48 protein-coding genes, 2 tRNA genes and 1 riboswitch (1 of these 51 running past the window's edge) are annotated in these 57,671 nt (G+C 59.9%); of the genes, 31 read left to right on the top strand and 19 right to left on the bottom strand.

The window, feature by feature from the left end; all coding sequences use genetic code 11:
- Both xdhC and HK28_RS04115 read left to right on the top strand, forming a co-directional pair.
- Positions 1 to 343: the 3' portion of a xanthine dehydrogenase accessory protein XdhC gene (gene xdhC, locus HK28_RS04120; protein WP_086643347.1), read on the top strand. The gene continues 485 nt to the left of window position 1, outside the view; only the last 343 of its 828 coding nucleotides appear in the window; its start codon lies off the left edge, out of view; the stop codon is at positions 341 to 343.
- Positions 343 to 1,272, top strand: coding sequence for a LysR family transcriptional regulator (locus HK28_RS04115; protein ID WP_086643346.1), 930 nt, complete (start codon positions 343 to 345; stop codon positions 1,270 to 1,272). Before xdhC ends, HK28_RS04115 begins: the two co-directional genes overlap by 1 nt.
- Positions 1,273 to 1,449: 177 nt before the next feature.
- Here HK28_RS04115 and HK28_RS04110 read toward each other — a convergent pair whose 3' ends face one another.
- From HK28_RS04110 to HK28_RS04095, 4 genes are all read right to left on the bottom strand, one after another.
- Positions 1,450 to 2,322: a glycosyltransferase family 2 protein gene (locus HK28_RS04110; protein WP_086643345.1), complete on the bottom strand. Its 873-nt coding sequence runs from the start codon at positions 2,320 to 2,322 to the stop codon at positions 1,450 to 1,452.
- A gap of 167 nt (positions 2,323 to 2,489) precedes the next feature.
- Positions 2,490 to 2,564: transfer RNA gene (locus HK28_RS04105), tRNA-Met, on the bottom strand.
- Positions 2,565 to 2,623: 59 nt separating this feature from the next.
- Positions 2,624 to 4,198 (bottom strand): amino acid permease, encoded by a 1,575-nt coding sequence (locus tag HK28_RS04100; RefSeq protein ID WP_086643344.1) that lies wholly within the window; start codon positions 4,196 to 4,198, stop codon positions 2,624 to 2,626.
- A gap of 225 nt (positions 4,199 to 4,423) precedes the next feature.
- Entirely contained in the window at positions 4,424 to 5,275 is an 852-nt protein-coding gene (locus HK28_RS04095) for an undecaprenyl-diphosphate phosphatase (RefSeq protein ID WP_086643343.1), read from the bottom strand.
- A 221-nt stretch (positions 5,276 to 5,496) separates the two neighbouring features.
- Between HK28_RS04095 and HK28_RS04090 the strand changes: the two genes are divergently transcribed.
- Complete coding sequence (locus tag HK28_RS04090) at positions 5,497 to 5,955, top strand: MlaD family protein (protein WP_086643342.1); 459 nt, start codon at positions 5,497 to 5,499, stop codon at positions 5,953 to 5,955.
- 361 nt (positions 5,956 to 6,316) lie between these two features.
- Here HK28_RS04090 and HK28_RS04085 read toward each other — a convergent pair whose 3' ends face one another.
- Together HK28_RS04085 and HK28_RS04080 are read right to left on the bottom strand one after the other, a co-directional pair.
- On the bottom strand, positions 6,317 to 7,498 hold the full coding sequence (locus HK28_RS04085; protein WP_233140341.1) for an ATP-grasp domain-containing protein: 1,182 nt from the start codon (positions 7,496 to 7,498) through the stop codon (positions 6,317 to 6,319).
- A 43-nt stretch (positions 7,499 to 7,541) separates the two neighbouring features.
- Positions 7,542 to 8,198 carry a DedA family protein gene (locus HK28_RS04080; protein ID WP_086643379.1) on the bottom strand — a complete coding sequence of 219 codons (657 nt, stop codon included), beginning with the start codon at positions 8,196 to 8,198 and terminating at the stop codon, positions 7,542 to 7,544.
- A 198-nt stretch (positions 8,199 to 8,396) separates the two neighbouring features.
- Here HK28_RS04080 and HK28_RS14215 point away from each other — a divergent pair, with 198 nt between their 5' ends.
- The 12 genes from HK28_RS14215 to HK28_RS04015 all read left to right on the top strand — a co-directional run bounded on the left by HK28_RS14215 (position 8,397) and on the right by HK28_RS04015 (position 23,136).
- Positions 8,397 to 8,861, top strand: coding sequence for a hypothetical protein (locus tag HK28_RS14215; RefSeq protein WP_233140340.1), 465 nt, complete (start codon positions 8,397 to 8,399; stop codon positions 8,859 to 8,861).
- Positions 8,862 to 8,863: 2 nt separating this feature from the next.
- Entirely contained in the window at positions 8,864 to 9,931 is a 1,068-nt protein-coding gene (locus HK28_RS04070; protein ID WP_086643341.1) for a lytic transglycosylase domain-containing protein, read from the top strand.
- Positions 9,932 to 10,005: 74 nt separating this feature from the next.
- A complete protein-coding gene (locus tag HK28_RS04065) occupies positions 10,006 to 10,875 on the top strand; it encodes an RlpA-like double-psi beta-barrel domain-containing protein (RefSeq protein ID WP_233140339.1) in 870 nt (289 codons plus the stop codon).
- Positions 10,876 to 10,884: 9 nt separating this feature from the next.
- On the top strand, positions 10,885 to 12,225 hold the full coding sequence (locus HK28_RS04060; RefSeq protein WP_086643377.1) for a D-alanyl-D-alanine carboxypeptidase family protein: 1,341 nt from the start codon (positions 10,885 to 10,887) through the stop codon (positions 12,223 to 12,225).
- Between the two features lie 271 nt (positions 12,226 to 12,496).
- The gene (gene tmk / locus HK28_RS04055) at positions 12,497 to 13,156 is read left to right on the top strand and encodes a dTMP kinase (RefSeq protein ID WP_086643339.1); all 660 of its coding nucleotides are present in this window, start codon (positions 12,497 to 12,499) and stop codon (positions 13,154 to 13,156) included.
- 2 nt (positions 13,157 to 13,158) lie between these two features.
- Positions 13,159 to 14,169 (top strand): DNA polymerase III subunit delta', encoded by a 1,011-nt coding sequence (locus HK28_RS04050; protein WP_086643338.1) that lies wholly within the window; start codon positions 13,159 to 13,161, stop codon positions 14,167 to 14,169.
- A gap of 269 nt (positions 14,170 to 14,438) precedes the next feature.
- Entirely contained in the window at positions 14,439 to 15,986 is a 1,548-nt protein-coding gene (metG, locus tag HK28_RS04045; protein ID WP_086643337.1) for a methionine--tRNA ligase, read from the top strand.
- Positions 15,983 to 16,810, top strand: coding sequence for a TatD family hydrolase (locus HK28_RS04040; RefSeq protein ID WP_086643336.1), 828 nt, complete (start codon positions 15,983 to 15,985; stop codon positions 16,808 to 16,810). Before metG ends, HK28_RS04040 begins: the two co-directional genes overlap by 4 nt.
- A gap of 72 nt (positions 16,811 to 16,882) precedes the next feature.
- The gene (locus HK28_RS04035) at positions 16,883 to 17,710 is read left to right on the top strand and encodes an MBL fold metallo-hydrolase (RefSeq protein ID WP_086643376.1); all 828 of its coding nucleotides are present in this window, start codon (positions 16,883 to 16,885) and stop codon (positions 17,708 to 17,710) included.
- Positions 17,711 to 18,296: 586 nt separating this feature from the next.
- Positions 18,297 to 20,243, top strand: a complete 1,947-nt coding sequence (locus HK28_RS04025) for a PrkA family serine protein kinase (RefSeq protein WP_086643334.1) — start codon at positions 18,297 to 18,299, stop codon at positions 20,241 to 20,243.
- A gap of 26 nt (positions 20,244 to 20,269) precedes the next feature.
- Positions 20,270 to 21,583, top strand: coding sequence for a YeaH/YhbH family protein (locus HK28_RS04020; protein WP_086643333.1), 1,314 nt, complete (start codon positions 20,270 to 20,272; stop codon positions 21,581 to 21,583).
- Complete coding sequence (locus HK28_RS04015; RefSeq protein ID WP_086643332.1) at positions 21,580 to 23,136, top strand: SpoVR family protein; 1,557 nt, start codon at positions 21,580 to 21,582, stop codon at positions 23,134 to 23,136. Before HK28_RS04020 ends, HK28_RS04015 begins: the two co-directional genes overlap by 4 nt.
- 326 nt (positions 23,137 to 23,462) lie before the next feature.
- On the opposite strand, the gene HK28_RS04010 is transcribed toward HK28_RS04015, so the two are convergent.
- Positions 23,463 to 24,638, bottom strand: a complete 1,176-nt coding sequence (locus HK28_RS04010) for a glycosyltransferase family 2 protein (RefSeq protein WP_158093390.1) — start codon at positions 24,636 to 24,638, stop codon at positions 23,463 to 23,465.
- Between the two features lie 211 nt (positions 24,639 to 24,849).
- Between HK28_RS04010 and HK28_RS04005 the strand changes: the two genes are divergently transcribed.
- Both HK28_RS04005 and metA read left to right on the top strand, forming a co-directional pair.
- A complete protein-coding gene (locus HK28_RS04005; protein ID WP_233140338.1) occupies positions 24,850 to 25,671 on the top strand; it encodes a RadC family protein in 822 nt (273 codons plus the stop codon).
- A gap of 332 nt (positions 25,672 to 26,003) precedes the next feature.
- Positions 26,004 to 26,110: riboswitch (SAM-I-IV-variant riboswitch) on the top strand.
- A 43-nt stretch (positions 26,111 to 26,153) separates the two neighbouring features.
- The gene (gene metA / locus HK28_RS04000) at positions 26,154 to 27,104 is read left to right on the top strand and encodes a homoserine O-succinyltransferase (protein ID WP_086643330.1); all 951 of its coding nucleotides are present in this window, start codon (positions 26,154 to 26,156) and stop codon (positions 27,102 to 27,104) included.
- 59 nt (positions 27,105 to 27,163) lie between these two features.
- Here the strand turns inward: metA and HK28_RS03995 are convergent, their stop codons facing one another.
- Positions 27,164 to 29,038, bottom strand: a complete 1,875-nt coding sequence (locus HK28_RS03995; protein ID WP_158093389.1) for a bifunctional diguanylate cyclase/phosphodiesterase — start codon at positions 29,036 to 29,038, stop codon at positions 27,164 to 27,166.
- A gap of 346 nt (positions 29,039 to 29,384) precedes the next feature.
- Positions 29,385 to 30,623 (bottom strand): FAD-binding oxidoreductase, encoded by a 1,239-nt coding sequence (locus HK28_RS03990; protein ID WP_086643328.1) that lies wholly within the window; start codon positions 30,621 to 30,623, stop codon positions 29,385 to 29,387.
- A gap of 264 nt (positions 30,624 to 30,887) precedes the next feature.
- Between HK28_RS03990 and HK28_RS03985 the strand changes: the two genes are divergently transcribed.
- Positions 30,888 to 31,589 (top strand): NAD-dependent deacylase, encoded by a 702-nt coding sequence (locus tag HK28_RS03985; protein ID WP_086643327.1) that lies wholly within the window; start codon positions 30,888 to 30,890, stop codon positions 31,587 to 31,589.
- Positions 31,590 to 31,614: 25 nt separating this feature from the next.
- A complete protein-coding gene (locus tag HK28_RS03980; RefSeq protein ID WP_086643326.1) occupies positions 31,615 to 32,196 on the top strand; it encodes a uracil-DNA glycosylase family protein in 582 nt (193 codons plus the stop codon).
- Positions 32,197 to 32,209: 13 nt separating this feature from the next.
- On the opposite strand, the gene HK28_RS03975 is transcribed toward HK28_RS03980, so the two are convergent.
- From HK28_RS03975 to HK28_RS03955, 5 genes are all read right to left on the bottom strand, one after another.
- Complete coding sequence (locus HK28_RS03975; RefSeq protein ID WP_086643325.1) at positions 32,210 to 32,917, bottom strand: MarC family protein; 708 nt, start codon at positions 32,915 to 32,917, stop codon at positions 32,210 to 32,212.
- Between the two features lie 254 nt (positions 32,918 to 33,171).
- Positions 33,172 to 35,598 (bottom strand): TonB-dependent receptor, encoded by a 2,427-nt coding sequence (locus tag HK28_RS03970; RefSeq protein WP_086643324.1) that lies wholly within the window; start codon positions 35,596 to 35,598, stop codon positions 33,172 to 33,174.
- Positions 35,599 to 35,963: 365 nt separating this feature from the next.
- Positions 35,964 to 36,365: a hypothetical protein gene (locus HK28_RS03965; RefSeq protein WP_086643323.1), complete on the bottom strand. Its 402-nt coding sequence runs from the start codon at positions 36,363 to 36,365 to the stop codon at positions 35,964 to 35,966.
- Positions 36,358 to 36,762 carry a rod-binding protein gene (locus tag HK28_RS03960; RefSeq protein ID WP_086643322.1) on the bottom strand — a complete coding sequence of 135 codons (405 nt, stop codon included), beginning with the start codon at positions 36,760 to 36,762 and terminating at the stop codon, positions 36,358 to 36,360. Before HK28_RS03960 ends, HK28_RS03965 begins: the two co-directional genes overlap by 8 nt.
- Positions 36,759 to 37,853 (bottom strand): flagellar basal body P-ring protein FlgI, encoded by a 1,095-nt coding sequence (locus HK28_RS03955; protein WP_233140347.1) that lies wholly within the window; start codon positions 37,851 to 37,853, stop codon positions 36,759 to 36,761. Before HK28_RS03955 ends, HK28_RS03960 begins: the two co-directional genes overlap by 4 nt.
- A gap of 220 nt (positions 37,854 to 38,073) precedes the next feature.
- On the opposite strand from HK28_RS03955, the gene HK28_RS03950 reads away from it, so the two are divergent.
- The 9 genes from HK28_RS03950 (at position 38,074) to HK28_RS14210 (ending at position 47,174) form a co-directional block, all read left to right on the top strand.
- The gene (locus HK28_RS03950; protein ID WP_158093388.1) at positions 38,074 to 38,562 is read left to right on the top strand and encodes a flagellar assembly protein FliX; all 489 of its coding nucleotides are present in this window, start codon (positions 38,074 to 38,076) and stop codon (positions 38,560 to 38,562) included.
- Positions 38,563 to 38,678: 116 nt separating this feature from the next.
- The gene (gene dksA / locus HK28_RS03945; RefSeq protein ID WP_086643319.1) at positions 38,679 to 39,092 is read left to right on the top strand and encodes an RNA polymerase-binding protein DksA; all 414 of its coding nucleotides are present in this window, start codon (positions 38,679 to 38,681) and stop codon (positions 39,090 to 39,092) included.
- A gap of 83 nt (positions 39,093 to 39,175) precedes the next feature.
- Positions 39,176 to 39,250, top strand: a tRNA-Thr gene (locus HK28_RS03940).
- Positions 39,251 to 39,615: 365 nt separating this feature from the next.
- Complete coding sequence (locus tag HK28_RS03935) at positions 39,616 to 41,037, top strand: MATE family efflux transporter (RefSeq protein ID WP_086643318.1); 1,422 nt, start codon at positions 39,616 to 39,618, stop codon at positions 41,035 to 41,037.
- A gap of 185 nt (positions 41,038 to 41,222) precedes the next feature.
- Complete coding sequence (locus HK28_RS03930; protein WP_086643317.1) at positions 41,223 to 43,547, top strand: adenylate/guanylate cyclase domain-containing protein; 2,325 nt, start codon at positions 41,223 to 41,225, stop codon at positions 43,545 to 43,547.
- Positions 43,544 to 44,491, top strand: a complete 948-nt coding sequence (locus HK28_RS03925; protein WP_086643316.1) for an ABC transporter permease — start codon at positions 43,544 to 43,546, stop codon at positions 44,489 to 44,491. Before HK28_RS03930 ends, HK28_RS03925 begins: the two co-directional genes overlap by 4 nt.
- A 51-nt stretch (positions 44,492 to 44,542) precedes the next feature.
- Complete coding sequence (locus tag HK28_RS03920; protein ID WP_026398488.1) at positions 44,543 to 45,241, top strand: hypothetical protein; 699 nt, start codon at positions 44,543 to 44,545, stop codon at positions 45,239 to 45,241.
- Entirely contained in the window at positions 45,241 to 46,194 is a 954-nt protein-coding gene (locus HK28_RS03915; RefSeq protein WP_086643315.1) for an MlaD family protein, read from the top strand. Before HK28_RS03920 ends, HK28_RS03915 begins: the two co-directional genes overlap by 1 nt.
- Complete coding sequence (locus HK28_RS14210; protein WP_086643314.1) at positions 46,191 to 47,174, top strand: hypothetical protein; 984 nt, start codon at positions 46,191 to 46,193, stop codon at positions 47,172 to 47,174. The genes HK28_RS03915 and HK28_RS14210 overlap by 4 nt, the downstream gene beginning before the upstream one ends.
- A 221-nt stretch (positions 47,175 to 47,395) precedes the next feature.
- On the opposite strand, the gene HK28_RS03905 is transcribed toward HK28_RS14210, so the two are convergent.
- From HK28_RS03905 to HK28_RS03885, 5 genes are all read right to left on the bottom strand, one after another.
- On the bottom strand, positions 47,396 to 48,817 hold the full coding sequence (locus tag HK28_RS03905) for a TadE/TadG family type IV pilus assembly protein (protein ID WP_158093387.1): 1,422 nt from the start codon (positions 48,815 to 48,817) through the stop codon (positions 47,396 to 47,398).
- A 234-nt stretch (positions 48,818 to 49,051) separates the two neighbouring features.
- Positions 49,052 to 50,551, bottom strand: coding sequence for a SulP family inorganic anion transporter (locus tag HK28_RS03900; protein WP_233140336.1), 1,500 nt, complete (start codon positions 50,549 to 50,551; stop codon positions 49,052 to 49,054).
- A 193-nt stretch (positions 50,552 to 50,744) separates the two neighbouring features.
- Positions 50,745 to 52,364: a tetratricopeptide repeat protein gene (locus HK28_RS03895; RefSeq protein WP_086643312.1), complete on the bottom strand. Its 1,620-nt coding sequence runs from the start codon at positions 52,362 to 52,364 to the stop codon at positions 50,745 to 50,747.
- Between the two features lie 18 nt (positions 52,365 to 52,382).
- Entirely contained in the window at positions 52,383 to 52,973 is a 591-nt protein-coding gene (locus HK28_RS03890) for a CarD family transcriptional regulator (protein ID WP_026398483.1), read from the bottom strand.
- Between the two features lie 266 nt (positions 52,974 to 53,239).
- Positions 53,240 to 54,115 (bottom strand): bestrophin family protein, encoded by an 876-nt coding sequence (locus HK28_RS03885; RefSeq protein ID WP_086643311.1) that lies wholly within the window; start codon positions 54,113 to 54,115, stop codon positions 53,240 to 53,242.
- A 381-nt stretch (positions 54,116 to 54,496) separates the two neighbouring features.
- Here HK28_RS03885 and fghA point away from each other — a divergent pair, with 381 nt between their 5' ends.
- From fghA to HK28_RS03870, 3 genes are all read left to right on the top strand, one after another.
- Positions 54,497 to 55,345 carry an S-formylglutathione hydrolase gene (gene fghA, locus HK28_RS03880; RefSeq protein WP_086643310.1) on the top strand — a complete coding sequence of 283 codons (849 nt, stop codon included), beginning with the start codon at positions 54,497 to 54,499 and terminating at the stop codon, positions 55,343 to 55,345.
- Between the two features lie 182 nt (positions 55,346 to 55,527).
- The gene (locus tag HK28_RS03875) at positions 55,528 to 56,778 is read left to right on the top strand and encodes an IS30 family transposase (RefSeq protein ID WP_086643309.1); all 1,251 of its coding nucleotides are present in this window, start codon (positions 55,528 to 55,530) and stop codon (positions 56,776 to 56,778) included.
- The coding region (locus HK28_RS03870; RefSeq protein WP_143217309.1) for an ISNCY family transposase at positions 56,775 to 57,671 on the top strand (897 nt) is incomplete at its 3' end. The genes HK28_RS03875 and HK28_RS03870, both read left to right, overlap by 4 nt.

Here is a 57,671-nt window from a genome sequence, read left to right as displayed (position 1 = left end):
CGAGGAAACTGGCGACTGGGAAAACATCGTCGCCGACGCGCCTTCAGGTTCTGGCGCCCTCGTGCTCACGCACAGCCATGCTCTGGATGCGTTGGTCGTCGCGGCGCTACTTGAGCGTGGAGATTTCGCTTATGTCGGCATGATCGGATCGACGACGAAGCGCCGCAAGTTTGAAAGCAGCTTTCGTGAAATTGGTTTGCCTGACGAGCGGATCGCAACGCTGATCTGCCCGATCGGTGATCGCGGAGTGCGCGACAAGAGGCCTGAAGTGATCGCGGCCCTTGTCGCCGCCGAAATCGTCGAACGTCTGCTGCACGCCAAGCCTTTGGAGAGAACGTCGTAATGGATTGGCGTCTTGGACGCGTGCTGCGCCTTCATGACCGGGCGTTGCTGTATTTTGACGCCGTGCGCCAGCATGGCTCCATCCGGGAGGCGGCCCGTCAGCTGAACGTGACGCCGTCCGCGCTGACGCGGCAATTGGGGCAGATGGAAGCCGAGATCGGCGCGCCGTTGTTCGATCGGCTGCCGGGCGGCATGGCCCTGACGGCGGCAGGGGAGCTTGTGGCCCGCCACATCGTCACGGTGGTTCAGGACGCCACGCGCACCGACGAGCGGCTTGCGGCGCTCAGGGGCGCGAGGGCAGGGAGCATCAGGATCATGGCCGTGACCGGGGTTATGGGCGGTCTTCTCGTGCGTGTGCTGCAGCGCATGATGACGCGTCATCCTGGCGTCAACCTTCATGTCGAACCCGGAGCGCCTGACATGATTGCCGACGCGCTCGCGCAGGGGCGAACCGATCTGGGGGTGGCGTTTTCGATGCCGCCGACAAACGATCTCATGCCGGTCGCGAGAGTCAATTTCCCCCTGGGCGTCCTTACCCCCGTTGGTCACCCGATTGCGGGGAAGGCGGCGGTTACGATGGCGGAATGTGTCACGCATCGCCTGATTCTTCCGTCACGCTCTCTTTCGTTGCAATGGGTTCTGCAGCCGCTTCTCAGGCCATACCGGGACAAGCTGGACGTGGTGCTCGAAACGGGCTCGATCGAGTTGATGAACCGCATGGCGGCGGCAGGCGCGGGTATCGCGTTCCAGTCGCCTCTGGCGCTGGAGCCGGGCGATACCGGGCTGGTGCATGTGCCGCTCGACGATGCAAACGCGCTGACTGATCTGGGCGTCTATGTTCGGGAGGCGCGCTGGTTGCCCCCGGCGCTTGAAGCGCTCGTGGAGGAGATGCGAGAGGCGTTGGAGGAGACCGCTGGAGGGGTGGTCTAGGGAGCGCGAGCTTCCTCACGTCGTTGCCTTGCCTGCCGTTCTCTTCATGACCTTCGCCCGTTCCATCGCGATTAGGACAGATCGCGCCGGTGGTCTTGTCTCCCACGCGGGTAAAAACGCTGTTTTGTAGCGCGGAAGTCGATTCGTCGCGTCCGTTTCATCCGATCCGGCGACATCCTAAAACGTCCCGACAAACCGGTCCGGCAGCCGCCAGAGAGCGTCGCCAGAAAGATGCAGATCGATCTTGTAAAGTTCTTCAGTTCGGGATTCTGCGCTCTCCATCACGCGCGCAAGCCATTCGCGCAGGGCCGGATCGTTCTCTCCCAGAACAATGTCGTCACGACGTTCCAGCCCCGCCATGCCGGAAAGCATGGCGTCCCAGTGATCGTCCGCCATGCGTTGGTGCATCCCGGCGTCCTGCCGTTTCCATGGCTGCGTGCGCGTGCGGGCCAGACGTGACAGCCCGGCGTCGCGATCGGCGTAACGAAGGTGAAAGAGATAGAGATCGTCGAAACGCGGTGGGGCGTCGATGCAGTGGAAACCGGGCGCCCATGACACAGGTTGGCGGATCAGAACGGGTTTGCACATCGCGCTCGAGAACCGCAGCCACCGCCGCTGCTCGCTGACCGGGCGGATCCAGTCCATCGCCGGCTCTTCGCTGGACGGGTGAATAACGTCGAAGCCAATAGCGGTTCTGACGCCATCTTGTTCCACGGACGCGGCATAGCCGAGCAGCGAGTTGTGCCGTGCGGGATCCGCCACCAGAAACTCGTCAATATCGACGTAGATCACCGCGTCGTACCAACACAGCAAAGAGGCGCAGAAGCAGGAGAGGAATCCTGCTCTCATCTTGTCATCCTGCGGAGACCGGGGGATGCGCACGATGTTCACGTCTCCCAGATCGGAAACGCTTCCATCTGTCGATCCGTGATCGATGACGTAACACCGGGCGTCCCCGACCTGCGTCGCGTAATGACGACACCAGACAGAGACCAGATCGCCCTCATTATAGGTCATGGTGACGATGGCGAGGGGAGACCGTGATGACATGGGACCGCCTGCTGCGCGTTGTTACGACGCCTGCCGCGCCCGCCGCCAGTTCCCGCAATTGATCACCCTGGCTCATTGAGCAAAGGGATGAGACGCTCAGCCGTCAAGCCGCGATGGCCTGGCAAGCGTTTAAATAGTCGTTTTTAACTGGAGAAATTACCGGCCGATGGTAGCGGCGGACGGATTTGAACCGCCGACCAAGGGATTATGATTCCCCTGCTCTACCGCTGAGCTACGCCGCCATCGCGCCGGTGGTGGGTGAACTATCCGCGTGGCCCAGCCAAGTCAAGGCGCAGAGGGTTCATGACGTCGTCGAAGCCCGAAGATGCGAGTGTTTCAGCCCGTAATAGCGGTAAATTCCGGCGCCCAATGCGAAATAACAGGCAAGGAGAATCGCAGGCGTCGGATTCCCGGCGAGCAAATCCCTCACCACGTCGATGAACAGCGGCCCGACCATGATCAGGCAGAAAGCGATGCCCAGAGCAGGCGCAATGCCGATCCAAACGCCGCGAATCCGCACGCCGCCCAACGGCACCCGAAAGGGCCGAATCGCATCGGGACGTGCGTTACGGTCCCAGATGACGGTCAGGCACACCACGCCGAATGCGGACGCCGTGCCGATGCTCACCAGATCGCTGATGATGTCGATCGGAAGAAAGGCCGTCGCAAGCGCCACGGTCGCGCCGAGAATGATCGCGCCCTTCCACGGTGTGCGGAAGCGGGGATGCAGGATGCAGAAGGCGGGAGGCAGCAGTCCGTCACGGGCGATCGTGAAGAAAATCCGGCTCTGGCCATACAGCAGTCCGAACAGGACGGAGCACAGTCCGATCACCGCGCCGACTTTCACCAAAAGCGCCAGCCACGGCCAGCCGATCGCGTCGACTGCGAGAGCCAGCGGGTCTGCGACGTCCAGCGTTCTCCACGGCACAACCCCGATGAGCACGGCGGCGACGCAGATATAGACGACAGTGCAGATCAACAGAGAACCAATCACGCCAATCGGAATATCGCGCCGCGGGTTTCGCGCCTCCGAGGATGCCGTCGAAACGGCCTCGAAGCCGACATACGCGAAGAAGATGATGGAAGCTGCACGGAAAATACCGGGAATTCCGTAGTGGAACGATCCTTCCGAAGGCGGGATAAACGGCGTCCAGTAAGCCGGATGGATGGCGCGCAGACCAACGACCATAAAAATCAGCAATACGCCGACCTTCAGAATGACGATCGCGGTGTTGATGCGCACCGATTCCTCGACCCCCATCACCAGAAACACGGTGACGAACAGAACCACGCCCGCGCCGACAACATCGATGCGCGGCCCAACTACGGCGTGCATTCCCGCGGGGGTCATCGTCGTCTGGATGAGTGTTGTATGCAGGGCGGCCGGCACATGGACGCCCAGATCGCCGAGCAGGCTGACCGCATAGCCGGAAAAGCCTGAGGCCACGCCGGCGCATGAGATGCCGTATTCAAGCAGCAGCAGCCAGCCGACCCACCACGCCGCGCGTTCGCCCAGCGAGACATAAGCGTAGCTGTAGGCGGATCCGGAAACCGGCATTGCCGAAGCCAGTTCGCCGTAGGAAAGCGCCGTAAACAGGCAGGCCAGGCCCGCGATGACGAAAGACAGGAGAATGGCCGGTCCGGCGTAATTGGCGGCGGCGGTGCCGGTCATCACGTAGATGCCCGCCCCGATGGTCGAACCGACGCCAAGCATGGTCAATTGCACGGGGCCGAGGCTGCGGCGAAGGCCGTGACTCTCGTTCTCCTTTTCAATCGTCTCGACCGACTTCCGGAGCGCGCCCCGGGCGAAAAAACTCTTGTCGGTCGGCGAGGCGGGCGCGCTGTCGGACCGCAGGCCGGGCTGTGGGCTGGGCATGGTCGTCGACTTGTCTCCATCTATGCGCGAGAGCGCCGCTTTGCAGGGTGGCGGTCGCATCAATCACGGGAACTGGAGTCAGCCCCGTCCGCACGACGTCGCCGCCGCGCCCCATCGGAACGTTATCCTACAGGAACAAACGTGCAAACGAAGAACGACGCTGTCCGACGCCATGCTCGGAAGCGGGCGGGACGAAAACGTCGCCGTTGCGCGGCGTGGCAGGTCTTACAGCGCGCCGCCGAGTATCGCCAGCGCACCCAGACCGACCGCGATGCAGTAATAGGCGAACGGCGCGAGCGCCCAGTTGTCATGGTTGCGGAAATACCGCATCAGCGCGGCCGTGCTGATCAGTGCGGTGATTCCGGAGACGACCGCCGCGATCAGACCGATCTGGATCTGCTCGTGGCTGATGGTCATGTGGCGCATCTTCATCACCTGATGCGCCGTCGCCGCCAGAATGACCGGCTCCGCCATCAGGAATGAGAAACGCGCCGCTACGTCATGATGCAGGCCGCGCAGCAGGCCGCCCGCGATCGTCGCGCCGGAGCGCGAGAGGCCGGGGAACAGGGCCAGACATTGGAAACAGCCGATGATCAGCGCGTCGCGCGAGGTCAGGCTTGCTATCGGGCGGTCGGAAATATCCGCTCCAATCCGGCCACGCAGGCGTTCGACGGACAACAGCAACAATCCGTTCAGGATCAGGAAGCTGGCCGCCGCAAGCGGCGCGCCGAACAGATGCTTCAGAAGATGATCGAACAGGCCGCCCACGATAATCGCCGGGATCGTGGCGATGACCAGCAACATGATGATCTTAAGGCTCTCCACCCGTCGCTGCGCGTTGTCGAACCCGAAAAGGCCGCGGAAAATAGCGGCCCAGTCACGCCAGAAGAACACGAACAGCGCGACCGAGGTCCCCAGATGGAGCATCACGAGGAACGGGAGGAACGTCTCGTCATTTTCGTTGAAAGGCCAGTGAAGAAGCGCGGGAAGCAGAACAGCATGCCCGAGACTGCTGACAGGGAAGAGCTCGGTAGCCCCCTGGAGAATAGCGATCACGAGGGCCTGTATCAGCGTCATGCGGCAATCCGGTTTGTGAGGGTCTCATGGGCACGGCGTCTACGCGCCGGGGCGCTTCCGTGCAGGACCGCCGGGCATAAGTATTAGACTGCCCTTAAAGAGAGCGATACCTGTCGGCGCGCCGATTCTGGGTGGCGCGGCGCTTGACGGCGAAGGGGACGCTCACGCTTACTCCGCCCTGAGACGCGTTGGCGTCGGTTTGACGAGGGGGACGACATCTGATGGCGATACGCAGAAAAGGCGGTCCGCTGCTGTTTAGCACGGCAGTGATCGCACTTACCGCCGGATTCGCCCTCTACGCGCATGGCCTGCAGACTGACTTCGGCGCAAAACGTTATCCTCTTTCTGCGCGCTTCATTTCGGCGAATGGCCTCGCCCCGGGGGCGGATGTGATGATTTCCGGCGTTCCTGTAGGTCGCGTCGATACGATTCGCCTCAATCCCGCCAGCGCCATGGCGGAGGTGGCGTTTGAGGTTGACGACCGTTTGCATTTCCCGACTGACAGCACGCTCTCGGTGGGCAGCGCCACGATGTCGGGCGACAACGCCCTGATCATTGAACCGGGCGCTTCCTCCGTGTTGACCAAGGCCGGAGACGTGCTTGCCAATACACGTGAGCCCATGAGTCTTGAGCAGCAGGTGAGCAATTACATTTTTGGTAACGGCGGTTTGCCGGATTAAGCTGAAAATGAAATGAACTGATTTCTAAGAGATATCACCTAACGAACTAATTTATTGAAAATACTGTTTTGCATCGCCGTTTGTTTGATAGGACGCGAAGCTGATACTGCATGGATTTGCTATACGGCCTCCCTTGGGGACCAAAGCGGATATTTGATGCACTTTTGATTATCAAATCGAAGATATTTAAAATAATTGAAAATCAAGACGTTACCTGCATTTTTTGATAGGAAAATTTAGGCGGGCCAGGATCCGGTCTAGGCAAAACGAGCATGTCGTGCCAAACCGTAGAGAGTCTCTTGACGCGTTAAATAGTGGGCCATTTTTAAAAATATCGTTCAATAAAATCAGTTAATTACAATCAATCGTTAAGCGGGTAGGAACGCATCAGGCGGCGCTGCTCGCGCCACAATCTTACACCTTCCCTCACTGAGCAGGATTTCCAGCCGGCTCGTTTCTTCTTCGCGCCAATCCGAAAGCTCTCGCCGTAGTGATGAAACTGCGTGGCGTAGGCTTCCCGCAACGTAGTGGTGGCGTCCCAAATATGCGTCGCTTCTGAACCGACCCCGTTGATCTCGATAATTTCGAAGCCCTCGCCTCGACGGAGAGCATCGACTGACTCAAATTTCACGTCTACACGCCCGAAGTGAAAGTCCGGAATATCGGTCATGATCCGATCGAGCGCAGCCACGAGCGCGGGCGTGATGTCGGTTGCGCCGTTGCGGAACACAGATCCCTTGCAGTGATTGCCGGTGAACACCAGGGGAAGTCCCGCGCCCTGGGGAAGCACCTCGGTCAGGCGCTCGGAAAGGCGTTCGCGATAAAGGTGCGGCACCAGACGGGTGCGCGGATCGGAAAGCAGTAACTGTTCGACCGTAGAAACCCCGTCGCCCGTGAGAAACGGCACGTCCTTGTATGTGATGGAGCTGATGCGTCCGGTCGGCTCGTCAGGATGGCGAATGTAGAACAGCCCGGCTTCGTGTTCGTATGGGATCAGCCGCTGGATGATCAGGCGGACGCCGCGAGGAAAGGCGGCCAACGCGTCGGCCAGCGCCTCCCGCGTTCGCACGAGCTTGACCCCGGTTCCATTGCATCCGATGTCGGGCTTCACCACTACGGGCAAGCTGAGGGACGCCGACGCCAGAGCAGCCTCCGCGCGCTTCAGATCCTCAGAATCCGTGTCGAGAATGACGTAAGGCGCGATCCAAGGGCGTGCGACTGGCCCGGCCATGTCCAGAATGGATGTCTTGCTCTCGCCGCACAGCCCGCCAGTCGCGATCCGCGGATTGGCTGCTGTGGGCAGGCCAAAATCGCGATAACGCAAACCCATCATGATCCAGTAGGCGACGATCGGCGTATAAAACAGCCAGCCGGGCCAGAACTCGAAGAAGCTGACCGGTCCGCCGGTTTCGCGAGCCGCTCCTGAACGGCTCTCTTGTTTTGGCGACGCTTCGCCCTGAAACGCGCGGGTGGCCAGAACCCCATAATCGGGAACGTCTGAGGAGGCTGCGAACTCACGGGGCGCGCGGGGCATAAAGGTCATGAGCAAATCCGTATCGTGTTTCGATCCGTCGACGTTCTCGTCGTCAGGCGTGTTTTCCGCCGCCAGAAATATGCCGACCGACAAAAACAATCGCGGCAAGAAAACCAATGACGCCGAGCCAACGCCATGGCCCCAGTGCGTCGAGTAGGGGTCTGCCGACGTGAAGCGATAGCGCAAACAGCGCGCTTGTCCAAAACAGCGTGGCGATCGCGGTCGCCAGCATGAAGATGATGAACCCTGCGCCGAAGAACCCGGACGCCGTGTAGACGGGAAGACGCGTCCCGGGAATGAACCGGCAGATGAACACCACGCGGAACAATGCGGCTCCGCGCCACCAGAGAGCGCCACCTTCCGGCGCGCTGGGTGCGAATCGCTTTTTGATCTGGGCCGACCACCCGCGTGAGTCATCGGTGATTACTGTCATCTGGCGAGTCTTTTCCGCGGGCGCCCAACGTCGTGCGCGCGGCCAGAATGCCGCCAGGCGACCAAGGCCGTATAGACCGGCGTCGCCGATGATGATTCCTGTATATAGCGCCGAAAGGGCGAGCGGCCATGCGATAAGGCCGTCGCCAACGGCGATCGCCGTGAGCAGGGTCGCACCGTCCTCAAGAACAAAAGTCGCCAGGAGAATCGCCACGGCCTGCAGCGCCGGGTCGTGGACAGAAACGGCCAGCCAGGAAGAAAGGGAAGGAAGCGACATGCGCGCTCTTTGCACGATCGGGCGTTCACTGGCCAATCGTCGCCGGGGCACCTGAGCGGCGCCAGAGGCCGATCCCTCGCATGATCCGTGCGCTCCCTTGCTGCGTCGCCGCGCTTCCGCCATAAATTTGAGGACACAGAGCGGGTGCGCGCTCCTTGCATGGTGGCGCGCTGAGCAATGCAGCGACAGGATCATGTTTTGAAATCCGCTACATCCAGAACCTCTTCGCGCTCCTATACACGCGCTTCCGCCGCCCAGGCCCTCAAGCAGAAGCCGTCAACCACAAAACTCGATCCGAAACCGAAGACGGCGCGCGGAAAAGGCGTTCCAGCCGCATTCGGCGGTAAGCGATTTGCGCCTGCCGCGGCTGACGGTGCGCCTGTGCCCGACGTGAAGCGTGACGGAATGCCGACTGCATTGTTCTACTTCGACCGGGAATGGTATGCGGCGAACTACCCTGATGTCGCGGCCGCTGGGGTCGATCCCGCGACGCATTTCATGGAGTGTGGCTGGCGGGAAGGACGGAACCCAAACCCGCACTTCGATTGCAACGCTTATCTTGAAGCGAATCCCGACGTGCTCGCGGCGCAACTCAATCCGTTCGTTCATTTCATCATGTACGGCGTCTCTGAACGCCGTAGCCTGCGTCCGGAAGTAAACTGACGATGTCCACGCCCGAACCTGTCATCGCGCCTGAGCAAACCGGAACACGCAAGCAAACCGGACGGCGGGCTGTTTCGCGCGCCCTGCTGGGTGGCGTGGCGGCTCTGTCTGTTGCGCCCCGCCCGGTTTTGGCGCGGGCAGTTGCTCATCGCGCAGTGGCGTCCGGCGGGGCGGGCGCCTACGAAGCATTTCTTGCCGGGGTCCACAGTCAGGCGGTCGGCATGGGCCTGTCGTCGTCGCTGGTGACCGAAGCCCTGTCGCTGACGCAACGACCGAATGCGAAGGTGCTGGAACTCGATCGTCACCAGCCGGAGTTCACGCTTACCTGGGCGCAGTACCGCGCCAAAGTGCTCAGCACCGGAAAAATAGACGCCGGAAAAGCGGCCTACGCGACAAACCAGTCGCTGATCGGGCAGGTTTCCTCGCGCTTGAGCGTAGACGAGACGCCGATTATGGGAATTTGGGGGCTCGAATCCTACTACGGCAAGCTGACCGGCCATTTCAACGTCATCGACGCTCTTGCGACGCTTGCTTTCGACGGGCGCCGCGCCGCGTTTTTCCGATCCGAACTGCTCAAGGCGCTGAAAATACTGAACGAGCGTGGCATCCCGCCATCCGGCATGGTCGGAAGTTACGCAGGGGCGATGGGGCAGCCGCAATTCATGCCCAGCGCTTATCTGAGCTACGCCCATTCTTTCGATGGCGCCGGTCCTGCAAATATCTGGACGAGCGTGCCTGACGTTTTGTCGTCTATCGCAAACTACCTCTCACGCTGTGGCTGGCTGTCGGGCGAGCCGTGGGGGCAGGCGATTCAGGCGCCGGACACGTTGCAGCAGGCGGAAATCGGGCGCGAGCATAAGCGTTCGCTGGCTCAATGGATGGCGGCCGGAGTGCGGCGTCAGGACGGTGGTCGTTTTTCGCATGAAGACGTTATTGGCGCTGTCGTGCGGCCTGACGGGCCGGGCGGCGAGGCGTTCATGGTTTATCACAATTTCGATGTGATCCGCCGCTACAACCCCTCGGACTACTATGCGCTCGGCGTCGGTCTGATGGGCCTGATGACGACATGATTTCCGCTCGCGCTTTGCGGCGGGCGCCCGGTGCGCCGCGACATGCCGCAAGGCGAGGAGCGTGGAGCCTGAGGTTGAGCGGCGCCCTTGGGGCGTCGGCGCTTGGTCTGGTCTCCTGCCGTCAGGCCTCGTCGCCGCCGACTGCGCATCCGCACTACGTCGTAGGCGCCGCCTATCAGGCGGACGGCCTTTGGCGGTACCCGCGAGAAGAGTTTTCCTATCGGGAAACGGGACTCGCCCTGGTGGACGCTGACGCTCGCCCTGTCGGGACAACCGCCGACGGCGAGGTCTACGATCCGCAGGCGATGGCGGGATCGCACCCGACGCTACAACTGCCCGTGGACGTCACTGTCCGCAATCTGGAAAATGGGCGTGAGATCGACGTGCGCCTTGATGATCGCGGTCCAGCCAGACGGGGGCGGCTTATCTCGCTCACGCCTCGCGCAGCGGCGGCGCTGGGCATGGGCGCCGGACCCGCGCGCGTGGAGGTCGAGGAGATCGAGGCGTCAAGCCGAGGATACGCCGAAACTCTGCCTGGCGGCCCCATGCTTGCGCTGCAGGCGGCGCCGGTTGCGACCGTAACGCGGCAAGAACTGCCGCCGCCCGGGACGTCAGCACCCGGCGTCGTGCGTGTCGACCCGAGGACCGGCGCGTCTGGCGCCGCTGTTACGGGCGAAATCGCCTTGCCTCGATTCCCTGTGTCATACCGACAGGGATTTCCGCGTCCGGGTGGATTATGGGTAGAGACTGGACGTTTCACCCAGCGACGTTACGCCTCGATGGAGGCGATTCGGGCTGGGGGAACCGTGTGGCCCAGTCCAGTCGGAAGCGGTCCGGCCTGGACGGTGCGCGTCGGCCCTTTCAACGGGGTGGACGAGGCGGACGCTGCTCTGGACCGCGCACTGGCGATCGGGTTAACCGGCGCTCATATCGTCGTCGAATAGGATTTGAACGTGCAGACCCGACGCATACTTCTCGCCAGCGGCGCAGCCGCCCTTGCCGGTGGCGTTTCCGGCCTTTCTGGAAACCTTGACGCGGCTTTGGCCGCGCACCCGCGTCGTGGCGGTCATGCGACGCACAAGCCCGCAGCGTCGAAGGCGACCGATGACTCCGGCGCCGTCGTTGCGACTGGCGGCGCGCCCGCGACAACGCCGATCGGACCGGTGGACACCGTCGCCCGCTGGGTGTGCATCGTCGATTTCAATTCCGGCATCGTGTTGATGGAAAAGGCGGCGGACGAGCGGATGCCGCCATCATCCCTCACCAAGATGATGACCGCCTATGTCGTGTTCGGAATGCTGCAGTCCGGCAGGCTGAAGCTCGACCAGTCCCTGCCGGTCAGCGAGCGCGCCTGGCGCATGCAGGGATCGAAGATGTTCGTGCCGCTCGGCGAAAGCGTGGCGGTCGAGGAACTGATTCAAGGAATGCTCATCCAGTCGGGCAATGACGCCTGCATCGTGCTGGCTGAGGGTATTTCAGGGTCGGAGGAGCAGTTCGTCGCGCTGATGAATGACACCGCCGCGAAGCTGGGCATGACCAACAGTCACTTCATGAACTCGACCGGCTGGCCTGCGGAAGGCCACTACATGTCCGCGAGAGACGTTTCCACCATTGCGACGCATCTGATCAGGGATTTTCCGCAGTATTATCACTATTTTTCGGAAAAAGATTTTAAATTCAACAAGATAAGTCAAGGAAACCGTAACGTTCTGGTCGACAAAGGGCTGGCCGACGGGTTGAAGACAGGACACACGGACGCTGGCGGTTTCGGACTTTGTGCGTCCTCACTTCGCGGCGACCGTCGTGTCGTCATGGCTTTGAATGGCATGGCCTCTTCGAATGAGCGCGCGCATGAGGGAGAGCGCCTTTTGTCATGGGCGTTCGCGAATTTTGAAACCGCGACGATCGTTCGTAAGGGGCAGATCGTCGATCAGGCGCCGGTCTGGATGGGCGAAGCGCGAACCGTGCCGGTCGCTGTGGCGCGTGACGTCACCATGGTTCTGCCTCATGGCTGGCAATCTCGCGTCCAGGTCGGCGTGGATTATGCATCTCCGTTGATCGCGCCGGTTGCGGCCGGGCAGGAGATCGGGCGCCTGACCGTGACGATCGCTGGTGCGCCGGCGGCAGTTCCGCCAGCGCCCACCCCGGCGCCCGTTGCAGGTGGTGTGGCGCCGATCGCTCCCCAGCCGTCAGCGGCGACGTCTCTCTCAGTTCCACTGATCGCAAGTGAGGGTACGGGGAAGCTCGGGTTTGGCGGGCGTGTCGCTTATCGCCTGGGGCTGGGCGGACACTGAAGAGATTCAGTCGAGGTGTGATTGCGCATGGCGTTGTTTTTGAAATAAAAAATGACGCCTTGTGAGATGACTTTGAACGCGCCCCATTTGCAATTGGCTTTTTTCTTTGGCGACATATTCAGTGAAGTGTTTTGTTGGAAAACGTATGTAGCGAGTTGTTTTTAAATAAATTTATTAATATCTACCGTCAATTCATTCGACCGCTCTTCAAAGGCGGCGACAATAACTGGACGAACCTGGCCTCGATGGTGTGGTGGGCAATGGAGCAGCAATGACGCGGGGCGTTTTCATCACGCTGGAAGGAGGCGAAGGCGCGGGGAAGTCTACGCAACTGCGCGCTTTGGCCCCGGTTCTGACCCGCATGGGATATGACGTACTGACGACCCGGGAGCCCGGCGGCTCGCCTGCGGCGGAGGCATTGCGAGAACTGCTGTTGTTCGGCGGCGTAACGTTTTCGTTGCGGGCTGAAATCATGGCTCACTTTGCAGCCCGTTGCGACCACGTCGACAATGTGATCCGTCCGGCGATCGAGGCAGGACGGATCGTTCTATGCGATCGTTTTTTCGACTCCACGATGGCTTATCAAGGATATGGACAAGGACACGCCGACCCGGCCGTTCTCGCCCTTATCGCGCGGCTGAGCCGCGAGGTGGGGCTCGCCCCGGATCTCACTATCCTGTTTGAAGTCGCTCCAGCCATAGGGCGTCGCCGGATAGAGGCCCGTACGGCGGCCATAACCGGCGGTGTGGCTGCTCTCGATCGTTACGAGCAGGCTGACCCGTCTTTTCACCTGCGGGTGACGGAAGGGTTCGCCGCAGTTGCTTCGTCGGAGCCGGGGCGTTTTCTTCGTGTATCCTCCGATGTTGACAGCCCGGAGACGATCACCGCCACCGTCGCCAGTCGGATCGAATCTTTCCTGAAGGCGCGGTAGCGATGGCCGCGCCCCGAGGTTCACGCTCCAAGACCGCGAGCGCGGCGGCTCCGATAGCGACGGAAGAGCGACCGCTCGACAAGGCGCGAAGAGCCTCCATGTCCCTGACGGGACATCAGGCCAGTCTTGCGGCCTTCAGAAATGCGTTTGCGACCGGCAGGCTTCATCACGCCTGGCTGCTCACCGGACCAGAAGGTATCGGCAAGGCTGCTCTGGCTTTTCGCATGGCTCGAATTTTGCTCAACGGCGAAGACGAGGCTTCTTCGGCGGGCAGGCAGGTGACGGCGGGCTCCCACCCGGACCTTCTGGCCATCGGCCGCAGTTACGACGAGAAAAAGCAGCGTTTTCGCGGTGAAATCGTCGCGGATGAGATTCGGCCGATTGGCGCCTTTCTCCATCGGACGGCCGCTGAGGGCGGGTGGCGGGTGGTGCTGGTCGACAACGTCGATACGATGAACCGCAACGCGGCGAATGCGCTGCTTAAGGTGCTTGAGGAACCGCCCAATCGGGCGATTCTGCTTCTGACTTGTGCGACGCCGGGGCGGCTCCTGCCCACTATTCGCAGCCGGTGCCGGACGTTGACCGTGCCGCCGTTGGACGACGCGTCGGTGCGCGCCGTTCTGATGCTCGAGGCGAGCGATGCGGAGCCGTCGGAGATCGAGCGCGTGCTCCCGCTGGCGCAGGGATCGCCGGGGCGCGCGATTGCGTTGCTTGCTGACAAAGGCGGTGCGTTGGCTGGCGTTGCGCAGGAAGCTTTGGCTGGCATGAGCGTCGCGCGGATGCTTGACGTCGCGGAGGGAATATCCCGCAGCGACGTCGGATTCCCGCTTTTCTTCACGCTTCTGGCGAACGCGCTGGCGTCGGCGACGCGGCGGGCCGGACGGCTGGAGGAGAGCGCGGCGCTGGCTGAACGCTGGACGAATGTGGGCCGCATCCGATCGGAAACAGAACGCTTCAATCTCGACAAGCAGGAAGCGGTCATTGAAGCGCTGTCGGTCGCTGGCGGGCATTAGCATCAGGTCGTGGCGAGCCGCTGGCCGGTCGTCGTACGCCTGCGTCGTCTACGGCGAATGGAATGCGGCGATAATCCGCCGACATGACCGCCAAACCGTTGTCTGAAGACGGTGATTGCGTGGAGAACATGCCGTCGGGCCTCGCGAGAGACGTCCGCATCCGGTATGGGTGACTTCTATCGACAAGCACGCGGCAGGACCGGCGAATCGCCAAGTCTTGCCTCGCACGCAACCCCTCGACCAGAGCAACCGGGAAGCCAAGAGCAGACATGAGCGGCCGTTTCTATGTGACCACCCCGATCTACTATGTGAATGGCGCACCCCATATCGGTCACGCCTACACGTCGATCGCCGCCGACATCGTCGCGCGCTTCAATCGTCTTTCCGGCAAGGACGTGTTCTTCCTGACTGGCACGGACGAGCATGGCCAGAAAGTTGAGCAGGCCGCTCTGGCCGCAGGGGAAGAGCCGCAGGCGTTCACGGACCGTTTCGCCACCGAGTTCCGCGCGGTTGCGGACGCCATGGGGATTTCTTACGACGACTTCATCCGCACCACGGAGCCTCGCCACAAAGCCGGGGCGCAGGCGTTATGGGAGAAAGTTGCAGCCGGCGGGGATATCTATCTCGGTGCGTATGAGGGTTGGTACGCCCTGCGTGACGAGGCGTTTTACGGTGAGGACGAGCTGGTCACGCGGCCCGACGGTACGAAAGTGGCTCCTTCGGGAGCGCCCGTCGAGTGGATGCGGGAACCATCCTATTTCTTCCGACTGTCGGCATACCAGGATCGGCTGCTGGAGCTGTACGAGAAGCATCCACAGTTCATCGGTCCCGTCGGACGAAAGAACGAGATTGTCAGCTTCGTGAAGCAGGGCCTTCGCGACCTGTCGATCAGCCGCACCAGCTTCAAATGGGGTGTGCCGGTGCCGGGCGACGAAGACCACGTCATGTATGTGTGGTTCGACGCTCTCGCCAATTACCTGACTGCCCTGGGGTTTCCCGATACGTCGGCGCCCCGCATGGCTTTCTGGCCCGCGAACCTGCATATGGTCGGCAAGGACATCGCCCGTTTCCATACGGTTTACTGGCCGGCCTTCCTGATGGCCGCCGGGATCGATCTGCCGTCGATGGTGTTCTCGAACGGCTGGTGGACGGTCGAGGGCGAGAAGATGAGCAAGTCCGTGGGCAACGTGATCGACCCGCGTGATCTCGTCGCGGAGTTCGGTCTCGACGCAGTGCGGTTCTTCCTGATTCGCGAAGTGCCTTTCGGTGGAGATTCAGACCTTTCCAGACGTTCTCTGATATCCAGAATGAACGTTGAACTCGCCAACGACCTTGGCAATCTGGCGCAGCGGACGCTGTCGCTGATCGCGCGCAATTGCGGCGGCGTCCTACCGGAACGCGGTCCGCTTACGGAAGCCGATACGCATCTGTTCGGACAGGCCTCTATACTGCCGTCTGTGATGGCGGAGCAGATCAGCCGGGTCGCCCTGACGGACGCGCTGGAGGAAACGTGGAAGCTGATCCGTGCCTGCAACGCCTACATCGACCATCAGGCGCCTTGGGCTCTCAAGAAGACTGACCCTGTGAGAATGGAGGCGGTCCTTCGTGTTCTGGCCGACGCCCTGCGAGTCATCGCGACCGTACTGCAGCCATACATGCCGGGCAGCATGGACAAGATGCTGACGCAGCTTGGCGTCACGACAGATGAGAGGACTCTTGCTGCGCTGGATACGCCGCTTCCGGGAGGTCGCGTCCTTCCGAAGCCCGAGGGCATTTTCCCGCGCTTCGTCGAGCCTGAAGCAGGAACTGCCCAATGACGGCTCAGGGGGCGGGTCATACGGCGGGCTTGATAGACTCGCATTGTCACCTCGATCATTTTTCGAACGAGGAACTGCCTCAGTTGCTCGACCGCGCACGGGAAGCGGGTCTGGACGGTATGGTGACAATCGGCACGCGGTTGTCTCGCCAGCATGAGCAGAAGGCGCTGACCCGTCATTCCCGACCGGATCTCGCAATCTGGTGCTCAATTGGCACGCATCCGGACCACGTGGATGAAGAAGAGACCCCAGAGGCCGCGCGGATAGCAGAACTCAGCGACGAGCCGGAGGTCGTGGCGATCGGAGAAAGCGGGCTCGATTATTTCCATGGGGCGGCGGAGATACGCCCGCTTCAGCAAGCGAGTTTCCGGGCGCACATCCACGCCGCGCGCCTGACTGGCCTGCCGCTGGTCATCCACGCGCGCCAGGCCGATGATGACGTCGCAGCGATTCTGGAGGACGAGACGGAGACGCGTGGCGCTTTTCCGTTCCTGTTGCACTGCTTCGCGTCCGGGCCGGATCTGGCGCGCAGGGCGCTCGCGCTTGGCGGTTATCTGAGCTTTTCAGGGATCGCGACATTCCCGAAGTCTTCGGAACTGCGCGACATCGCGCGGACCGTGCCGCATGATCGTCTGCTGGTGGAGACGGATTCTCCGTATCTCGCGCCCGCCCCGAAGCGTGGGAAGCGCAATGAACCATCTTACGTCGCTTTCACCGCCGCTACGGTTGCGGATACGGTCGGGCTCGAACCTTCGGCCTTCGCGGGCGTCACGACTGCGAATTTTCATCGCCTCTTCACCAAAGCCCGACGACCGGCGCCTTAAAAGCGGCGCCACCAACTTTTGCGAAGAGGACGTATGCGTGACTGACGGACGGGTGGCTCGGTGAGCGCACAGTTGAGCATCACGGTTCTTGGGTGCGGCGGCTCGTCTGGCGTGCCGCAGATCGGAGGGCCGGACGGGCGTGGTGAGTGGGGTTCCTGCGATCCTGCTGAACCGCGGAACCGCAGGACGAGATCATCTATCGTTCTGGCCGGGCCGGATGGACGACGCATACTGGTCGATACCGGCCCGGATTTGCGGGCTCAGTTGCTGGCGACCGGGATCGGCGGCATCGACGCAATTTTCTACACGCACGCCCACGCCGATCATATCGCGGGTCTGGACGACGTAAGGCCGCTTAATTGGGCCGCTGGCCGGGCGATCGAGGCATTTGGAACTTCGGAGACGCTGGAAGAGGTGCGGACGCGGTTCGATTACGCGTTCCGGCCATGGACCACAAAAGATTTCTTCCGGCCGGGTGTTGTGGCTCGGCCAATTGCGGCTGGGCAGGTTCTGGACATAGCAGGACTTTCGCTGACCGTGTTCGAGCAGGATCATGGAAAGCTGAACTCACTGGGCTTCCGCTGCGGCTCGTTTGCTTACTGCACTGATGTTGCTTCTTTTACGGATGATGTTCTGACGCTTCTTGAAGGCGTCGACAGCTGGATGGTGGATTGCTTCCAGCTCAAGCCGCACTCCGCTCACGGCTGGCTGGAGCGTGTAGTGGAATGGGCAGCGCGTATCCGCCCCCGTCGCACGATTCTCACGCATCTTGGAACGGCCATGGATTGGGCGTGGATGCAGCGCGAACTGCCCAGCGGAATCGAAGCTGCTTTCGATGGGATGACCTTCTCTGTGGAAGGCGGCGCGCTGTCGTCTTCGTCAAGTTCCGACGCGGAATGAAGGCGTTTAACCCGAGAGCCTGACTTAGGCGTCGCAGCCATGAGGACCCGAACGTTACGCGGAGCTTGAAAACGGCGGCCAGGCTTGCCGACTCCCGTTTCGTCCGCTCGCATGTTCCGCGACTCGCAGTATTTACGGCCCCCAAGACCGGGGACCGGACGAATAATTATCAAGCCTTTGAATCTTAAGCCGAATACTCGAGGCTTGCGTCGAATTATCTTACGACCCGCAAGGAGAGTTCGCGATTTTTCTTGAAAATGGCGACGGGGTTTCGATACCGTGACCACACAAAGGCCAGATCGAACCGGACCGTTTGCCTGTTTTTGCTCATAAAGACAAGACCGTCCGAGCGCTTTTCATAATGTCTTCATGGCGAACATGGAAAGGGAGACACAGGCAAACGTAGGCGCCAAGCGCGCCGAAGGCCGAGCGGAGGAAAGCCCGTCTGGCTCGCTCCGAACGAACAGCACGACAGGACAGGTTGCGCCGCGCCGGGCCGCGCGCAGGACAGGAGATTCTGGACCACCGTTCTTATTCGGCGTGATGACATGAACGGTGTCATCCGCCCTCGCGGAGATCGATATTGATGGCTTCTGTGTCGAACGTTTTCTCTCTCGCCACTGCGATGCGCGACCGCCATCGCGAGACTGAAATGAGCCTTTCAGATTATCTGGAACTCTGCCGCGACGATCCTTCCTGCTATGCCAGCGCCGCCGAGCGCATGCTCAAGGCGGTCGGCGAACCGGAGATGGTCGACACCTCCCGCGACGTGCGTCTGTCCCGCATCTTTATGAATCGCACGGTTCGCGTGTACCCGGCCTTCGAAGATTTTTACGGCATGGAAGAGACGATCGAGCAGATTGTCGGCTTCTTCCGCCATGCAGCGCAGGGGTTGGAGGAACGGAAGCAGATTCTCTATCTGCTTGGACCTGTCGGGGGCGGCAAGTCGTCTTTGGGCGAACGGGTCAAGACCCTGATGGAGCGCGAACCCATCTACATCCTGAAAGCCGGTCGGCATCTCAGTCCGGTGTTCGAGAGTCCACTGGGTCTGTTCGACCCGTTCTCGATGGGAGAGGCGCTTGAGCGGGATTACGGCATTCCTCGGCGGGTGTTGACGGGAATCGCCAGTCCCTGGGCGTTGAAACGGCTTGAGGAATTCGACGGCGACCTTTCGCGTTTCACGGTTGTAAAGCTGCATCCGTCCAAGCTGAAACAGATTGGCATAGCCAAGACCGAGCCGGGAGACGACAACAATCAGGACGTCTCGGCGCTGGTCGGTAAAGTCGACATCCGGCAGTTGGAGCATTTCAGCCAGAACGACCCCGACGCCTACAGCTTCTCCGGGGGACTCAACCGGGCCAATCAAGGCGTTCTCGAATTCGTGGAGATGTTCAAGGCGCCGATCAAGATGCTTCATCCTCTGCTGACGGCGACGCAGGAGGGGAATTATGTCGGCACAGAGAATATCGGCTCCATTCCCTTCACAGGCGTTATCCTTGCGCACTCGAACGAGGCCGAGTGGCAGACCTTCCGCAACAACCGCACGAACGAGGCGTTTCTTGACCGCGTCTGCGTCATCAAGGTGCCCTACTGCTTGCGAGTGACGGAAGAGTCGAAGATTTACGAGAAGCTGATCACGTCGTCTGCGCTTAATGCGTCTCCTCTCGCGCCGAACACGCTAGATATGCTCGCGCGGTTTGCGGTTCTCTCGCGCCTGAAAGCTCATCCAAACTCCACGCAATATGCGAAGATGCGCGTCTATGACGGAGAAAATATCCGCGAGACAGATCCCAAGGCCCGCACGATGCAGGAGTATCGGGATTCCGCTGGCGTCGACGAAGGCATGGACGGCATTTCGACGCGCTTCGCCTACAAGGTGCTCTCCGCAACGTTCAATCATGACTCGACCGAGATATCGGCCGACCCGGTGCATCTGATGTACGTGCTGGAGCACGCCGTCAGACGGGAGCAGTTTCCGGCGGAGGTGGAGGCGAATTATCTCGCGACGCTCAAATCGGAACTGGCTGGCCGTTACGCGGAGTTTCTCGGCAACGAAATCCAGAAGGCTTACCTGGAAAGCTACAACGATTACGGACAGAACCTGTTTGACCGGTATCTCGACTACGCTGACGCATGGATAGAAGATCAGGACTTCAAGGACCCGGACACCGGACAGATGCTCAATCGTGATCTTCTTAATGCAGAGCTGACGAAGATAGAAAAACCTGCAGGGATCGCCAACCCGAAGGATTTCCGTAATGAGGTCGTGAAGTTTTCGCTGCGGGCGCGAGCGTCGAATGGGGGAAGGAACCCGTCGTGGACTTCTTACGAAAAAATCCGCGACGTGATCGAGAAGCGCATGTTCAGCCAGGTGGAAGATCTTCTGCCTGTCATCAGCTTTGGATCGAAGAAAGACGGGGAGACCGAACGAAAACATGACGAGTTCGTCGAGCGTATGGTGGCGCGCGGTTACACGGAACGGCAGGTCCGACGTCTGGTCGAATGGTACATGCGCGTGAAGCAGTCCGCCTGAGTGTCGCTTTCGGAAGGTCATGCCCCTTGGAAATCATCGACAGACGCTCGAACCCGCACGGTAAACATCTGGAAAATAGAAGACGTGCTCTGACAAGGGCGCGCGATGCGGTGCAACGCGCCGTTCGCGACGCAGTGGCGAATGGTAAAATCAGGGAGGCCGGGCAGGGAAGCGCTGTGTCGATTCCAGCTGACGCGCTGCATGAGCCCAGCTTTCATCGTATTTTTACGTCGGGGTCTCGCAACATCGTCCTGTCGGGCAACCACGAATTTTCCCGCGGAGACAAGATTCGCAGGCCGCCGGGGGGCTCCGGCAAGGGGGGCTCGGGAAGCGGCAACGCCAGCGACGAAGGCGGGGGGGAAGACAGTTACCGGTTCCTCTTGTCGCGTGACGAGTTTTTGGACCTTTTCTTCGGCGACCTCGAACTGCCTGATCTGGTGAAACGAGAGATTGCGACGACAGAGGTAACGGCGCCGAGCCGCGCGGGCCTGAGCAACGATGGCTCCCCATCGCAACTCGATCTCGGGCGCACCATGCGTTACTCGATGGCGCGTCGTATTGGCCTCGGACGTCCGAAACCGGAGGAGTTGATCGAAATCGAGGCGCGTATCGCCGCCCTCGAGGAGAGCCGCCCGCTCTCAGCCGCCGACGTCGATGAACTCGAGGCGCTGAGGGAACGGCGAAGCGTGCTGCGGCAGCGGCTGAACCGCATCCCGTGGGTCGACCCTGTCGATTTGCGCTACAGGCGTTTTGCGCAAACGCCAAAGCCTTCAACGCGCGCCGTGATGTTCTGCGTCATGGATGTCTCGGGCTCTATGACGGAACGGATGAAGGATCTGGCGAAGCAGTTCTTCCTGCTGCTGCACGTGTTTCTCGAGAAGCGTTACAAGACGCTGGACGTGGTGTTCATCCGCCACGCGGAAACAGCTGAAGAGGTCGATGAGGAAACGTTCTTCAACGACCCCAGAACCGGCGGCACTGTGGTTTCGACGGCGCTGGAAGAATTGCTGCGGGTGCAGAAAGCGCGATATCCGTCGCAGCACTGGAACATCTATGTCGCTCAGGCGTCCGATGGCGACAATTCCACCTCCGACACGCCAAGGACAGCTGAGCTTCTGGAAAGTGGAGTGTTGCCGCTCGTGCAGTATTACGCCTACATCGAGGTGATGGGGTCAGGGGCGATCATCAGGGGCGACACCGATTTGTGGCGCACCTATCGCGGGATCGCGGCGCGAAATGAGCATCTTGCGATCCGGCAGGTTTCTGATCGCAAGGAGATTTTCCCGGTCTTCAGGGAGTTGTTCGCACGACGTCCTGCAACGCAGGGGGCTGGCGCATGAATGGGGCAGTGGAGAAAGCAACGGGCGGCAAAGGGCTACTGTATCAGGGGGCGGAATGGAATTTCCGCGTTATCCGCGACTGCTATGACGCCATCGAGGAAATCGCTGAGGAAGAACTGGGCCTTGATGCCTTCCCCAACCGGATCGAGGTCATCACGTCCGAGCAGATGCTTGATGTCTACACCACCAGCGGCATGCCGCTGACCTATCAGCACTGGTCGCACGGGAAGCGCTTCGTCAGCCACGAAAATGCCTATCGGCGCGGCCTGATGGGACTGGCTTACGAGGTGGTGATCAACTCCAACCCCTGCATCAGCTATCTGATGGAGGAGAACAGCGCGACGATGCAGGCGCTGGTCATCGCGCACGCGGCCTTCGGCCACAATCATTTCTTCAAAAACAACCGGCTTTTTCAGGAATGGACGGATCCGTCGCAGATTCTGAACTATCTGGAGTTCGCACGCGGGTATATCGCGCGCTGCGAGGAAGCGCATGGGCAGGAGGCGGTAGAGCGCATTCTTGACGCCGCGCACGCGTTGCAGAATCAGGGCGTGCATCGGCACAGCGGCGCCAGGCGGATCGACTTGAGGGCGGAGCAGGACCGCGCCCGAGAACGGCGCGCGCATGAGGACCGGTCTTACAACGATCTCTGGCGCACCCTTCCTGTTTCGGAAGGCGCCGCCCCGCCGCGTGAGCACGAGCGCGACGCCCTGCGTCGGAAGTTTGGACTTCCTGAAGAAAACATCCTGTATTTCCTTGAAAAACATGCTCCGAAGTTGGCGGCGTGGGAGCGCGAAATCGTCCGTATCGTGCGATTGATCTCGCAGTACTTCTACCCGCAGCCGCAACTCAAGTTGATGAACGAAGGCTGTGCGACCTGGGTTCATGACCGAATCATGACCCGTCTGCATGAGCTTGGCCGCATCGATGACGCTGCGTTCATGGAGGCGATTCATTCAACTACGAACGTGATTACCCAACCGGGCTACGAACAGGGATCGACCAGTTTCAACCCGTATGCGCTCGGCTTCGCTATGATGAAGGACATCGCGCGTGTCTGCGTCGATCCGACCGAGGAGGACCGGCGCTGGAGCCCGGACATCGCGGGTAATGGCGACCCGTTGGGCACGCTGCGGCACGCCTGGGCGGAATATCGGGACGAAAGCTTCGTGCTGCAGTTTCTGTCGCCACGCGTTATGCGCGAATTCCGCATGTTCCGCCTTCTGGACGATACTCGGGAGCCTTATCTGCTGGTCGACGCCATTCATGACGAACATGGCTATCGCGACATACGGAGGACTGTCGCCGCGTCATACGACCCATCCACATTCTATGCCGAGCTTGAAATCGTGGATGTCGACATCCTTGGAGACCGCACCCTTCGCCTCGAACATCGGACCAAGAGCGGGCAGCTGCTGGCTGAAAGTGATATGAAGCTTACGTTGAGGGGGTTGGCCAATCTATGGGGCTATAGGGTCGTCCTCGACGAAATCGACGCGCCGAGCGGCAAGGTTCTGGCGTCACACGAGGCGAATGCGTCGATCGGCGGGTGATTGGGCGGTATTGCAGCGGTGAATCTTGTTCCTGCCATGCGTAAGCTGTTCTTCGACGTTGGAGACGAGCTGCTTCGGTGTGAGGCTTCGTGTTTCTGAGTTTGCGGTGGGAGAAGGACGGGATTGAGAGGCGGACAAAGTGCCATGAAATCCTTGGATTGAGTCATCGGGATTCCAGCTATGGACTCATCGATCACTTCTGAAAACAAGGTTTCTTTTTTTGCCGCTGTTCTCGAACCGCGATTTGCGAAGCCGATAATAATCCTTCACTCATAAACTATATATTTCGAGTGACGGACCTCTCCTGCGGTGGTTCCGCACGAGGATTATCTGGCGGCTCCTGCCACCGGGCGCGCGACGGGACGTCCGAACAAGGCCTTGATTCTTTTTTTCAGGGAAGAGGGCACTGCGATTCTGAAGGCGATCCGGGCAAGCAACGTTAATGCCTTTTTCCAACCTGCCAGACGGAGCGCATCGTTGAGACTACCTGCGAACGCCATACGGATCGCGGCCGACATAAGAGCCTCCTGGAACGCTCCGCAATTGGCGGACGCGCAGGTAGTCTGTCCAGTCGCAAGCGCCTGCCTGATAAACGTAATGTCGCTCCCGTCAGGCTCGAAAGGCCGATAGTAGCAAAGTTCGAGAAGCTTTGCCGAGGCAGCCAGACTAAGCCATCGGCGTTCGTCGCTCGATATCCGTTCGGCGATCAGCGCCATCATGTCCTGAAGCGAAACAGCTCGGCTGATTCTGTGCAGCAACGCCTCGTCGAAACCGATGTCAGGTTTATTTTCCGACCGCCGTTGCGCCGAGAGCGCGGCAAGTTGCGACCATATCGCCGCCTGCCGCCCGCGAACGATCGAGGCGCTCGAAATGCTGTCGTCGTGAATCCTGTATGAGCCGAGGCAATCCTGCAGGTTGTGCAAGCGCCCAATGGCGCGAAGACGCCAGTAGAGATCAGAATCCTCCGCCACCTGCAGGAGACGGTAACCACCGACGGCCTTTATGGCCGCCAGACGCGCCATCAGAAGAGGTTGCAAGATATAAGGTTCCACCGCAGGAATGGCGCGTGCATCCGCCTTGTCGGGATCTTTTCTTGTCGAGACTGTACCGAGCAGGACATCCTTGGCGTCGATATGGCGCGCGCGTGCGGACACGGCGACGCATTCGGGATTGCTTTCCAGATAGGCGAGTTCCACCGCAAAACGGTTCGGGTCGGATAGATCGTCCGCGTCATGGCGCGCGAGATAGGGCGCGGCGCACAGCGCGAGACCGGCGTTCAGAGCCGAGACGATTCCGCCGTTCGGTTGCGTGAGCACGACGATCCGCGCGTCCTGCGCGGCGAGACGTTCAAGAATGTCCGGCGTATCGTCCGTTGAGCCGTCGTCGACGACAATAAGGCGAAAATCCCTGAAACTCTGCGCGAGAATGCTGTCGATTGTCGCTTTGATAAAGCGTCCTGCGTTGTAGGCGGACATTAGGACGTCGATTTTTGGCGCAGACATTCTCTCTCCCCTGGCTTGTTGCGCGAAGGGCGCGCGCGGGATGGGGTCGAAAGATTGCATGAGCCGAGCCGCTGGTCACGCTTTCTAAAAACGGGCTATTTTCTATAAAACCACACGATCCAGCGGGCGCTTGGCGCGGCGCCCGGTCGCTCGCGTTTCGTCCGAAGTTTCTGAGCACTAGCGCCCATATGTTACAGGAGTAAGCATCCGCATGACCAAGACAGGCGGCGGGTTTGCCGACATGCGGATGGCCCCGCAAAAAGCCGATCACGACGCCATCGGTAACTCTCCCCATGCGCGTCATCCAGGAAATGCCGAGGCTTCGTCGCGGAGTCAGCGCGTCGCACCTCCGGGCGGCGGCTACCGCGAATCTGCGCTTCCTGTCGAAGCTTGGAGACAGCTTCTTGATGGCGCGGCGCCATCACTGGACGACGTGTCGGTTCTTGCGGCACTGATCTCTCTCGCAATGCCTAAGAACGAACGACCCGAGGCGCTCGCTGGAACGCTGGTGTCACGCTTCGGGTCTCTCTCCGCCGTTCTGACTGCCTCAGAGCAGGCGTTGCGTTCTGTCGCGGGCGTCGGCTCGCACTTGGTTTCGGCCTTGTGTGTCGTGCGCGACGCTGCGCTGCGCTTCCATCGCGCCGGGTTACAGGACATTGACGTCCTGTCGAATCGGGAGAGGTTGCATGCCTACCTTTCCGCAGTCCTTGCGCGGGAAGCGGTAGAGCAGTTCCGTGTTCTGTTCCTCGGCTCTGATGATCGCCTCATCGCGGACGAGGCGCAGGCGCGAGGCACCGTCAACCACACGCCGGTCTATCCTAGGGAAGTGGTGAGAAGAGCCTTGGAGATAGGCACGGTGTGCATCGTTTTGGTCCACAATCACCCGAGCGGCGATCCGACGCCGTCGCAGGATGACGTGGCCATGACGCGACAGGTGACGGCGGCGGCGGCGGCTCTTGGTCTTACGGTGCGCGACCATATCATCGTCGGGAATGGGCGTTGGTTCAGTTTTTCTGACGCCGGGTTGTTGTAACAGCCGGCTGGATGTTTCTCATCCCGATGAGCGTCGTATGAAGAAACTGTCCGAAGAGTGCTCATGAAAACGCTTGCGAGACGAGGTTTTCTTCTGGTGGCTGATCTCGTTAGGGCGCGCTCGCCGTGGCGGGGGTTGCCGATGAACGTAACGCGAACCTACGGCACAAAATGCTCTTGTTGAGTCGGATGCACAGGAGGCCCTTGAGCAAATACGGCCACGCTTCGGGTGCAGGCTGTGATTCGGCCAGACTGCAGATATTCGCTGAACGCATGAATAACCGAGGTCGCAAGCGGTGTGGCTTGACTGCGCGATCCGGCGCACTATCACTGGCGGCACATCAAGAGTTGGGCCGACGCCCGACGCCAACCTGCCGTCCGGGCAAGGTGGCGCTTCCGAAAGGGGGGATGTGGCCACGCCGGCAATCAAACGGAGTCCGCCACAGCGTCAGTCCAGATTAAAGCAGGACGACGCAGGACAAGATGCCCATAAAGATTCCCGATAATCTCCCGGCCCGCGCCACTCTCGAGGCGGAGGGCGTCATGGTCATGGGGGAGACTGACGCCATCCGTCAGGATATCAGGCCGCTCCGCATTGGCCTGCTTAATCTCATGCCTAACAAGATCAGCACCGAGACGCAGATTGCGCGGCTTATTGGCGCGACGCCTCTTCAGGTCGAGTTGAGTCTTGTGAGCATGACCGGTCACGTGTCGCGGCACACGGCGTCCGATCACATGACCTCGTTCTACCGCCCATGGGACGCGGTCCGGCAGGGACGCTTCGACGGTTTCATCGTGACGGGAGCGCCAGTGGAGCGCCTTCCTTTTGAGGCCGTGACATATTGGGATGAGTTACGGCGGATTTTCGACTGGACGCAGACGAACGTACATCACACGCTCACAATCTGCTGGGCGGCTCAAGCTGCGGCGTGGCATTTTCACGGAATGCCTAAGCACCTGCTGTCGGAAAAGGCTTTCGGAATCTTCGACCACGCTATTCTGGCGCCCGCGTCTCCATACCTCGTGGGTTTCTCTGACGAAGCGGCGATACCGGTTTCGCGCTGGACCGAAGTGCGGCGCGAGGACATTCCGTCCGCTAGCGGTCTGGAGGTTTTGGCCGAAAGTGCGGAGACGGGCCTGTGCATGCTCGATAACAGGTCGCACCGTATGCTCCATATGTTCAACCATCTGGAGTATGACGCCCGCTCGCTTGCCGCTGAGTATTTCCGGGACAGGGAGGTGGACCCGGAGACGGCGTTGCCTTGCAATTATTTCCCCAACAACGATCCTTCTCGCAAACCGTCGAACAGTTGGCGCAGCCATGCACACTTGTTGGCGGCAAACTGGGTAAACCATATCTACCAGACGACGCCATTCGACTTGTCCGCCGTCGGACGGGAACAGCGCTCGCAGGAACTGGCAGAGGGTGCGTGAGGCGATCAGGTAGGCGTATCTGCGCGCGGTGTTGTGCGGATACGGGGCCAATTCATAGGCTAGAGAATGTTCAGGGCCGATCCTTCGATCTGATCTGGCAATCTCAGCTCCAGCGCGAGTGCGCCGCAACTCAGATTCGCCACGGCGTTTGCATCTGCTTCTTCGGGCGCAGGACGTCCGAAAAAATATCCTTGTACTTCCACGCAGCCCACATCGCGGACTTGTTGCAGATGTTGCTGTGTCTCGACGCCCTCCGCCACCGTCGTCACGCCGAGCGTATGCCCCAGTCGAGCGATCATATTGACGATGGCAGCGCTTTCGGGCCGGTGGGCGGCTTCTCGTACGAACGAACCGTCGATCTTGATCTTGTCGAAAGGAAACGAGCGGAGGTGAGAAAGGGAGGAAAATCCGGTTCCGAAATCGTCAAGCGCAACCCGGACCCCCATGGCGCGTACCGCCCGAAGCTCGGTTACGCAGTCGACTTCCTCGCTGAGCAGAGCCGTCTCGGTCACTTCGAGTTCGAGCCGATGATTCTCCAGCCCGCTCTGAGCCAGCACTCGTTCCAATACCGGAAGCAGCGTTCCCTGACCTAATTGTCGGGCGGAAACATTGACCGCAACCGTCTCCTTGTTGGGCCATGTCTGGGCCGTTTTGCACGCTTCGAGGAGAACGAATTCTCCAAGTTGATGGATAAGACCGCACTGCTCCGCGACAGGAATAAACTCTCCCGGAGATACCCAACCGCGTTGAGCGTGATGCCAGCGAACCAACGCCTCTCGGGCAACGACCTGACCCGATTCAACATTCGTTATCGGCTGGTAGAACACAAACATACCGGAGCGTGCGTCGAGCGCCTCGCGGAGGTCGTTTTCAAGTCGAACGCGTTCGAGAAGGCATTCAGCCATGGCGTCGGTGAAAATCTTGACCGTTCTGCGTCCAGCCGCCTTGGCGTTGTAAAGTGCGATGTCCGAGTGTGCGATCAGGATATCGGCGGCTGAGCCATGATCCGGAGCAATGGCGAGGCCGACGGAGGCTCCGATCTGCACGACCACTCCAGACGACAGCCGATAGGGGGCGCTCAGAGTTTCGATTAGTGCGCGTGCGAAAGCGATCAGGGATTCATGATGCGTATCGTCAATGATCAGTGCGAATTCGTCGCCGCCGAGCCGCGCCACCACGGCGTCGCGTCGCCCGGCTTCCGCGATAAGGCGTTCGGCGACAAGTTTGAGAAGATCGTCACCCGCGACATGCCCGTATGAGTCGTTGACGAACTTGAAGCCGTCCAGATCGAGGTAGAGCAGGGCGAATTTCGGCTCGGGCGCAGCAAGGCGCTCTTCTATACGCTCGAAAAACGTTGCGCGATTAGGCAGCCCGGTCAGTGAATCGTAATGCGCGAGCAGAAGGATGCTTTCTTCGGCGGCGACCTCGCGGGTGGCGAGGAACCACATGAGCATAGGTCCGATATAGCGACCTGCTGCGTCTTCCAATGCAGTGGCCCGCATTTCGATCACTTCAAAGCCGATGCGGATGCGTTCGCTGTGCGGTAAATTGGCTTCGTCGGCGAACAGGGCCTTATGCCACTCCGGGTCCCTGTACAGAATGTCGAGACCAGCGCCGACAAGACCACCAGGATCGACGGCAGGCGCGTTAAAAATCGTCGCGAGAGAATGCTCCGCAAGGCGATTGGCGTAGGTCACGGAGAAATTGACAACGTCGACCGTCATGACTGCGACCGGCAGAGTATCCAGCATCGTCTGCAACCGTTCGCCGTCGCGCCATCTGGAGGACGCGTTCGGGCGCACGCTTCCCGTGTGGGGGGCCGCAGCGCTCAGACTGCCGTTGGCGATCATGGCGTGTCGACGATTGAAACGGTCTGCAATCAAGTGTTCGGTCTCTTTAGGATGTATGAAGGAGTTCATGTCGGCATTGGCCATGAGAGTTTCCATGCGCATTCAGCCGACGATGCCGTCAAAAAACAGCTTGAGACGATTCTCTTTTTTGACCGCAATGGGAACTCTGGGTGGGTTTTGAACTACGCAGCATGTGCTTGACAAGATACGCAAAGCTTTACCGTACGCAGGTAAGCCGCCAAAGGCGATCTGTCAGTCGCGTCGCGGGCTGATACTTTCTTGTTGTAAATGGTTTTTCTGTGGCCATCCGAGAAACTGGGTCACAACTTTTCTGTAAAAATCTTAATTTAAAATCGTACAGGCAAGAAAAAAAATAACACAAAACTACCGAATGCGGGCACGTCGGCAGTTCGCGACGCGCCCGGTCTCCTCAGAAGCGCGACGGCGTATAGGGAAGGGGGTCGATATACGGCGTCTCCCCGTTCATCATTTCGGCCAGCAGACGCCCGGTCGCCGGGCCGAGTGTGAAGCCCTGATGCGCGTGGCCGAAGTGCAGCCACAACCCCGGGTGGGACGTCGCTGCGCCAATGATCGGCAGCATATCCGGCGTGCACGGACGATTCCCGAGCCACGGGGCGTCTTCCACCGCCCGTCCGAGATCGAAGAGTTCGCGTGCGCGCGCTTCGGCGCCGACGAGTTGTCTGGGAGAGGGCGGGGCGCCCAGTTTTGCGAACTCTGCGCCGGTCGTGACGCGCGTACCCCGCTTGGCGGGCACCACCACCATGCCTGCGACCGGATCCATCACGGGCGTGTTAAGAGGAACGTCGGGTTTGTAATGGAGGTGGTAGCCGCGCTTTATGAACAGCGGGTAGTTGTATCCCAGCTTCGTCATCAGCCGATCCGACCAAGGCCCTAGCGCAATTACGGCTGAGGAGGCGTCGATCAATCCGGCATCTGTGCCAACAGTCCAGAACGCGCCCTTGCGGGTTAGCGTCATAGCGTCGCCCTGAACGATCTTGCCGCCCTCGCGCTCGAACAGCGCCGCGTATCGCTTTACGAGTTCGCCCGGATCTCGAACCAGCCACGGATCCGTCCAGTGAATGGCGCCCGCCATCCTGACCCGCAAGGCGGGTTCGCTCGCAGTCAGAGCGTCTGCATCGAGAACGGTGGAATTGACCCCGAACTCCCGTTGAAGGCGGCGAGCCGACGCTGTCTGGGCGTCAAAATCCGTCTCGGTCGGAATAAGCTGCTTGAACCCTACGCGCGCAAGCAAATCCTCCGCTCCGGCGGCTTCGATCATCGGGGCGTGTTCGGACAGGCAATGGCGGATCAGCGCCTCATAGCTGCGGACGATCGAGCGATAACGACCCGGTCGACTGTTCAGCCAGTAACGCGCCAGTGGCCTGACCAGTCCCGGCATAGCGTCCCAATGATACGTCGCCGAATTGTCGCGCCCGAGGCCGATGCGGGCGAGCATCCGGATATCGTGAGGGAACTCATGCGGCTCTACGCACTCACGCTGTATAAGGCAGGCGTTCCCGTAGGACGTTTCTTCGCCAGGCCCCCGGCGGTCGACGAGTGTGACTTCGAACCCCCGTTGCAGCAGATGCCACGCTGCGCCGACGCCACACATGCCGCCGCCAAGAACAAGTACGCTTCTACCCGCCATGTCTACTCCAGCCGGTTGATATGACGCTGCGCAGCACGCGTCCGGCATTTGAACACAAAAGAGAAGGCGCGACCTGTCGAATCGGGCGCGACGCCTCTCGCCCCGCTTCCGCAGGCCGTCTCGTAACGATATCGCACTGATAAAGTCTGGACGAAAGGCCTCCCTTTCGCAGGAAGTCATGAACGCAGGCGTGATGCGGCTGTTGGCGGCCGGCGCCCGTCGTGCGACGTTCGGGGCAAGAGACATCACTATGGACGCGCGCGCATGAAACGGATCGTGATACTGACGGGCGCAGGTATCAGCCGGGAATCGGGGCTTGAGACGTTTCGCGACGAAGGCGGGGTCTGGTCGCAGGTCAAGCTGGAGGACGTATGTTCTCCTGAAGGCTTCGTTCGCGATCCGGCCATGGTCGATGCGTTCTACAATAAACGGCGGCGGGAGTTGCTTGGCGTCTCGCCAAATGCCGCGCATCAGGCGTTGGCAGAGCTTGAGGCCGCATACCGTGAGGAGCCAGAGGACGCGTTCCTGCTCGTTACCCAGAACATCGACGACCTGCACGAACGCGGCGGATCACGCGCGCCTGTCCATATGCATGGCGAGCTTTTGCGCCTGCGTTGCATGAACTGTGGCGCAACGCCTGAGTGGACCGGTGACTGCGATCGCACGACACGTTGTCCGGCGTGTCGGGAGATGACGCTCCGACCCGATGTCGTCTGGTTTGGAGAAATGCCTCTTCATATGGAACGCATCCTTCGCGCCCTGCGCTGTTGCGACGTATTCGTGGCCATTGGCACATCGGCGACTGTCTACCCGGCGGCTGGCTTCGTGCAGGAGGCGTCCGGACATGCGCATAACATCGAGCTGAATCTCGTTCCGTCAGGCGCCGCCGCCATGTTCGACGAGGGGGATTATGGCGCGGCCACGAAAGTGGTCCCACGCTTTGTGAGGGACTTTCTGGCTGCATGAAGCGCATTCCCGTGGGCGTGGTCCGGTGAGCGAGGAGGCGCTGGATGCGCTCGTGCGGGAAATCCGCGCTTGCACGGTTTGCGCTGGCGAACTGCCTCTCGGTCCGCGTCCCGTGCTTCATGTATCGACGACCGCGCGTCTGCTGGTCGCCGGGCAGGCGCCCGGGACGAAGGTCCACGCGAGCGGACAGTCGTTCACAGACGCATCGGGCGACCGCCTCCGAGAGTGGCTTCAGATGGACCACGCGACGTTCTATGACGCACGACGCGTCGCGATCCTTCCGATGGGTTTCTGTTACCCCGGACGTCTGCCGCGTGGCGGTGACAGACCGCCAAGGCCGGAATGCGCGCCGCTTTGGCGCGACAGGGTTCTGGCCTTCATGCCCGATATCCGTCTGACGCTGCTGGTTGGCGCCTATGCCCAGAATCATGTTTTGGGGCCGGGGAACGTCACCGCACGGGTGCGGGATTTTCGTTCTTTCCTACCGCGTTATTTTCCGCTGCCGCATCCGTCCTGGCGGACCACGGGTTGGGAGCGCCGCTCTCCATGGTTTGGGGAGGACGTGCTGCCAGCGTTGCGCGAGGCGGTGAGGCAGGCGTTAATCTGAGTTGACCGCACCGTCACGCTGGAGGCGTGAGCACGTCCCGCGCGAACCCAATGACGCCGCCAGCTGCGATTTGCACGCCGATGCACAGGAGGATCAGAGCGGCGAGACGGCTGAGGATACGGGTTCCCGTTACACCGAGAATTTCAGTCAGGCGTTCGGCATAGGCGTAAGCGATCCACACAGTGATCGCCACGACCGCAGCAGCAAGGGAAATGCCAGTGCTATAGGATAGGAAATGTGATTCTGCGCCCCCCGAACTCAACGTGATCGCCACGGCGATACTGCCTGGGCCGACAGTAAACGGCATGGTTAGCGGGAAGAACGCAATGTCGCTCCACTGTGGGGAGCTTATGGGGCGGCCTGCTTCCAGAGCCTGCTTTTCACGGCGGGATTCCGTTGTTTCGGGACTTTGCAACATCGCCCACGCTCGAACTGCGACGACCATACCGCCCGAGACGCGCAGCGCATTGATGGTGACGCCAAAAAAACTCAACACGGCGCTACCTATCCATACCGAAGCTAGCAGCAGTACGAATGAGTAAAGAGCCACAGTCCGCGCAATTGTAGCGCGTTCTACGCGCGAGCGTTCTCCCGTCGCCTGCAGGAAGATAATCGACGCGCCGAGTGGGTTGACGATGGAGAACAGGGCAGGGAAGGCGAGCAGAAAGCTGTTCCGCACGATGAGCGCTGTTTCGACCGGATGAACAGGAACGTGGGGCATTACCGCCACGGGTGTTTCCACCAACCGACGGAGCGATGCGCTTCAATCTCGAAATCGGTCATACGGCCTGTAGTCACGCCCGCCCGCTACAAAAGATACTCTTTAGATTTGTAGCGAGCCGCCGGTTTCGCGCAAGCGCAATTCATGAATGCGCAACGGAGGATAACGGCGAAGTGCGCGGAGATATCACGGAGCGCCTTGCGCAAGAGTGATGCATGTTCTTCAGAGCGGCTGCTCCGAAGAACATGGGCAGGTCAATCGAAGTGCTTGCGAAGTGTGAAGAACACCATACGCGGCGCCCCAGCCTGAAGCGTCTGGAAAGTGCCCGAAGGATCGGAATTCTCGAAACCGTTGCTGCCGACGGTCGCAACATAGTGCTTGTCGAACAGGTTGGTGACGTTGACCTGTGCGTCGAGCCCACGGAGGAACCAGTTGGAGCTCTGGAAGCGGTAGCCGACGTTCAGGTTGAAGATCACGTTGCCCGGAACATACGCGTCGTTCGTGTAGGTGTAGTAACGACGGTCCTGAAACTGCATCAACACGTTGCCCCAGATCGCACCGTCATCGTAGCCGAGTTGCAGGTTGGCGAGGTTACGCGGCATCGCGACGACGTTCTTGCCCTTGATCCGAGCCGACATCACGCCATCAGAATAAACGTTGTTGTTATAGAAAGAGTTATTGAAGGCGTATGACCCGAACAGCGACCAGTTGCGCGCGAATATCCAGTTGAAAGCCATGTCCACGCCGCGCGCGGTGACTCCGCCGACGTTGGAGAGAACCGACGCGTTGCCCTGAATGCCCACGCCTTGCGTTACGGCCAGCAGGCGGTTCTGGAACTCGACGTAGTATCCAGTGATAGACGCCTGAATCACGCGGTTGTGGAAGCGATAACCCAGTTCTTCGGTGTTCGACATTTCCGGTTTCAGCTTTCCTTTGAGGACCTGAAACCCGGCGGTGGTTGTTGAGAATGGGCCCGACGTCTGGGCGCTGTCGTACGCCGCCATGTTGCGGGCGTAGTCGGCGAACAGTTCGTTGTTCTGATTGATACGATAATTGACGCCCACCTGCGGCAGGAAGCCGTTGGTGCTGTTTAGCGAACCCGAAGGATAGGCCGTGGCGAGAGGCGTTCCCTGATAGTTGCCGTTCATGGCTCGCGCGTTGTTATCGACGATAAGGGACTTGAAGCCGTAATTCACCTTCAGGTTGGGCGTGACGCGCCATGTGTCTCCAATGTGAACCTGATACGTCTTGGTGTTGAACGCGCTCTGCCATTGAGTTTCAAAGGAATTTCCTTTGTACCAGTGGATCGAATCAGGCGTTCCATTCTGACTCAGGGGATAGAATCGGCGAGCCTGCTCGAAATTGTTGTTTTCAAACCAGAAACCACCTTCGATCGTATGGTTGCCGATCTTGTATGTCAGGCTGCCGATAAAACCTGCGCGGTGAATATCGTATTCCGTTGTGCGCACTGAGAGAGGCGAACCGCCGAGCGCTGCAGGCGTGGCGTTGTAGGGAGTCACCCAGACGCCTTCGCCGGAGTTTGTGTGACCGTATCCTGTGATCGAGCCTTTGAGGCGGTCGGTAATGTCGAAGTCGAGCTTGCCATAACCCATCGCGTCCTGACGAAGTCCGGCCGCGTTGTAATAGGTGGTGTCCTGATTTTCGATTCCTGCAGGAAACGCCGTCCCGTTCTGGTAGGCAGATCCGATCTGCTTGGCGAGCGGATAGTTCCCGGTGATATTGTCCAGTCTATACCCGTAACGTCTGATCATCGAGAGCGACAGATCCTGGTAATCGTTCTCCGCGCGTTTGGACCAGTCGCCAAAAATGGTAAGTTTTACGTGCTCGCCAAAGGGTTGAACGTATTTTGCATTGGCCTGATCCTGAATCTGGACGCCGTCACCCTTCCATTTGTTCGCGCCCTGATGATCGTAGGACACATAGAACCGTCCACCACCCGGCAGTTCGCCGCTGTTGACGCGCGCAAATGTACGCCACGTCGCGGCCGAACCTACGGTACCGGATACGTCGACCCCAAATTTTTTAGTTGGATCGATCGACGTAAACTGCAACGCGCCGCCGAGGTCATTCGAGGCGGCGACGCCGATCGAACCGGCGCCCTGGGTCAGGGTGGCCGGCCCGTTGTTTTCGGTCTGGAGCGCGCGCCCTATGGAAAGGCCGTTGTCGTTGCCGTAGGCGAGGTTTCCCAGCGGTATTCCGTCCATCGTGAACCCGAGGCGACTCTGATCAAAGCCTCGGATGATGATCTGCTGCGACCATTCGTAAGATCCCAACGGATCTGATGACGTGAACATCACGCCAGGGAGTTTGGATAACGCCTTGAACGGACTGGTGCCGGGGACATATTGCTGTATCGCAGCGTGGCTGATGGTCTGCGTTTCCTTAGACGCGCCAGCACCGAGCACAACGATAGATTCGCTTCTGGCGGCCTCCGCGCGCGGCGCAGATGCTTTGGTTACGGGGCGCGCAGAGCGGACTGCGGGTGCTTCTGGGCGACCGTTGGGCTGGGTAGCCGCTGGCTGCTGATATGCACGGCTTCGGCTTGTCGAGTGCTTCGCCTTGCGTTGCGCCGTCGTCGAACTCTGACCATAAGACGCAGTCGTCGTAAGCAAAACAGCAGCCCCGGTGAGGCACGTTGTAAGCGCTAATGTGAATTTCATCGATGTCCGCAGCTCTTTCGCCCAGGGATGCCCCCTGCGGCGGCGGAAGATAGATTTGCGGAGGCAGCGAGTCCTGTGATCGTTTTATGACGCCGGTTGGAGCGACGGGGGATTTATGGATTACGTGCGTATGCAAGCGGACGGCGTTGCTTTTTTTGAGAATGGTCAGCACTCAGGAAGCTTCGAAGGCAGGTTGGTGATCGTGTCAATCGGGAAATAAACAAAATATTCGAATTTTATTTGCGTTTGTGAGTATGATATTGTTTATATTCTTGATATAATATATCATATTTGGATGTTTTCTGATAATTTTTAACGTAATTTCCTTAATATTTCAAAGTGAACTAATGGCAACTGCGAGAATGTCACGCATTGCTCGTAAATGCCCTCGCGGAGACCCGGCTGTTCGTCATATATGATCCACTCTGACCGTAATGGGCGGAGTGCGGGGTCGCTAACGCTGCGTCACTGAGCAAACGAACAACATAATTTTGAATTGTCATGGCCTGCTGGAGCAACTCCTTGTTGCGATCTAACGTGGCGTTGAGACGTGTCACCGCATCTGAAACGTCTACGGTGCAGCAGGCGTCGCCGGGTCCGTCCGCGCGCTCACAAGTCGGAGTTAATCTCGACAATCCTGCAAGCGCCGCTTCTTTCTTCGGCAGCAGTGCGGTCGCAGCTGGAATATCGCCTGCAGCGAGACGGGCATTCTCTTCCTCGACCACAGAAAGAACAGTTTCGATTGCCACAAGCACATCGTCAGTCATCTTTTTTTTCCTGCATCGCCAGAATCTGCCGGTAGATCGAGCGCGCCAGCCCGAGGCCGCCGCTTTTCTCCATTTCCTTGGCCATTTCAGTGATCAACATCGGTTTGAACGCGGCTTCTCCAGCGCCTCCGCCAAAAAGCTCTTTCGATTCATCCACAGTCGCGAACATTGGTTGAAGAAATTGCGCCGTCGTCATCGCCTCAAAGTCGGTCGCGGCTTTCCAGGCTTTCGCGTCGACGGGACCTTCTGCCGTGCCTGGAGAAAGTAGGGCTCCGACGGGGATGGTCTCATCTGCGTTCGCATTTGAGGGCGCTTTTATGGATTGGGGCGTAAAAGACGCGGTCCCGTTATTGTTCGTGCGTGTATCGCCGTAGGAACCGGGTGAAATAACGCTCATCGAACTTCCAGATCCGCTTGCAAAGCGCCGTCGGCCTTGATGGCTTGAAGGATGGAAATCATGTCGCGTGGCCCGACGCCGAGAGAATTGAGGCCAGTGACGAGGTCTCCCAAAGTGGGACCGTTACGTAAAACGCCCAACTTGGCGTTGTTTCCGTTGTTGACGTTTATATTTGTACGAGGAACTACGGCAGTTGTGCCGTTCGAAAGTGGTCCCGGCTGCGACACTATAGGCGTCTCCGTCACCTGGATTGTCAGGTTGCCCTGCGCGATTGCGACAGTGCTGATGCGGACATCGTTTCCGATGACGATTGTACCGCTGGCGTCATCGACGACGACTTTGGCGAGCGTATCCGGTTCGACCATCAGGTCTCCAATACGATACAGCGATTCCATGCGGTCTCTGGCGCTGAGGTCGAGTGCTATCGTACGCGGGTCTTCCACTGACGCCACCGCTCCGCGCAACGCCGTATTGATTACTTGCGCGACGCGTGTCGCGGTTGTGAAGTCCGGGTTTCTTAGTGACAGGTGAATGAGTTTTCTATTGGTGAGGTCAACGGGAACCTCTCGCTCGACAATGGCGCCGTTAGCGATATGTCCGTTGGTCGGGATATTATGCACGATTGACGCCGCCGCGCCCCTCGCAGCGAAAGCATTGGTCGCGAGGGAGCCCTGGGCGACCGCGTAGACCTCGCCATCGGCGGCCATCAACGGCGTCACCAGAAGCGTTCCTCCGGTAAGATCGCTGGCGTCGCCGGTTGCGGAAACGGTCACGTCGATCCGCCCGCCGCCATGTGAAAACGGCGGAAGGTCGGCGGTCACCATAACAGCCGCAACGTCATGTGTCTGAAGCTGAATTTCCTGATCACGGATATTCACGCCAAGGCGGTTGAGCATGCTGATCAGAGTTTCGCGGGTAAACAGCACGTTCGTCAGCTTGTCGCCGGTTCCATGGAGGCCGACGACAAGACCGTATCCTATAAGCTGGTTGCTTCGCACGCCTTCGTAATCAGCGATATCTTTGATTCGAACCTGTGCGGCTTGCGCGCTAACGCCGAAGAGGCAGACCCATCCGATCATCAACCCCGCCATTACGCGACGCCATGCAGGCGTCAGGTAAATCCGCGCTTTGCTCAAGGGAAGGAACATGCCGATTTTTGCCACTCGTCAACTTTTTCAGGGGACACTATGCCGACGAAGAGCAAATAATTCCTCAACGCTGCACGACGGGACGGATGATGCCGAAAAGAAACACATCAGCACTCCGCGATGGCCTTCGCAGATCATGGCCGTCGCCGGTCGGGTTGTTGTCATGACCACGCTTTACCCTATCGGACGAGCGCCGCTTTATGCAGGGAGGAAAACCGCCGCGAGGAAGCCTGGAAGCCCGGGGTTCACGCTCGATGGTCCCAAGGAAGATACGGCGGTCGTCTCCTCCGCGAATGTGGCGTCGTCGGGTTTACTCGCCCTCCAGGAACTGGAGGGGCAGGGGAGTGAACGAGTCCCTGCGGGCAGAACAAAAGCCGACATGAAATGGGGAAGCGACGCCACTGACGCGCTTCGTTCCCTGCAACTGGCCCTGCTGTGTGACGGCGACGCGTGTCTCGCGTTCAATTCCCTGAGTCGGATTCTTGAACGCGCGCCTCCCATCGCGGAGACAGGCTCGCATGATGTCATTGAAGAGATCCGAGTGCGCGTCGCTGTCGAAGCGGCGAAAACCAAGCGATGGGAGGCGCGGCGGCGCGCGCCCGGTGTTCACGAACCGATGAACGACGGGCCTTATTCTTTGCCGAGCAAGTGAACGTCCTTTCACCGCTGAAGACCTCCTGAGCAATTCGTGCTTGGCGGGGCGGAAAGGCGAGGGTATAAGCCGCGCATTATTGGGCTTTTTCCGGCCCATGAGCGGAGACGCCACTCATGATCACACTTCCTCCGGATTACACGCCGTCCGAAGCCGAAGAATTCATGAACCCCCTGCAGGTTGAATACTTCAGGCAAAGATTGCTGAAGTGGCGCGCCGACCTGCTCAAGGAGGCCGGAGGCACTTTGGCCAGCCTGTCCGAAGGCGGGATTCACGAAGCAGACGTAACAGACCGCGCCAGCGTTGAAACTGATCGGGCGCTTGAGCTTCGCACCCGTGACCGGGCGCGAAAGCTGATTGGTAAGATCAATCTGGCGCTGCAGCGCATCGACAATGGATCTTACGGCTATTGCGAGGAAACCGGCGAGCCGATCGGCCTGAAGCGCCTTGACGCACGTCCGATCGCGACTCTGTCGATCGAGGCGCAGGAGCGTCATGAGCGTATGGAAAAAATCCACCGCGACGACTGACCGGGGCAAAAAAAATCTGCCGAAACGGTGGTTTCGAGGGTTGCGGCGAAGAGCCACAGGCTGTAGCTACCCCTCACTCCGGCGCTGCTGTAGCTCAGTGGTAGAGCACTCCCTTGGTAAGGGAGAGGTCGACAGTTCAATCCTGTCCAGCAGCACCATGATTTCATTAGATATCTTAATCTTATCGGTATGAGTTTTCTGTGTCAGGTGACACACGGAACTCACAGTGAATGGCTGAGCCTGCGTGGTTTGTCGGCGGCCCTTCTAGGCAAAGCAACCGGAGACCCTGCAAAGACGAGTTCGATTGCCGGGGCCGCAGGCAAGCGTTGCCTATGTCGTCTTCCCATTCATCAATCACATCATGCACATGCAAGCCTTATGGACGATGTGTTACAGATACCTTATCCGGATCGGATATTCACAGGGGCGTGACGCCGCTCGCCTCGACGCTCCAGGACAGCGCCGCCGATGATCGGAATGGTCGCCCGCCAGGCGGCGGGAATGCGGCCATTGGCGGAAGATCATGACCGATATCGTTCCAACAGGTCTGGACGAACAACTCGCCCGGGACGTCACCGTCGACATCGCTTCGTCCAAGGGGCGTGATCGCACGCTGCCGTGGCGTTTCTTCCTGTTCATGGCGCCCGTGCTTTTTGACACCGTCCTGCAATCGCTTTCGGGGACAATCGGCAATATCTATGTCGGCCGCCTGCTGGGACCGCATGATCTGGCCGCGGCCAGTGCATTCTATCCGATGTTTCTCGTGTTTATCTCTTGCTCCGTGGGACTGGGGACCGGTGCGAGCATTCTGGTCGGTCAGAACTGGGGAGCGGGAGATCAGGGCGAGGCGCGTACCGTCGCGTCGGCTGCGCTGGGCGTCGCTTTTGCGCTTGGACTCGCGATCTGCGCCTTTGGTCAGGTCTCCATCCGGCCCTTGTTGGTCCTTTTCGGTACGCCCGCGGACGTTCTGGATCATGCGGTCCGATATGCCGCGGCGATCTTGATGGGTGCACCGGGGCTCATTCTGCTCGTGGTGACGGCGATTATCCTTCGGGGCGCCGGCGACAGCGTGCGTCCGCTGGTGATGATGATCGTCCAGATTCTGACATCGCTTCTGCTGACACCCATCCTGATCGAGGGGAGGTTCGGAGCGCCTGTGCTTGGCGTCGCCGGCTCAGCGGCGGCGGCGGTTATCGGCTGGGTGATGGCCCTGATCGTTGTTGGGATTTGGCTCAGATTGTCCCGTCACGCGTTGGCGCCTGATCTTGAAATGGCCCGGCAAATTTTTGCTCCGTGGCGGGTGCTTCGTCCAATACTCCAGCTTGGCCTTCCCACGATGGTCGAGATCATGACCATGGGAGTTGCGGAGATTGCTCTGGTCGGGAGGATCAACAGCTTCGGCTCAGATATGACTGCGGCTTACGGGCTATTCGTCCAGACGCTCACCTATATCGAATATCCCGGCATGGCGGTGGGCATCACTGTTTCCGTTCTTTCCGCTCACGCCATTGGGGCGCGTGACGAGAAGGAGGCGCGCGCGGTGTTGCGCCTCGGCTTTTGCGTGGCGCTGGCGCTGGCTGGGGGGCTTGCTGCATTCGTGACATTAGATCCGGCGCTGATCGCGTCGTTGTTCACCGCCGATGCGCATGTAATCGCTCTTGCGTCGCGTGCGTTTCGTGTCGTGATGTGGAGCGCGACGCCGCTCGCGCTGGCCGGCGTGCTCGGGTCCGCCATGCGCGCCAGCGGCGACGCGGTTGGGCCGATGTCTCTTCTGCTTGGCGCGATCATCTGCGTTGAATTGCCCGCCGGATATATAGCGGCCCACCTCTATGGCGCGTCGGGCGTGTGGTTTGGTTATCCGGCCAGTTTTTCCGCCATGTTCGTCTTTACGGCGCTTTACTGGGCTATCCGCTGGCGTCATCGGTCTCTAACGCCTATTACGTAACGCACTGTTTCCAAGGTTCGATCGAACCATTGGGGATAGTTCGTCGTTGTCTCCCCTGTGAGTTGCAGGGCTGCCGGGTTCACCATCGCGTGACGCATGGCCTTGTTATGAATAGATTACCGCCGAATGACGTCCATTGCGCCCCCCGTCGGGATCAGGCGCCCCAGTGAGAGGAAGCCGGACTCTTGGCCTCGCACGAGATTGTCGATCCGACTGAACAGACCGGCCGGACAACCCGACAACGCCTCGTTCAAATTGGCGTACCCCTCCTCAGCGTTGCGCTGATCCTTGCCACTATCGGCGGGATCGGCCTGCATACCTATCGTTCGACCCGAGCCGGGGTTTTGGGCCTGACGCATGATCTGCTCGATTCAGTGCAGCGATATGTCGTGCAGGACGTGACGGGGTATCTGTCTGCGGCGACGACAGGCGCTTCCTTCGCGCAGGATTTTATTGGCCACGCTCGGTCGGCGTCGAAAGATATCGCATTCTACGCTTACGGCGGCTCGATGCTTCGGTTGGTGCCGCAGTTGCAGTCCTTCTACCTAGGGGACGAGAAGGGGGGCTTCATTCTGATCGAGCGGGATCCGCACGGAAAGGGGATGGAGTACACACAATTACGCCCGGGAGCCGATGGTGCGGACGGCGTGTTCCATCATGATTTTTATGATGAGCACGGCAAGCTGCTTCGCTCAGAAGAAAACCCCGCCGATCACTACGATCCACGTGACCGCGGTTGGTTCAAGAGCGCTATTGGCAAGGACGAGATTTCGTGGTCGTCGCCGACATTGTACGAGACGACGAAGCAACTGGTCATCACCAGTTCAATCGGACTCACGGGAACTGACGGCAGCAAGTATGCGTTCGCGATCAATACGTCGCTGAATTTGTTAAGCCAGTTTATCGATAGTCTCAAGATCGGCAAAAGCGGCAAGGCGATCATCCTTGACCGAACTGGGCATATCATCGCCGGGCATGACTTTTCCAATATTGTCGCCCGCGCTCACGGCGATCCGTCCCAGATGGTGCTCGATCCCAAGACGCAATCCACGTTTCTGCAGGTGTATGATCGTTTCCGGGTGCGAGGCGTTGGATCTCATGCATTCAAGTCCGGCGGCAAAAACTATATAGGAATCGCTGAAAATCTGCCGACGACCGATGGCTGGGTTTTGCTGATGGTCGCGCCGGAAAGCGACTTCGCTGCATTTGCGCGGACTAGCGGACGTGAGAGCATCCAGTTCTCGGCTATCATTGTCGCACTTGCCGCGATTCTCGCGGGACTTCTGGCGCATCAGAGCAGAAAGACCGATCGCGCCAATCGGGAGTTGAAGCGGCAGAAAATGCAGACGGCCTCCGAAGCGGATGCACTGCAACGTTTGGCTGATACTCCGGACCTTTTTGACGGGGCCAGCGAACCTCTGTCGTTGACCGAGGCGTTAGCGAGAACCAGTCATGCTCGCCGGGTTGCGATCTGGCGTCTGCTTCACGATGGAACGGCGTTGATATGCGACGACAGTTACGACAGTTCTCTTGACGCTCATTCCGGTGGTTTTGAACTTTCCCGTAATGAGTTGGAAGAATTTTTCAAACTTCTGGATGCGGGTGAGACGGTGAACGTTGCGGTGGCCAGCAAGGATCAGAGGACCGCTGGTTTCTCCCGCCTGATGATGCGCGAAGCAGGAACGACGTCTCTGATCGTGCATCCGATCCGGGGAGCAAGCCACGGATCCTCCGGCGTGATCGGTATGATGACGCTCGAGGACGCTGTGTTCGCGCCGCATCTGGTTTATTTTGTCGACATCGTTGCGGCGCTTGCCGCCGTCAGGTTCGGGGCCGCGGCCGAAACGACTACCGTGACGAGTGAGTCCGAACTTCTCGCGCCCGCTCCTGCTGGATTGTCGACACCCAGGTTCGATGAAGCGCTTGTGCGTCCGCCTGTGGTAGCTGGCCAGACGACGCCGGGCGCCTTTCCCAGCGTCGCTGTGATGGTGATCACCTTCAGCGATCCGGTGATGGAGAGCGGGGAGGGGCCAGAGGCGCTTCTCAAACTGATCGACCAGATCGCCACGGAAGTTCAGAATATCGCGCGGACGCACGAGCTTTTCTCGGTCAAGGTGGCCGGTCACAGGTTGATCTGCATCGCAGGGTGCACTGCGGAGCCTGACCCCAGTGCGATCAGACGTTTGGCTGAGGCGGCGCTGGCGCTGCGTGAGCGCTGCATGATGCTGCTTTCGGCGGCGAATATTGAGCCGATTTTCAGCATCGGGATGGATTTTGGTCCGGCTCTGGGCGGCGAGTTGGGGCAGGAGCCGAAAACGTTCAATCTCTGGGGAGAGACTGTCACTCTGGCTGAGTTGATGGCGCAGGGCGCCCCGGACGTCGGCACGATTGAGGTGACCGAACGGGTCTATCAGGCCTTGCGCGATCGTTACCTGTTCCGCAGCCGTGGTTCGTTCTATGCGCCAGGTTCGGGAATTGGGCGCGTCTACGTGCTCGCCACGCGGCGATGAGCGATGATCAGCCAGACACGCCGCCAACCGACGGCGGGAGCCAGCGCGACGGGGAGGCGTTTGCCGGGACGGCTGGCGGCGCCGCACGTCCTGACGAGGAGTGCGTCGCGCATTACGCTCGCGACGACAGCCAACCGAACGAGAACACCCTTTCCGGCAAGATACGGGTGTTTCTGGCTTTCATCGGCAGCGTAACCCGTCATCGAGTGTGGTTTCTTCTGATCATGCTGGGGACGATCTGGGGCGTCCTGCACGAAAGCGTTCGTCCCAACACCTGGCGTCGGACCGTCCGTTACGAATTTCGTACGACGCTTGGTGAGGTCGCTGGAGGCGGTCTTGTGGCGACGCTCGTCACTGGCACGCTGACCGGGTTAGGGGGCGTGTCGCAGGCTATCTACTGGCTTGGGTTCGCCGGGATGTCGAAGATGACGGGCTCGCTGCTGGTGACCGTTATCGTCCGTGAAATCGCGCCCATTCTGGTGGGCGTGCTTATGCTCGGACGCAGCGGAATGCTGGCGCTTACCGAGTTGGGGATGCTTACGACCGGCGGACAGGTCAAGTCGATGCAGGCTGAAGGCGTCGATCCTTTCTTATTGCTGGTGCTGCCGCGCACTCTGGCCTTCACCGTGTCGGGCTTTACGCTTGGCATACTGTTCTCCGTAGCGTCGCTTGCTACCGGTTATGTCGTCAGTCGCGCCTCGGGGGCGATTTCCAACTCCATCTGGTCGTTTTTTTACGACGTCGTCACGGCCATGACGCCAGCCGATTACATCCTCATCCCGCTGAAGTTCATCGTCGTTGGATTTCTGGTGGGGCTCGGTTGTTGCGTCAGCGGTCTGACGGCGAGCAGCGAAGACACGGTGTCGACAATGTTGCCGCGGGGCTTTTCGAGAGGAATGCTGATCGTCATGGCCGTAAGCGTCCTGTTCAGCCTGAAATTGTGAGGGAGACCGGCTGTGTCGCAAGAAGAGTCGCCTCAATTGGCTGGGCACGCCATGAAACGGACGGTTGGCGCCGTGCTGGAGTTGTCTGGGGCGACCTTGTTGCAGGAAGGCGCGGCTTTGCCGCCGTTGCCGCTGACCATGAGGCTGATGCCGGGCGAGTGCATGGTCATTGAAACGCGCGATATGGGACGAGCCACCATGTTCGCTGATTTGTGTGCAGGAATGCTCGATCTTCGGGCCGGAACTGTGCGTTTTCTTGGTCTGGACTGGAGCGCGTTGGGTGACCGCCGTGCGAACGCCCTGCGTGGACGAATCGGGCGCATTACGCGTCGTCCAAACTGGAGCGGCTTGTTTGGCGCGCATATGCAGATGATGCTCAAGGAACTTCACCACACGAACCGTTCCATAGAGGACCTTACGGCAGAGGCCGTGCGGCTTGGGGAACGTTTCGGACTTCCGGGCATTCCAGTAGATGCGCCGGGAAGATTGTCCGACGCAGATCTGGCTCGCATGACCTGCGTCAGGGGGTTTCTTGGAAAACCAAGGTTGTTGCTGCTTGAAGATCCCCTTGAAACCACTGCGGTCGATCTGTCGACGCCATTCCTTGAATCGTTGACCGAGGCGCGTGACCGCGGCGCGTCGGTTATCTGGTTCGGCCGAACTTCATCGACGTGGCGTGAGTATCGTCGCGCGGTGACCTCCCAGTGGCGGCTTGCGGACGACGGATTGCTAACGGTACGGATACGCTGATGTTCCAGATCAGATTACGGCAGAACAGAAGCCGCCCTCTCATCCGTCTTCGTTATGCCGACGAATGGGTCGGGCTGCTCGTATTGATCAGCACCCTGCTGTTTGCGGGCGCAGTCGTCGAGGCGGGCGTGCTCAGTGACTGGCTTAGCCCGCCAGCCAGCCTGCGCGTCATTCTGCCGAATTCAGGCGTGGGCGGGCTTACGGTCGGCGGCGATGTGCAGATTCTCGGCGCGCACGCGGGAACGATCCGGGCCATCCGGTTGAATCCGTCGGGGGCGATGTATGCGATCGTGGATCTCGATCCTCAGGTCGAGCCCTTCATCCGCCGCGATAGCCAGGCTGTCATTCGAAAGCAGTTCGTGGTGGCCGGCGCCAGTTATCTGGATCTGACGCGCGGTTCGGGCGAGCCCATGAACTGGAATTACGCGGTCATCAACGCGACAACAGAGCCTAGCCCCACTGATATGATCACCCAGACCCTGAAAGACATTCAGGCGCAGGTCATGCCAGCCATCGCCAATGCTCGGCATATGACGGGCGAACTCGACGCCATCGTCACCGATATCCATGCGGGCAAGGGGAACGTCGGAGAACTCCTTACGAATGACCAGCTGATCCGGCAGGCTGAATCCACCATCGTGTCCTTGAACGACGTCATCAACCGGTTGCGCCCGGAAGAAGAGCAAGTGAAGGCCATTCTTGCGAAATCCGACGCTTCGATGGCGAATGTTCAGTCGGCGACCAACGATCTTAAAAACGCTACGCCGCGTTTGCCTTCGATCGCCAAGAACGCCGACGAAAGTCTTGCCGATTTCCCTGCCTTGATGACCCAGGCTCAGATGTCGCTCTATAATCTTCAGAAGCTGACTGAACAGTTGCGCGGTCTGTGGCTTCTGGGTGGCCACACGACTTCCACGGAACACCGTCTGCCCGCTCGCACGGTGTCCCCATGAGGACGATTCACCCCCGCTCGCGGTTTGTCGGCGTCCCGATTGTGGCGGCTCTGTTTTTGACGTCGTCTCTATTGGGATGCGGCGGCGCACAGCCGGACGACACGGTGAAGCAGCAGAATGACGAATACGTTCAGGCTATGGATTCCGGCCAGAACGCCCTCGCTATCGAGCGTTATTCGGTGGCGGAGCAACAGTATCGGATGGCCACGCGGCTGGCCGTGCGCCATGACGATGCGGCTGCGATCGCAGATGCGTCTTTCAATCTGGCTGTCACGCAGCTTGCGGCAGGTGAGCCTGAGAACGCCCTTGCTACTGTGCGCGAAGCACGCGAGGCGTTGTCTTTGCGCGCTTCATCTGACGCCGTGACGCCGGGGCGGGGGACCAGAGGAAAAGCAGGCGTTACCCGCCCGGACACAGGAGGTCTGAACCTTGTGAGCGCTGCGGCGCTTTACCGGCTGAGGCGATATGATGAGGCTGCGCGCAGCGCGGCGCAGGCTCGTACGAGTTCTATTCATGACGTGGCGCTTCGCGCTGCTTTTCTCGGCGGCCTGATTGCTTCGGATCGAGGCGATATCAGGACGCTCGCCGCCAGTATTCAGACGCTTGCGAGCGCACCCCGCCCGCATACGGCGGTTCTAAAAGGGGATCTCGCGGAACTTCGCGCCCGCGCGTCGCTTTCCTCGTCGCCATCAGAAGCCATGTCTCTGGCTGCTGAGTCCGTTGCATCGCGCCAGAGTACTGGCGAGTATCGCGCTATGGCGCGCGCTTTGGTGGTCGAAGCCCATGCCGCTCGCGCGGCAGGTCATAACGATGTGGCGGCGTCTCTGCTGGCGCGCGCGGCTCAAAGCGTGGCGGCGCGCTCGGATGGCGCCCAGGCGCCAGACGGTCTCGCGTTGCAACTTTCGCAAGAAGCGGCGATACCTTTTGCGCTTGAGCCGTTCGACGCGAAGAAGATGACAGATGACATTACCCCCCCTTAAAATCGGCAATTGGATTTTGACTTCGTCTGGGACGAGGGTAAGCGGTGCGATAAGGCGGCTGTGTTTGGTCGCGCTGGTCGCAGTGGCTCTTCTCCCCGCGGCATGTTCTGACGAGCAGGAACACACGACGCTACATCCTAAACATCATCACGGGCAGCGTGCGCCGACCTGGTATAAACCGCCTCCGATCTGACGCTTCATGATCGGGGCGGCCGCCATCTCTACTTCGACAGATGCAGGCCGACCGCAGCCGCAATTGCCACGAAGCTTGAACTTATCGCGCTCTGGATCGCGGGACCGTCCGACGCCTCGAAATATTGGTCGGAAGAGGACGCGCAAGCCTGCATTGTCGGGCCGAGATTCGCACTGATCGGCGCAACCAGCGTTGAGTATTGTGAATCTGTTGGAATCGGATAGTAATGCGCCCATATAGAAAAAATATTGATTCCGGAATTTTTCAAAGCGTCGCATTGGCTGGAGTAAGCGACGTCCAGCGACCGCCCATAATCGACATAAGGGCCGGGGAGGTCCTCAGCCCCGTCTGACAAAAAGACCAGAAATGTTCGCATCTTCGTCGGAGATGAGCCGTCGCCGACATTCGTGATTGATGACAAAGCTGAACTGAGAGCTTTCTGGGTGTACGTGTAGCCATAGTTGTACGTCGCCCATGGCAATACCGTCTCGATGTCGATGTTCTCGGCGGCGGTCAGCGCTGATGAAAGGTTCGTCGTCGGAGCAAGCGCCTGCGTAAAATTTGTGCCGAATGTATCTATGGCGACGGTAAAATGTGTGGTGTCGTTTCCGGTGTACTCATCCAACTGAGTGATAAAGTCTTCGACAGCCTGACTAACATAATCGATTTTCAGGGAAATTCCGGCGGCTTTTGCAATTGCACGCTTATCGCATACGCTCGCGCCGTTGGATGAACCCCCATGATGGCGATTGCCGCTTCCAGAAGACGCTACGCAGTCGGTGGTGACGGATGAGTAGGAATTGGGGTCATGACAGGCGAATGCGCATTGTATCTGCCTGTTCGATTGCAATGCGGCGATCGCGGTTGAGGTGCCGCCGATCCCCATCGAGTTCGAGACATCGATAAGAAATACGACCTGATAGTAGGAACTGCCTAAAGCGACCGTAGCAGTTGACGTCACCGTCACCGGCGTCGAGCTGATTCCGAAGATCGACCCGAACAACAATGACTGGTTGTAAGTCAGGGTTACTGTCACCGTTACGACATTCGCGGCGCTCACGGTTGTTGAGATGCTTAGGTCCGGAGAGGATGTCAGGCCTGAAGTCAAATAATTGCCGCTGACAAAGGATTGTGCCGCAGAGGAGGCGGCCGCCTGTGCGTCGGATGTCCTACCCGAGGAAGATTCCGCAGCTGCTACGGAAAGGTTTCCGCTCTTCGCCGCGGCAAGAGCCGCAGCGTCGCAGACCGATTGCAGCGATGTCTGTGCGCCATGCACGCGCGAAATATCGATCGCGGCGCCCATTGCAGTTATTACAGGCAATGCGCAGAACGCGGTGAGTACGACGACATTCCCGCCGCGCGCTCGCGCCAGGCTGAGCAGCATCTCACGCGCGTATTTCCAGAGACGGTGCAACCCGTCAGGCAGTTGACGATTTCGGCGTTTGGACATGAACCCTGACTTCATTGCCGCAATTCGGGCTGGCCGATCAGTAGCTGCAGAACCGACGGATATCGGGTCGACAGAGAGCGGTCAGAAAGGGTTCACGAATATTGGATCAGCACAGTGTGCCTGCGTCCGTGTGCCGCGAAACCTTCGGAACCAGCCGTAAGCTCCGAAGGTAAAAAAAGGGTGACGGAAGAGACGACACGCAATGCTCCCCTAACAAGGGGAGAGCGGTCAAAGTCAGGCTATAGTGGCGTCAACATCCCCGTGGCGCCGCAGCAGCGCTTCGCTGGCTTCGTTTAAGCCAAGCAACGTCACGCTGTGCCCCCGTGCGCGCAGTTTCTCCACGATGGCCTCCACCGATCCCACAGATGTAATGTCCCAAAGATGGGCGCTCCGAAGGTCGATAACGACATCTCGTGGTGAAGCGGGGGCGACGCCGGATGTTTCGGTAGAATCGCCGTAATCGATCGATTCCTCGAGAAGCTCCGCTGATGCGAAGAAAATTTCGCCGCGCACGACGTATTTTCGCGCGCCGGAGGTAGCGTCCAGCATCTTTTCCACGCGAAGCATTGAAGAGACGTTCGAAGCGAAGAATACGCCGCTCAGCAGAACGCCAACGGCCACGCCGGCCGCAAGGTCGCTGGTGGCGACCACCACCGCAACCGTGCTGAGCATCACTGTGCTCGCCAGTCTCGGGTGCGCGACCAGTTCACGCAGCGACGCCCATGAGAACGTGCTGATCGACACCATGACCATGATGGCGACGAGTGCCGCGACCGGTATGCGGGCAATGAACGGACGAAGCGCGACGATCAGTACGAGTAGAAAAACCCCGGCCATCAATGTTGAGAGGCGTCCCCGTCCGCCGTAACGAACATTGCCTACGGTTTGACCGATCATCCCGCATCCGCCGATTCCGCCGAACGCGCCGGCTGCAAAATTGGCCAGCCCAAGCCCGACGCTCTCACGGCGCTTGTCCGACGTCGTTCCCGTCATATCGTCGACGACCCGTGCGGTCATCAGGCTTTCGAGCAGCCCGACCATCGCCATAGCGAACGCGTATGGGGCCACGATGCCCAGCGTCTTGAAAGTCAGGGGAAGGTGAGGGAAGCCCGGCGTCGGCAGGCCGTCCGGAAGGCGGCCAAGGTCCGCCACAGTCTCCACCGGCATCGGATACATCGTGACAATCGCTGTGAGAACCACGATGCAGATGAGCGGGGAAGGTATGGCCGTGAAAACCTTCGGCACGAGATAGATAATCGCGAGGCCCAGCGCGATCAGCGCGTATGTCTGCCACGACACGCTGATCATATGCGGCGTTTGAGCGTAAAAGATCAGGATAGCCAAAGCGTTCACGAAGCCCGTACGAACTGAACGCGCCACGAAGCGCATCAGAACATGGACCCGCAGCAAGCCGAACACTACCTGGATCGCGCCGCACAACAACGTCGCCGCGAACAGGTATTGTACTCCGTGCGTGTGCACTAACCCGGCTGCGACCAGTGCGACTGACCCTGCGGCGGCGGAGATCATGGCGGGGCGTCCACCGGCGAATGCGATGACCACGCTGATGACGAAGGAGGCGTACAGGCCAACCGAAGGGTCGACGCCTGCGGCCGATGCAAAAGCGATTACTTCCGGGATCAGCGCGAACGTAGCAACCATTCCCGCCAGACATTCGCGTACAGGAGACACAGTGGGACCGCGCCAGCCGCTCATGAGCGACGCCAGAGCCATGACAAAATTCCTTTAGAACCTCGTTCGCCAGGACACGCCTAAACGAACAAAAAAATGCAAAAAACAACGAAAAGAACCTGTATCGGAACTCACAGATACGCCTGTAACGATAGAGCGGTTGACGCTACCTGTCGTTTCATGTCGCGCGCCGCGAAGGCGATTTGCGAAGCCGATGTCAGGCTTCCAGACCCGTTTACGTAGACCGGCGCTCAGCAACCATCTTCCGCAACGCAACGACCACCCGTTCGACGACAGGAGCCCAGTCACCCAGACGATCTTGTCTTATGATCGTCAAATCTGGATACCAGACACTGTCCTCCCGCCCAGACAACCATCGCCAACAATTGTCGAAGCGGTCCATCAGCAACACGCGACGTCCCAACGCGCCTGCCAGATGAACGACGGAGGTGTCCACGGACACCAGTACGTCGAGCCCCATCATCAGCGCCGCCGTATCGTCCATGTCATGCAGTTCGTCAGTCGGATCATACAGTCGCATGCCTTCCGGCGGATCGAACGCTTCCTTGGCGTAAGGGCCTTTCTGCAGGCTGATGAGATTGACGTCCTCAACCGCAGCCAACGGGGCCATTGCCGCCAGTGAAGCCGATCGTTTTCGGTCCACCATATGTGCGGGAGTATGATGTGGGCGTGGCGACCCGCCCCATACCAGACCCACATTCAGCTTGCCGTTACGTGGGAGCAGACGGCTTTTCTCCGCCACCTTGGCCGGATCGGCGCGCAGATACGGGACCGGATCGCCCATGGCGTCAGGCGTTCCCACCAGCGCGCGCGGCAGGCTTATGAACGGGCAGTGCCAGTCAAATGGGGGAACGTCGCCCCCGACCTGCACTATTGCGACTCCTTCCACACGCCGACACACATGCTCCAGAGAATCAGGCACCCACAAATGCGTGATCGCGCCACGACGGGCGAGGGCAGGGATGAAGCGCAGATACATCAGCGTATCGCCCAACCCTTCCTCCTGCGTGATCAGGATGCGCTTTCCTCGGATATCCACGTCTGGTCCGATTGGCGGGAGAAGCTTTTCTCGTGGGAGGCTGGTATGATTCGGCAGCTTGAGGCGCCACTCGTGCTCGGACCATCCCTGAGCGAAACGCCCGGCCTTGAGCAACGCTACAGAATGGTTGAGCCGTATCTGTGCGTCAGTCGGTTTTTCGGCGATAGCCGACCGATACAAATCCAGCGCTTCTTCTGGCCTGTTGAGGGCGGAGAGCAGGCACGCGAGATTGGAGAGTGCGCTGGCGTTATTTGGCGTCAGTTTGAGCACGGACTGGAACATCCCCAGCGCCGTTTCGGTCTCTCCGCGCTCTGCACGGGCTATCGCCATCAGGTTGAGCGTCAGCGGATTATATGGCCGGAGGCTAAGGCCTTGTTCGAGAATGCCGATGGCTTCGTCAAAACGCCCCATCTGACACAGCACGTCTCCCAGTGCGTCATGGATACGCGCATCTTCGGGCGTCAAGGCCAGAATCGCGCGCACGGCGCGCTCTGCATCCGGCCGCATGTCGAAGCGTGCGAAAAGCTCTACAACGTCATGGGCAGGATGCTTGGCGCCCACATTGGCTAAGGCTGCATTGACAAGCAGCGGCGCGGCCAGATCGAATTGTCGACTTCCGGCGTATGCGAACCCGAGCAGCAGATCGACGCGGTGCTCGCCCTGCCCTGAATAGGGCATGAGCGCGTCACGTGTCGCTTCGAAGCGGCCTTCCTGAACTTCGGCGTAGGCCCGACGCACGATGGCGTTGACGCTTGGCCCCGAGTGCTCGAGAGAGGGCGGAGGAGACCGCGTCATGACGCGCCGATTGCTCCGTCAGGCCGCCTTCATGACCGCCGTCAAAGACTGCAGCACGTCGGCTGGCTCCTTCTTCTCCAGCACGGCGACTTCAGCCACGAAACGCTCCTGCGCGGCCTCGAAAAGCTTGCGTTCGCTGAAGCTGCCGTCGAGGCTGTCGACATTGCGGCGGAGATCACGGAGAACCTCTGCGATCTGCACGAGATCGCCCGAGTTGATCTTCTCCTGATATGCGACCGCGCGGCGCGCCCACATGCCTTTGCTGACGTGCGGCTTGCCCTTGATGATCGCCATCGCCTTGTCGACAATCTCGCGCGACACGATTTTCCGCAGACCGGCTTTCCGGGCCTTCGTCAAGGGGATGCGGAGCGTCATCTGGTTGCCTGGGAAGGAAATCTGGATCACCTCCAGCTGCGTTCCCGCGATCTCATCCACGCCGATGCGATCGACGCGCCCTACGCCATGCGCTGCATAGACAATCGAATCACCCTCTTTGAAAGGGTCTTCGTCCTTCACTTTGGTTTTCGCTTGAGCGGCTGTGGTGGCGGCTGCCGTACGCGCCATGGCGTCCGTAACCCCGCCTTTGGGGGGAGATCTGAAAGTGTTCATGGGACTTGTCCCTAGCACAAAAACAGGCTCATGTCTCGGGCAGCCTGCCGGCCGGAGACTGAACCGCCGCCGCCTCTGCGCGCCAGAGGTTCCGTGGTGCGGCCGGCAGCAGCCGGGAAACCCTTTCCTTCGACCCTATTGAGCGCCGTGACGGACGACGGTTTCCTGTCCGCCTTTTGCTGACAGGAAACCTTGGTGGAGGCCTTCGTCCTGGAACTCCGAAGCGCCTGCAGGGTGGTGCGATTGCCGGGTAGCGCTTCACGCTGTCAGCGCAGCACCCCGCCTGCAGGGGCAAGTGGTGGTTTCGGGGTCTCCCTTATGGACTGCAACAGATCGATTTCGATTGTCCGGGCCATGGCTTCCATCGGAAGGGCATGAACGGAATCGATGAAAGGGTCCTCAAGATCTGCTCCGATCTTGTCCAGCACGACGAACAACAGGCCCACAAGCGAGGAGCCGAGAGGCGTGATCCAGCCCAGCGTCTGCACCGTCGACAGGGGCAGCACGATGCAGAACACGTTCGCCAGTACTTTTGGAACCGCCGAAAACTGGACGGGCAGGGGTGTGTTGCGTATTCGCTCCAGCCCTCCCTGTGCATTGGCGAGGTCAGATAAAATGCGATCAATCTGGCCGTGCAGAGCTCCGTCGATGCCCAGCTTTGTGGACTCCTCGGTCACGCCGAGGCCGATCTGGAAGAGAATGCCGTTGGGTTGATTGCGCCACCCCTTGATCCGTGCCGCCATGTCCTGAGGCAGTAGGCGGTTCACGTCCTCGGACGCGTCGACACTACCCAATGCTTGCCGCAAGGCGTGTGGGTAGGCTGCCATCGCCAGGACCAGGTCCGGACGACCGCCAAGAATAGTGCCCACCTGGCGTCCGAGCGAACGGCTATTGTTGGTGATGGACCCCCATAACGCTCGTCCCTCCCACCATCTTGCATAGGCGCTGTTGTTGCGAACGCCCATGAACAGGGCGATCGCCGATCCGATCAGAGAGATCGGGAGAGCCGGCTGCTCCATCCACTCTTGATGAAAAACTTGAAACAGGATGACTACAAGAAAGTCCCATGCGCCGAGTACTAGCAGCGTCCACATGCTTTCGCGTAGCAGCACGCTTAAACCGATACGTTTGTTGACGATCATTCCGCTGTCCGTCCTCCTGTGGGCGATGGCGTCAGCGCCCTAACGTATTCAAGTGGCATCTGGTCGTGCGCTCGCTGACAGAATTTCACGAAATTCGGCCGGCGCACACCCTCGTCTTTCGGCGTTGGCGGATGAGTTCAAGCTTCCAGCCTGCCGCCCGGTCAACGCGTTCGCACAGGCTGGCGTCCTTCGCAATGCTGCCTTCCGCGTCTTTGACCTCGGGCCATAGTTTGTCATTCATGGGTCACGTAAACATCGCTTCCTGACGCACGCGCTCGCGCTTGGAGGCTGGGTGTCGTTCGCGGCGCTCGGATAATTGAGCATACCATCGACCGATTTCCCGCGTATTATGTCGAACTGATCAGAGAGGGAGATCTGACCATGGCGCTCACTACCCACTCCGAGCATATCTGCGCAGGCGGGCGTGTCGGATTTTACAGCCATCAGTCGGACCAGTTGGGGCTGGTAGCGCGCTTCGGCGCCTTTATTCCGTCTCGGGCGCAAAGCGGTCAGCGCGTTCCTGCGCTCTACGTGTTGGCGGGGCTGACGTGCAATCATGAAACATTCCTTACTAAGTCAGGAATAATCCGATTTGCTGCGGAACGCGGTTTCGCGGTGATCGCTCCCGACACGTCGCCTCGGGGCGCTGGCGTTGCAGGAGAGGGGGACAGTTGGGACCTCGGGCTGGCAGCAAGTTTTTACCTCGACGCAACGCAGACGCCGTGGCGGGCGCATTACCGCATGGGGAGTTATCTGAGCCGTGAACTGCCGGAGCTTACATCCACCGTCATGCCCATAGACGGCGAGCGGCTAGGCTTGATGGGGCACTCTATGGGAGGACATGGCGCGCTTGTGCATGGGCTTCGGGCCCCCAAATTGTGGAAGTCGGTTTCTGCCTTCGCGCCGATCGTTCATCCTGCCGTCGTTCCTTGGGGAGAAAAAGCGCTCACGGCTTATCTTGGCCCCAACCGCTCAGACTGGGCCGATCACGATGCGACGTTGCTCATTGCTTCGGGTCATCGCCACCCACATACGATCCTGATCGATCAGGGTATGGCCGATCAGTTTCTCGACACTCAATTACGTCCACAAGAGATCGAGAAAGCCGCCCAGTTGGCGGGTCAGCCAATGCGTGTGCGTCTTCACGAGGGCTATGACCACTCGTACTGGTTCATACAGTCTTTCATCGAAGACCATGTGACGCATCACGCTACGATCCTGACCGCATAACTCGGTGGTCGGAAAATTTGATCCGGTCGATGGGAGTGTGTTGGCCGGATCCGTCGCCGAGTATGTCATTTAGTTGGCATAATATATATTATGCAACATGTTTGTGTACGCGGGGTGGATTCTAATCTGAAGTGCAACACGCGAGGTTCTATCGTGGTTGCGCCTTCTGATGGAGCCGCTCAATGCCACGTGGATATCTCCATATCAGCCTCCCCGAACGACGCCTGATCGCAACCCTCAGGGAGGCCCGGGTCAGCCTGCGCGAGATCGCCCGCAGGACGGGCCGCCACTACTCGACGATCTGTCGCGAGCTGTGCCGCAATGCCCATCGCAGCGACGAGATTGATCTGATTGGCTATTATCTCGTGACTGCGCAGGGTCGTGCGGATCAGCGTCGTCGGCTGCAGGCGCGTCTGTCGCGCGATCCCGATCTGGCGCACGTCGTGCGTGACGGTCTGAACCGGCTGTGGTCGCCTGAGCAGATCAGCGGAAGACTGCGCCGGGACGGCGTGTTCCTGTCGCACGAGACGATCTATCGCTGGATTTACAGCCATCCGATGCGTGACGAAGCTCTTTGGAGCCGGTTGCGTCGATATCACCGGCGCAGCCGCGGGCCGCGTATTCCCTTTGAGCGCAGCATCGCCTCGCGTCCTGAAAATGTAAGCGCACGCGCGATCCCCGGGCACCGGGAAGCGGATCTGATGATCTTCAATGCCGAGATCAATCAGCAACGCAATCTGATGACCCTGGTGGAGCGTACGACGCGCTTTGTCCGAATTTCGCGCCATGAAAGCCGGATCTCGGCTGGAATTACAGGATCTTTGCTGCACACAATGGCTGCGCTGCCTCAGGCGCTCAGGCAATCCCTCACCTTCGATCGTGGCTCGGAATTCCTTCACTATAAGCCGTTGGTCGCGCGTGGCGGCATGGATGTGTGGTTCTGCGATCCCCGCTCACCGTGGCAAAAGGGATCTGTCGAAAACATGAATGGCAGGCTGCGCAAGCTCCTGCCCTCCCGGACAGATCTCGCATCTCTCACGCACAGAGACCTCGCCGGGATCGAGTGTCTGATGAACGCCACGCCAAGAAAATGCCTCGGATACCTCACGCCGGCCGAGGCGATGGATCGGCTCATCAAAGGCTGCAGCCCTGGGGGCGCGCTTCAGCCTGAACCTGCACGCCGGATTAAAATGTCCCACTTTGGCCGAATAGAAATGTCCTCCCTGCCGTTTTTGGCGTTAGCGTATCGTCGCCACGGTTGTGCGGTTCGGGAGGCCGGACATGGGACTGGTGTCGATGGACGATCGAGACCTGCGCCGGGTTGGTGTGCTGTCCGAGGTGCTGTGCGGGAGCCGCACGACCGCGTCGGCGGCGGACCACCTTCTGGGTTTGACGACGCGCCAGACGCGTCGCCTGCTGGAGCGCCTTCGTGATCGCGGCGCCGGCGGGCTTGCGCATGGCGGACGCGGACACCGCAGGCCCGAGAGTCTTTGCGCCCAGGCTGGCGCTGCTGCGCGTGCATTATCCCTCCTACGGGCCGACGCTTGCGTCCGAGACGCTGCGTGGCTGGATGCACGCGGACGGGCTGTGGCTGACGCGTTCGAGCTTTCACCAGAGCCGGATCCGTCGGGAGCGTCTGGGCGAGCTGGTGCAGATCGACGGGTCGGAGCATCGCCGGTTTGGTCCTGACCGTCCCTTCTGCACGCTGCTGGTGTTTATCGACGACGCCACAAGCCGCCTGATGACGCTGCTGTTTGTGCCCAGCGAGAGCACGGACAGCTATTTCGAGGCGCTGGAACTCTATCTGGAGGCCCGCGACCGTCCAATCGACTTTTATTCAGATAAAAACTCGGTCTTTCGCGTGGCCAAAGCGGATGCGACGGGCAGTCAGGGCCTGACGCAGTTTGGCCGGGCTCTGGCGGAGCTGAACGTCGAGATGCTGTGCGCCAACAGTTCGCAGGCCAAAGGCCGCGTGGAACGGGCCAACCGGACGTTGCAGGACCGGCTGGTCAAGGAGCTGGCGCTCGAGGGGCTGACGACGATGGATCAGGCCAACGCCTTCCTGCCGGGGTTTGTTGAGCGCTTCAACGCGAAGTTCTCTGTTCCGCCCGCCCGTCCCGAGAACCTGCATCGGGAGCTTAATCTGTCGCGCACGGCTCTGCGTGACATCCTGTGCCGCCGCGAGATGCGCTATGTCGGGCGTCAGCTCAGCCTGTCGTGGAAACGCCGGATGCTGATCCTGGAGCGCAACGCGCTCAGTGAAGGACTTGTCGGGAAACATGCCGCCTTTAGTCCGCCCGATCAGGCGCCAGAGATCCCTTTTTTA

It is taken from the genome of Acetobacter sp. DsW_063 (genome assembly GCF_002153745.1).
Lineage (GTDB): Bacteria > Pseudomonadota > Alphaproteobacteria > Acetobacterales > Acetobacteraceae > Acetobacter.
This window is presented reverse-complemented; position numbering and strand designations above follow the sequence as displayed.

Coding starts and splice junctions, on each gene's coding strand:
- HK28_RS04115 (WP_086643346.1), top strand. CDS start 343: ATGGATTGGCGTCTTGGACGCGTGCTGCGCCTTCATGACCGGGCGTTG.
- HK28_RS04110 (WP_086643345.1), bottom strand. CDS start 2,322: ATGTCATCACGGTCTCCCCTCGCCATCGTCACCATGACCTATAATGAG.
- HK28_RS04100 (WP_086643344.1), bottom strand. CDS start 4,198: ATGCCCAGCCCACAGCCCGGCCTGCGGTCCGACAGCGCGCCCGCCTCG.
- HK28_RS04095 (WP_086643343.1), bottom strand. CDS start 5,275: ATGACGCTGATACAGGCCCTCGTGATCGCTATTCTCCAGGGGGCTACC.
- HK28_RS04090 (WP_086643342.1), top strand. CDS start 5,497: ATGGCGATACGCAGAAAAGGCGGTCCGCTGCTGTTTAGCACGGCAGTG.
- HK28_RS04085 (WP_233140341.1), bottom strand. CDS start 7,498: ATGACCTTTATGCCCCGCGCGCCCCGTGAGTTCGCAGCCTCCTCAGAC.
- HK28_RS04080 (WP_086643379.1), bottom strand. CDS start 8,198: ATGTCGCTTCCTTCCCTTTCTTCCTGGCTGGCCGTTTCTGTCCACGAC.
- HK28_RS04070 (WP_086643341.1), top strand. CDS start 8,864: ATGTCCACGCCCGAACCTGTCATCGCGCCTGAGCAAACCGGAACACGC.
- tmk (WP_086643339.1), top strand. CDS start 12,497: ATGACGCGGGGCGTTTTCATCACGCTGGAAGGAGGCGAAGGCGCGGGG.
- HK28_RS04050 (WP_086643338.1), top strand. CDS start 13,159: ATGGCCGCGCCCCGAGGTTCACGCTCCAAGACCGCGAGCGCGGCGGCT.
- metG (WP_086643337.1), top strand. CDS start 14,439: ATGAGCGGCCGTTTCTATGTGACCACCCCGATCTACTATGTGAATGGC.
- HK28_RS04040 (WP_086643336.1), top strand. CDS start 15,983: ATGACGGCTCAGGGGGCGGGTCATACGGCGGGCTTGATAGACTCGCAT.
- HK28_RS04025 (WP_086643334.1), top strand. CDS start 18,297: ATGGCTTCTGTGTCGAACGTTTTCTCTCTCGCCACTGCGATGCGCGAC.
- HK28_RS04015 (WP_086643332.1), top strand. CDS start 21,580: ATGAATGGGGCAGTGGAGAAAGCAACGGGCGGCAAAGGGCTACTGTAT.
- HK28_RS04010 (WP_158093390.1), bottom strand. CDS start 24,638: ATGTCTGCGCCAAAAATCGACGTCCTAATGTCCGCCTACAACGCAGGA.
- HK28_RS04005 (WP_233140338.1), top strand. CDS start 24,850: ATGACCAAGACAGGCGGCGGGTTTGCCGACATGCGGATGGCCCCGCAA.
- metA (WP_086643330.1), top strand. CDS start 26,154: ATGCCCATAAAGATTCCCGATAATCTCCCGGCCCGCGCCACTCTCGAG.
- HK28_RS03995 (WP_158093389.1), bottom strand. CDS start 29,038: ATGGCCAATGCCGACATGAACTCCTTCATACATCCTAAAGAGACCGAA.
- HK28_RS03990 (WP_086643328.1), bottom strand. CDS start 30,623: ATGGCGGGTAGAAGCGTACTTGTTCTTGGCGGCGGCATGTGTGGCGTC.
- HK28_RS03985 (WP_086643327.1), top strand. CDS start 30,888: ATGAAACGGATCGTGATACTGACGGGCGCAGGTATCAGCCGGGAATCG.
- HK28_RS03975 (WP_086643325.1), bottom strand. CDS start 32,917: ATGCCCCACGTTCCTGTTCATCCGGTCGAAACAGCGCTCATCGTGCGG.
- HK28_RS03970 (WP_086643324.1), bottom strand. CDS start 35,598: ATGAAATTCACATTAGCGCTTACAACGTGCCTCACCGGGGCTGCTGTT.
- HK28_RS03965 (WP_086643323.1), bottom strand. CDS start 36,365: ATGACTGACGATGTGCTTGTGGCAATCGAAACTGTTCTTTCTGTGGTC.
- HK28_RS03960 (WP_086643322.1), bottom strand. CDS start 36,762: ATGAGCGTTATTTCACCCGGTTCCTACGGCGATACACGCACGAACAAT.
- HK28_RS03955 (WP_233140347.1), bottom strand. CDS start 37,853: ATGGCGGGGTTGATGATCGGATGGGTCTGCCTCTTCGGCGTTAGCGCG.
- HK28_RS03950 (WP_158093388.1), top strand. CDS start 38,074: ATGACCACGCTTTACCCTATCGGACGAGCGCCGCTTTATGCAGGGAGG.
- dksA (WP_086643319.1), top strand. CDS start 38,679: ATGATCACACTTCCTCCGGATTACACGCCGTCCGAAGCCGAAGAATTC.
- HK28_RS03935 (WP_086643318.1), top strand. CDS start 39,616: ATGACCGATATCGTTCCAACAGGTCTGGACGAACAACTCGCCCGGGAC.
- HK28_RS03925 (WP_086643316.1), top strand. CDS start 43,544: ATGAGCGATGATCAGCCAGACACGCCGCCAACCGACGGCGGGAGCCAG.
- HK28_RS03920 (WP_026398488.1), top strand. CDS start 44,543: ATGAAACGGACGGTTGGCGCCGTGCTGGAGTTGTCTGGGGCGACCTTG.
- HK28_RS03915 (WP_086643315.1), top strand. CDS start 45,241: ATGTTCCAGATCAGATTACGGCAGAACAGAAGCCGCCCTCTCATCCGT.
- HK28_RS14210 (WP_086643314.1), top strand. CDS start 46,191: ATGAGGACGATTCACCCCCGCTCGCGGTTTGTCGGCGTCCCGATTGTG.
- HK28_RS03905 (WP_158093387.1), bottom strand. CDS start 48,817: ATGTCCAAACGCCGAAATCGTCAACTGCCTGACGGGTTGCACCGTCTC.
- HK28_RS03900 (WP_233140336.1), bottom strand. CDS start 50,551: ATGGCTCTGGCGTCGCTCATGAGCGGCTGGCGCGGTCCCACTGTGTCT.
- HK28_RS03895 (WP_086643312.1), bottom strand. CDS start 52,364: ATGACGCGGTCTCCTCCGCCCTCTCTCGAGCACTCGGGGCCAAGCGTC.
- HK28_RS03890 (WP_026398483.1), bottom strand. CDS start 52,973: ATGAACACTTTCAGATCTCCCCCCAAAGGCGGGGTTACGGACGCCATG.
- HK28_RS03885 (WP_086643311.1), bottom strand. CDS start 54,115: ATGATCGTCAACAAACGTATCGGTTTAAGCGTGCTGCTACGCGAAAGC.
- fghA (WP_086643310.1), top strand. CDS start 54,497: ATGGCGCTCACTACCCACTCCGAGCATATCTGCGCAGGCGGGCGTGTC.
- HK28_RS03875 (WP_086643309.1), top strand. CDS start 55,528: ATGCCACGTGGATATCTCCATATCAGCCTCCCCGAACGACGCCTGATC.